The organism is Amycolatopsis anabasis (genome assembly GCF_009765355.1).
Lineage (GTDB): Bacteria > Actinomycetota > Actinomycetes > Mycobacteriales > Pseudonocardiaceae > Amycolatopsis > Amycolatopsis anabasis.
Map to the genome: position 1 here is coordinate 57,672 of NZ_VTHK01000029.1, position 56,746 is coordinate 114,417.

A 56,746-nucleotide genomic window follows, 5' to 3' on the forward strand; every position below is an offset into this window, starting at 1 on the left:
CGGTGCTCGACCTCGCCGGACAGCACGCGGACCTTGCAGGTGCGGCAGAACCCCTGCCGGCACGAGTACGCGACGTCCGGCAGCGCCTCGCGTACCACCTCGAGCGCGGACCGGTCCGCGGGCACGTCCAGGATGCGGCCGCTGCGGTGCAGTGCGATCCGGAACGGTTTGCCGTCCACGATCGGCGGCGCGGAGAACCGTTCGAAGTGGACCGCCTTCGCCCCGCTCGCCGGGAGGTCGACCCGGACGCTGGTGATCATCGGGATCGGCCCGCAGCAGTACACCGTCGCGCCCGGACGGACGCCTTCGAGGAGTTCGGCGCCGGAGGCCGGGATGCCGTATTCGGTGTCCGGCCGGATCCAGATCCGGTCCGGGTCCAGTTCGGCGAGTTCCGCGCGGAACGGCATCGAGCCGAGGTCCCGGCCGGTGTACACCAGGCGCCAGTCGTCACCCCGGGCGGCGGCGCGGCGCACCATCGGCAGGATCGGCGTGATCCCGATGCCACCGGCGATGAACAGGTAGGACTCGCACCGCACGAACGGGAAGGCGTTGCGCGGACCCCGCACGGTCAGCAGCATTCCGGCCCAGAGGGTGTCGTGCACCTCGCGCGAACCCCCGCCGCCGTCGGCGATCCGGCGCACCGCGACGCGGTAGGCGAACCGGTCGTCGGGGTCGCCGCACAGCGAATACTGCCGGATCCGGCCCGACGGCAGCCGGAGGTCGAGGTGCGCGCCGGGCCGCCAGAAGGGCAAGGGGCCGCCCTCCGGGGCGGTGAGCCGGAGGCTCACCACGCCCTCGGCCTCGGCGCGCACCTCTTCGATGCGCAGTCGCAGGTCGCGGTCGACCTCGGCGACCGGTGGCCGTCTGCGCCCGCTGAACCGGCTGATCCGCGCGTAGGCGGCGATGGCCGCGCTCAGCGGGCGCAGCATCCGATCGGGATGCGGGCGGCCACGCAGATCCTGGGGAAACCGCGGCAGTTCGGTCACCACATCCGCTCCGGTCAATGGGCCGCTTCGGCCGCCCGCGCGGCCGGCGAACTCGCCAGGTAGGCCACGGCCTGATCGGTGGATCCGGTTTGCGACGGGTGGTACGAGCGTTTGAAGTACGGCCAGATCTCCCGGAGTAGGGCCACCGTGGTCGGCAGCGTCCCGCGCTTTCCCGCGCGGAAGAAGTCCCGCCAGCGCGCCTTCGCCCGGCCGCGCAGTTCGGGGTCGTGGCGCATCAGGTAGCGGGTGCCGCGCACGAAGATCCAGGCGAGGGCCGGGGTCACCAGCAGCATGCTCCGGATCCGGCGGGGGTAGCGGCCGTCGAGGTGCTGGAACAGGTCGAAGGCGACCGAGCGGTGCTCGACCTCCTCGGCGGCGTGCCAGCGGAGCAGGTCGAGCATGGTCGGATCGGCGTGGTCGAGCGCGTGCGCGTCGAGCATCCACTGGCCGAGGAACGCGGTGTAGTGCTCGATCGCGGCGACCGCGGCGAGGCGCTCGATCAGCCATTCTTCCCGGGCCTTGCCGGTCAGTTCGCGGTCGCCGAGCAGCTTGCGGAAGATCCATTCCATCTGGCGGTTGAACGGTTTCGTGTCCAGGCCGCGGGAATCGAGGTGATCGGCGGCCCCGGCGTGCGCCTCGGCGTGCATGGCCTCCTGGCCGATGAACCCGAGAACATCCTCGCGCAGCCGGTCGTCCTTGATCAGCGGGACGGCCTGTTTGAAGATCTCGACGAACCACCGCTCGCCCTCGGGCAGCGCGAGGTGCAGGACGTTGAGCGTGTGGCCGGTCTGCGGTTCACCGGGGACCCAGTGCATCGGCAGGCTCGACCAGTCGAACTTCACGTCCCGTGCGTGCAGGACGATTTGTTCCTGCTCGTGGGGCTGGGCGCTCATCACGCCGCCGCCTTGGCCTTCGCCCGGCCGGACAGTTCGTAGTCGCTCGCGTTGACCTTGCGGGTGACCATCCAGTACCGCCAGGTGAAACCGGGCCAGATGGTGCGGTTGACGCCCTTGGCGTCGAGGTACCAGCTCTTGCAGCCACCCTGCGTCCAGACGCCCTTGACCAGCTTGTCCTGGATCTCGGCCTGGAAGCGGTTCTGCACCTCCGGCCGCACGTCGACCGCGGCGGCCTGGTGCCGTTCGGCGAGTTTGATCGCGTCCACCACGTACCGGGACTGCGACTCGATCATGAACACCACCGAGTTGTGCCCGAGCGCGGTGTTCGGGCCGAGCAGGAAGAACAGGTTGGGGAACCCGGACACGGTGATGCCCATATGGGTCCGCATGCCCTCGGCCGCCCATTCCTTGGCCAGGCTCCGGCCGTCGACCCCGGTGATGTCCAGGTACTCCAGCGCGTCGGTGACGTGGAAGCCGGTGCCGTAGATGATCGCGTCGACCTCGTGCTCGACCCCGGCGCCGTCCACCACGCTGTGCTCGCGGATCTCGGCGATGCCGTCGGTGATGACGTCCACATTGGACCGGTTCAGCGCGGGGTAGTAGTCGTTGGAGATCAGCACCCGCTTGCAGCCCATGGTGTAGTCCGGGGTGACCTTGCGCCGGAGCGCGGGATCCTGGACGTGCTTGGCGATGTGCCGTTTGGCGATCAGTTCGCCCGCCTTCATCAGGCGGGGGTGCCCGTTGAAGCCGATCGCGCGCGCTTCGAGGAACCAGTAGAGCAGGTTCCGGTAGGCGCGCTGGGCGCCGGGCACGGCCTTGAACAGGGTTTTGGACCAGTTCGGCATCGCGTGGTCGGGTTTGGGCATGATCCACGGTGGCGTCCGCTGGAACAGGTGCAGTTCGGCCACGTCCGGCGCGATCTGCGGCACGAACTGGATCGCGCTGGCCCCGGTGCCGACCACCGCGACCCGCTTGCCGGTCAGGTCGTACTCGTGGTTCCACTGCGCGGAGTGCCAGGTCTGCCCCTGGAACCTCTCGATTCCCGGCAGGGCGGGGATCTGCGGGATGTGCAGGCCGCCGACGCCGGAGACGAGGAACTGCCCGACGAACTCCTCACCGGATTTGGTGCTGACCACCCAGTTGTGCTCGTCGGAGTCCCAGCGCGCGCCGGTGATCTCCACGCCGAAGCGGATCTTGTCGCGCAGCCGGTACTTGTCGGTCACGCGCCGGAGGTAGTCCCAGATCTCCGGCTGCGGGGAGAAGGAACGCGACCAGTTCGGGTTCTGCTCGTAGGAGAACGAGTACATGTGCGACTGGACGTCGCAGGCGCAGCCGGGGTAGGTGTTGTCCCGCCACGTGCCGCCGACGTCGAGCGCCTTCTCCAGGATCACGTAGTCGTGGATTCCGGCCTTCTGCAGCTGGATCGCCTGGCCGAGCCCGGAAAACCCGGTACCGACGATCACGACCTTCACCCGAGTGCCCATTCGTGGTCCTCCACGCCATTGCGGATCTTGCTCCGGGTAGCTGTTACCATGAGTAACAGCTACTCCCAAGTAGCATGAGGGATGGGTGCTTGCCCTGTCAAGCAGGTGGCTCGGCGGGGCAGGAGGCGTCCGCGCGGGTGCCGTGGACCAGGAAGTTCGTCACCGAATCCTTGCCGCACCGGTTCTGGCCGACGAGCAGGTAGACGCCGTGGCCGCCCTGGTCGACGGTCACCAGGCGAGCGCGGCCCCCGAAGGCGGCGCGCAGGCTCCGGGCGCCGGCGAGCGGCGTGATCGGATCGCGCAGGTTCTGCACGATCAGGACGTTCGACGGTCCGCGGCCGCCGATCCGCACCGGCGGCTCGATCGGGTCGACGGGCCAGAAGGCGCAGGGCGAGATGTTCGCGGCGGCCGCGCCGAACATCGGGAAGCGCACCCGGTCCCGCTCGACCGCGCGAACGTAGTGCCCGACCGATGCGGGCCAGTCCGCGTCGTTGCAGATCACGTGCGTCTGCGCGGAGAGGACGTTGTCGGTCGGCGCGATCCGGGGCTGGTGTTCCCGGTCCGCAGCCTGCCACCGCCGGGCCAGTTCGGGGAACTGGTCGTCGCTGCTCATCCGGCCGGTGAGCGCGTCCAGGGTGCCGCCCCGGAAATCGGGTCCGAGTCTTTCGGCGAGTTCGAAGTACTTGGCGGTGACCTGCTCCGGCGTGTCGCCGAGGTGGTAGGTCTGCGCCCTGGCCGCGGCCCAGCGCGCGAAGTCCGGGAACCTCTCCTGGAAGCCCGCCCCGATCCGGCGGAACTGGGTTTCGTCCATCCCGCCGCTCCCGACCGCGCTGTCCAGCAGGACGCGGTCGGTTCGCGCCGGGAACAGTGCGGCGTAGACCGCGCCGAGGTAGGTTCCGTAGGAAACCCCGAGATAGGAAGCCTTCCGCTCGTTCAGCGCGGCCCGGATCCGGTCCATGTCCCGAGCCGTGTTCGCGGTGCTGATGAACGGAAGCAGCTTCCCGCTGTCGTTCTTCCCGCAGTTTTCGGCAACCCGCCTGACCAGGGCGGCATGCCGCACCACGTCGCCGGCGTTCCGCGGGTACGGTTGAACGGAACTTCCGTATTCTCGCGGAATGTCGCAGCCGACCGGCGTGCTTTCCCCGACCCCGCGCGGGTCGAAGCCGATCAGATCGTACGAGTCGCGCACGCTCTGCGGCAGCCCGAGCGGTATTCCCCGGGCAGGCATGAGCAGACTGGGAATCCCCGGCCCGCCGTTGTTCATCAGCAGAATTCCCCGGCGTTTCTCGGGTTTCGCGCTGGCCAGCCGCGAAATCGTCAAGTCGATCGTCCGCCCGGCGGGATCCCGGTAGTCGAGCGGTACGCGAACCTTGGCGCACCGCAGCCCGTGGAGGGGAATGTCGGCGGGATTCGGGCAGTCCTGCCAGTCCAGCGCGGTTCCGCCCGGTGCGGCGTGGGCGGGTGTCGTGGACAGGAGGAGCGCGACGAGGACGGCGAGCCCTCGGGAGATTCGGCGAGTTCTTGTTCGCATGCCTCGAATCTGGCGTGCTTCGTGCGCGGGGTGCAGCCCCGAAGGTCAGGCCTCGCCCCTGACGAAGGTAAGGCACTCGGCGCGCGAACGTTGAACTCGTGGGTTAGAGGGGATTCGGTTCGCCCAGGGGGGCGGTGCAGAAGGGACCGCCGACGTAGTTCGAGGTCGGGGTTTCCGGCATCGGGTTGCCGCCGAGCAGTTCGCCGGCGTACTTCTCGGCGTCGTCCAGGGAGCGGTAACCCAGGGATTCGGCTTCCCGCAACGAGAAGACTCCGCGGGTGTTCTTCGAGACGCCCCAGATCAAGCGGTAGCCCGGGGACGGGGCGCTCAGGCACGCCTCGAAAAGGCGGGCGCCGTCGTCGGGGGAGAGCCAGGTGATCAGGCCGCGCGGGCCGAGCGGGTGCGGGGTTTCGAAGCAGGAGCCGATCCGGATCGCGATCACGTCCATGCCGAAGCGCGAGTGGTACAGGCTGCCCAGGGCTTCGATGGCGGCCTTGCTCACCCCGTAGTAGGTGTCCGGGCGGGGGCTGGAATCGGCGGGCAGGCCGGGCGAACCCGCTTCGTCGATCGTGCGGAAGCCGACGGAATGGTTGCTGGAGGCCAGGATCACCCGGGGGACCCCGGCGGCGCGGGCGGCTTCCAGCACGGTGTGGGTGCCGTGGATGTTGACCTCGACCGTATCCGCCCAGGTGTTCTCCCGGCTGAGGCCGCCGAGGTGGATCAGGGCGTCCACGCCCGCGCAGGCGTCGGCCATGGCGGCCGGATCGGTGACCGAGCCGGTGCGCGGCTCGACCGGTTCGCCGGGTTCGGCGGGGGCGAGCGGCCGGAGGTCGAGGAGGCGCAGGATCCTGCCTTCGCGGCGCAGGCGCGGACGCATCAGGGTGCCGATCACGCCGGCGGCGCCGGTGATCAGGACGCGCTGGTCTGCCATGGAAATCTCGCTTTCCTCGGGAATCGACGGGTTCAACGGATCCCGGCGCGGCGCAGGCGCCGGCCGAGTTCGGCGGTGGTCTCCGCGAGCAGCTCGCCGACGCGGACCGCCTCGGAGTCGCTGACCTCGGCGGGCATCGAACAGCTCATCGCGTCGGTGCCGGGGATGCGGTACGGGATCACCGCGGCGACGCACCGGACGCCCGGGGTGCCCTCCTCCGTCTCCGCGGCGAAACCGCGTTCCCGGGTCTCGGCGCATTCGCGGTGCAGCGCGTCCAGCGAGGTGATCGTGTTCGGGGTCAGGCCGGGGAGCGGATCCGGCAGCAGCTCCGCGATCTCGTCCTGGGTCAGCTCGGCCAGCAGCGCCTTGCCGAGCGCGGTGGCGTGCGCGGGCAGGGTGCGGCCCACCCGGGAAACCAGGTGGATCGAGCGGCGCGACTCCCGGGTCTCCAGGTACACCACCTCGGCGCCGTTGCGGCGCGCGTAGTGCGCGGTGAACCCGGTCTTCTCCCGCACCCGTTCCAGCGCCTCGGTGGCGAACGGAACCACCGGATCCCGATCGAGGTAGGCGGTGCCGCAGATCAGCGCGCGCACCCCGAGCCGGTACTTCGTGCCGCCCGGATCGGCTTCCAGCCAACCGGCCTCGTGCAGCGTGCGCAGCAAACCGTGCAGGCTCGACCGCGGGAAACCGGTCCGCGTGTGCAGATCGGACAGGGAAAGCCAGGCGTCGGTGGCCGCGAACGTCTCGATCAGATCGATCGCCCGCCGCGCCGATTTGACCCCCGCGGGCTCGACGCCGTTCTCGGCGGTCGAAACCTCTGCCGATCGCGGCATATGCGCTCCTCCGTCTGGACGTTGACACGTGACCTGGCCCATATTAGCGTCGCCGAACAACGTTCTTGTAGGCGAACATAGTCACTATAACAGACTCCGTTCATGAATGTGAACAGCGAGAGGGGTCAGCGGTGCACGCACTCGACTGGACAGTGGTGTCCGGCTACTTCGTTCTGATGGTGGTCATCGGCTGGTGGTCCCACCGGCGGATCCACAACGTCAAGGACTTCTTCACGACCGGGGGCAAGATGCCGTGGTGGCTCTCCGGCATCTCGCACCACATGTCGGGCTACAGCGCGGTGCTCTTCGTGGCCTACGCGGGGGTGGCCTACACCAGCGGCGTCACCGTGTACTTCTGGGGATTCGCGAGCATCGGTCTCGGGGTCGGCATCGGCGCCTGGGTCTTCGCCGGGCGGTGGAACCGGCTGCGTTCGAAGTTCGGCGTCCAGTCACCGCTGGAATTCCTGGCCAAGCGCTACAACATCCCCACCCAGCAGGCGTTGGCCTGGAGCGGAAGCCTGCTGAAGACGTTCGACGTGGCGTCGAAGTGGTTCGCGGTGGCCACCCTGCTGAAGGTTTTCGCGGGGGTCCCGATCACCCTCGGCATCATCGTCACCGGCGGGGTCACCCTGCTGTACTGCACCCTCGGCGGCCTGTGGGCGGACGCGCTCACCGACTTCGGGCAGTTCATCATCCAGGGCCTGGCCGGAATCGTGATGATCTGGGCGGTCCTCGACTCGCTCGGCGGTGTTTCCGGGCTCTGGACGATGTGGGACCAGCTGCCCGCAGGCCACCTCAGCCCGACCACCGACAAGTACACCACCATCTTCCTGCTGGTCTACGTACTGGTGAAAACCCTGGAATACAACGGCGGCATGTGGAACCTGGCGCAGCGGTACATGGCCGCGCCGGACGCGCACGACGCGAAGCGCGGCGCGAAGCTCTCGGCGGTGCTCTACCTGGTGTGGCCGCTGATCCTGATGATCCCGATGTTCGCCGCGCCGCTGTTCCTGCCGGACCTCGCCGATCCGACCACGTCCTACGCCGAGCTGACCAAGTACTTCCTGCCGGCGGGCATGATCGGCCTGGTGCTGGCGGGGATGTTCTCGCACACGATGGCCATGGTCTCCTCGGACGCCAACGCGATCTCGGCCGTGGTCACCCGCGACATGCTGCCGCTGCTGTGGCGCCGGGCGCGCGGATTCACCGAGGAGCAGAACCTCCGGACGGCACGCGTGGTGACCTTCGGCTTCATCGTGGTCAGCATGCTCATCGCGACCCAGGCGAAGAGCCTCGGCGGCGTGCTCGCGATCGTGGTGTCCTGGGTCGCAGCGCTGATGGGGCCGATCTCGGTGCCGCTGCTGCTGGGCATGCTGCCGTGGTTCCGCCGCTGCGGTTCGCGGGCAGCGCTGGTGTCCTGGGCTGGCGGCCTGATCGCCTACGCGCTCGTCTACTACGTGTTCGACAGCAGCCAGACCGTCATCGTGGCCACGCCGATCCTCGTTTCCCTGGCGCTTTTCGTCGGGCTCGGCCTGCTCGCCTCCGAGCGCACGCCGGAGACGGACGCGATGATCGAGAAGGTCAGCCGGGACGACGACGTTTCCGGCAAACCGGATCCGGTAGCCGCCGGGTGACCGGGTTCCCCCGAGCGATTCCTCCGAAGAGAAAGCAGAACACATGGCACAGCCCAGGATCGAGTTGGATGGCCTGCTCGCGTTCCCCCTCACCCCGTTCACCGACGATCTCGAGCTGAACCTCGACGCCTTCGCCCAGCACGTCGAGGGCCATGTGAGCGCCGGCGCCGGTGCGCTGTTCGTCGCCTGCGGCACGGGCGAGTTCAGCGCGCTGTCGCCGGACGAACTGGCGGCGCTGCTGCGGACCGCGCGGGACGTGGTCGACGGGCGGGTGCCGGTCTGGGTGGGCGCCGGGGGTGGCGCCGCGACGGCACGAGCCGGGATCGCGGCGGCCGAGCGGGGCGGCGCGGACGGGGTTCTGCTGCTGCCCCCGTACCTGGTCTCCGGGCCGCCTTCCGGGCTGGTCGACCACGTGCGCTACGCGGTGCGGGGCAACGACATCCCGGTGATCGTCTACCACCGCTCGCCGGGCGTGTTCGACGCGCGCTCGGCGGCCGATCTGCTCGACATCCCGGCCGTCGTCGGGCTCAAGGACGGCTTCGGGGACGTGGACCTGATGAGCCGGATCGCCGCCACGGTTCGCGGCACCGGAACCGAGCGCGGCCGGGAATTCCTGTTCTTCAACGGATTGCCGACCGCGGAGGTCTCCGCGCGCGCCTATTCGGCGATCGGGGTCGCGCGGTACTCCTCGGCGGTGCACTGCTTCGCGCCGGAGATCGCCGCCCGGTTCCACCGTGCACTGTCCGAACGCGACGATGCCGTGGTCGACGCGCTGCTCACCGGGTTCTACCTGCCGCTGGTGGCGCTGCGCGACGAGACCCCGGGCTTCGCGGTGTCGCTGGTGAAGGCCGCCGCCCGGCTGCGCGGGCAGAAGGTCGGCGGGGTCCGGCCGCCGCTCGCCGAGCCGAACGCGGATCAGCTCAAGCGGCTGGAGCAGGTCATCGGCACTGGTTTGTCCACTTTGGAAGGACTCGGCACATGAAGATCCTGGACGCGGTGCTCACGCCGGTCGCGTTCGCGGATCCGCCGCTGCTCAACGTGATGGGCGTGCACGAACCGTTCGCCCTGCGGAGCGTGCTGCGGCTCGTCTGCGCGGACGGCGTGGTGGGCCTCGGCGAGTCCTACGGCGATCAGGCTTTCCTCGACCAGGCCCGCAAGGTCGCGGCCGAACTGCCCGGGCACGACGTGTTCGACCTGCCCGGCCTGCGCCGGATCGTGGGCCGGACGCTCGGCGACGCGGTCTTCGCCGACGAGCACGGGCTGACCGGCGGGTTCTCGGTGAGCAAGACGCTCGCCAGCGTGTACTCGCTGTTCGAGGTCGCCGCGCTGGACGCGCAGGGCCATTACCTGAACCGTCCGGTGGCCGACCTGCTCGGCGGCCGGGCCCGCGACGAGGTGGAGTTCTCCGCGTACCTGTTCTACAAGTACGGCGCGCATCTGGACGCCGAGCCCGACGACTGGGGCGAGGTCCTCACCCCGGACGCCCTGGTCGGCGAGGCGCGCCGGATGGTGGACGCCTACGGATTCCGGTCGATCAAGCTCAAGGGCGGAGTCCTCCCGCCGGAACACGAGATCGAGGGTGTGCGCGCGCTCGCCGACGCCTTCCCCGGCCATCCGCTGCGGATCGACCCCAACGCCGCATGGGTGCCGAAGACCTCGATCGGGGTGGCCGAGCAACTCGACGGGGTCCTGGAGTACCTGGAGGATCCGACTCCCGGGATCGACGGGATGGCGCAGGTGGCCGAGCGGGCGAACATGCCGCTGGCGACCAATATGTGCGTGGTGCGGTTCGCCGATGTCGAACCGGCGTTCCGGGCCCGGGCGGTCGGCGTGGTCCTCTCCGATCACCACTTCTGGGGCGGGCTCCGGGACACCCAGGCGCTTTCGGTGACCTGCCAGGCGTTCGGCGTGGGCCTGTCCATGCATTCCAACAGCCACCTCGGGATCAGCCTCGCGGCGATGGTGCACGTGGCCGCCGCGACCCCGCACCTGACCTACGCGTGCGACACGCACTGGCCGTGGAAGACCACCGATGTCATCGCGCCGGGTGCGCTGGAGTTCCGCGGCGGCGCGGTGGCCGTGCCGGACCGCCCTGGACTCGGCGTCGAACTCGATCCGGACGCGCTCGCCCGCGCGCACGAGGACTATGTCCGTTGTGGACTGACCAAACGGGACGATGTGAGCTACATGCGCCGGTTCACCGGCTCCTTCGAACCGAATACGGCGAGGTGGTGACCGCCTTGCGCGTGACCGGATACAGCTATCCCTGGGACGTCGCGGAACCGGGATTCGCCGACCGCGCCGGGGAACTCGGGGTGGACGAGGTCGCCGTCGCGGTGGCCTACCACACCACGCGGGCGGCGACGCCGTGGTCGTCCGGGCGGACCGCCGTGCTCGCCCGGCACGCCGCGCTCTACCGCCCGGTGCGGGCGCACGTCTGGGACGGGGCACGGCTGCGCCCGGCGACCGCGGACTGGGCCGGTGGCCAGGACAGCGCCGGGGACGCGGTGCGCGCGCTGAACGCGGCCGGGATCCCCGCCGCCGCGTGGATCGTGCTGACCCACAGTTCGCGGCTGGGCAGCGAGTTCCCGGAGGCGGCCGTCCGCAACTGCTTCGGCGAGCCCTATCCGTGGGCGCTCTGCCCGGCGCGGCGGGAAGTGCGGGAGTACGCGGCCACGCTGACCGCCGAATCCCTCGCCGATCTCGACGTGTCCTCGGTGGTGCTGGAGGCCTGCGGGCAACTCGGCGTGCTGCACCAGTGCCACCACGAGAAGACCGACGCGGTGTGGGCCCCGGCCGTGGCACGGCTGCTGTCGGTGTGCTGCTGCACGGCGTGCGCGGCGCGCTGGGCGGACACCGGGCTGGACCCGGACGAGGTGCGCGGACGGCTGCGGGACGAGGTGCGCAGGCTCATCGAAACCGGCGATCTGACGGTCACCGGGGACAAGCTGCCGCGCGGCCTCGGGAATGCCCTGCTCGCCACCCGGCAGCGGGCCGCCGACGAGCTGCGGCGCGGGGTGCTCGCCGAGATCCGCCCGGGCATCCGGATCGTGCTGCACGGGGCCGTCGACCCGTGGGTCACCGGCGCGCTGCCCGGACTGACCCCGGCGGCCGCCGGGGACGTGAACGCGGTCGTGCTGCCGTGCTGGCAGCCCGGCGCGGGGAGCCTGGACGCCGTCGAAGCCGCGCGTGCCCAGTTACCGTCCACAGTGGACGTCGGCGCGTATGTGACCGCCGTGGCGGCGAATCCGGTGCCCGATATCGAGGCTTACGTCACCGGGCTGGGTCGCGCCGGGGCCGCCGAACTGCACCTGTACCACCTGGGCCTGGCCGGTCCCGGCCGCTGGCCGGACCTGCACGCCGCGATCCGCGGCGCCCGCGAACCCGCTTCCAGGAGCTGACCATGGACACCGATTCCACCGCACTCAACCAGATCCTCGCCGCGGCGGCCGAAGTGACGATGCCGGTCGCCGCGGCGACCCCGGCCGAACGCGCGAGCTGGCTCGGCGCCGCCGCCGACGCCTTGGACGCGGCAGCCGACGAACTGGTCGGACTGGCCGTCGAGGAGACGCACCTTCCCGCGACCCCGCGGCTGCGCGGCGAGTTGAACCGGACGACGTTCCAGCTGCGGTTCTTCGGCCGCGTGCTCGCCGAGGGCGCGTTCCTCGGGGCCACCATCGACCACGCCGATCCGGACTGGCCGATGGGCCCGCGCCCGGACATCCGCCGGGCGCACCAGGCGATCGGCCCGGTCCTGGTCTTCGCGGCGAGCAACTTCCCGTTCGCGTTCAGCGTGGCCGGTGGGGACACGGCCGCGGCGCTCGCCGCGGGCTGCCCGGTCGTGCTCAAGGCGCATCCCGGACATCCGCGGCTGTCCGCGCGCACCGGGGAGATCGCGCGGGACGCGCTGATCGCGGCCGGTGCGCCCGCGGGGATCTTCGAGGTGATCCACGGGGTCGACGCCGGGGTGGCCGCGCTGAAGGATCCACGGATCGCCGCGGCGGCGTTCACCGGTTCGGTCGCCGGTGGCCGGGCGTTGTTCGACATCGCGGCGGCGCGGCCGACGCCGATCCCGTTCTACGGCGAACTCGGCAGCGTGAACCCGGTGGTCGTCACGCCGGGGGCGGTGTGGGCCCGCGGCGAGCAGGTCGCGCGGGGTTTCGCCGCGTCCTTCCTGCTCGGGGCGGGCCAGTTCTGCACCAAGCCCGGGCTGCTGTTCCTGCCGGAGGGCCACGGCCTCGAAGCCGTCCTGCGGGAGGCGGTCGAGGGGACGCCGGGGCAGGCGATGCTCAACGAGCGCATCGCCGACGGGTTCGCGGCCCGGCTCGCCGAACTGCAAGCCGTCCCCGGGGTGTCCGTCCTCGCCGCGCCGCGACAGGATGGGCCGGACATCGCCGGGACCCTGCTCACCACCGACGCGGCGTCCTTCGCCCAGGGCTCGGCGGTCGTGCGCACCGAGTGCTTCGGACCGGCGTCGCTGGTGGTCACCTATTCCGGCCAGGCGGAACTGCGGAAACTGCTGGACGATCTGGAACCCGGGCTCACCGCGACCGTGCACGCCGAAGAGTCCGAAGTGGACGAAGTGCGCGCGCTGCTGCCCGCGCTCACCCGGCTCGCGGGCCGGTTGCTGTGGAACGACTGGCCGACCGGCGTCACGGTCAGCTGGGCCCAGCAGCACGGCGGACCGTACCCGGCGACCACCGCGCCGACCACGACCTCGGTCGGCGCGGCCGCGATCGACCGGTTCCTCCGGCCCGTTGCCTGGCAAGGGTTCCCGGACGTGCTCCTGCCCCCGGCGCTACGCGAGGCCAACCCCTGGCAGTTGCCCCGCCGGATCGACGGCGACCCGGCCTGACCCGCGAGTTACACACTCAGGCAAGTGAGTTACACACTCGGGACCGCGAGTCGCACATTCCGGCACGCGAGTTCGACACTCGCGTTCCCCATCGGCTCCGGCCGGTCGAACCCGCGCGGCCGACCGGAGCCCCGGCTCGCCGACCCGAGTGTGCGACTCGCTTGCGCGAACGTGTAACTCGCTGCACCGAACGTGCAACTCGCTTACCTGAACGTGAAACTCACGATGGAGTGGAGGTTCTCATGGTGGTCAGTCGCAGGGGTGTGTTGTGCGCGGGTGTGGCGGGGGCGGGGGTGCTTGCGCTGGGTGGCGGGGCGCGGGCGGTCGCGGCGCCCGCCGCCGACGAGTTCGCGAAGATCGTCTCGGCCTACCGGGCGTTGCAGGTGGGCAAGCACCGGCGGTCGCCGGAACGCGACCAGGCCGTGCGCGCGCTCGACGAGGTGGCGGCGGGCTACGACGCGGCGATGAACGTCGGCGCCGATCAGCTGTGGGCGGATCTGCCGGTGCGGGCGGGTAGCGAGTTCTTCCCGAAGATGTACTACCGGCTGCGCACGATCGCCGTCGACTGGGCGACGCCCGGTTCGGCGCTGTCCGCCAAACCCGGGACGGCCGCGCGGATCCGCACCGCCCTGGACACCCTGTACCGCCTGCAGTACAACGAGAACACCAGCGAGATCGGCAACTGGTACGTCTACGAGATCGGGGTCCCGTACTGGTTGCTGCAGACCGTGGTCGCCCTGGGCGGCGAACTCCCCGCCGCGGACCGCGAGCGGCTGCTCCGCCCGGTGCTGCGGTTCGTCGGCGATCCCAACCGGCGCACCAGCAATCCGCGCGTCGTCGAAACCGGCGCCAACCGGGCGGACAAGGCGTTGATCACCGTGGTGTCCGGTGCGCTCGCCGGGGACGCCGACCGGATCGCCACCGGAGTCGCCGCGGTCACCGATGTCGCGGGCGGCGGGGCGGCGAGCCTGGTGAGACGGGTGACCAGCGGCGACGGTTTCCACACCGACGGGTCCTTCCTCCAGCACGACGTGGTGCCCTATCCCGGGCACTACGCCCTGGTGCTGCTGCAGGCGGTCGCCGGGCTGGCCGAGGTCACCGCCGGGACGCGCTGGGAACCACCGGCGGACGTGCGCCGCGCGATCGGCGAGGCGGCGGCCGACGCCTGCGCCCCGTTCATGTTCGCCGGGTCCATGATGGAACCGGTGCGCGGGCGTTTCCTTTCCCGCCAAGGGGAAACCGGGCACGACAGCGGCCACCAGCTGACCGCGGCGGCGGTCCTGCTCGCCCGGACCGCCCCGGAGCCGATCCGTTCCCGGCTGGCCGGGCTCGCCGCCGACTGGATCGACCGCGGCAAGTGGGCGCCGTTCCTCAAGGTCACCGACGTCGGCCGGTTCTCCGGCGGCCTGCAACCGGTCGGCGTGCCCGAGGTCGAGTACGCCCAGGAACTCCTGGCCACCCGGCCGGAGCGGCCACCGCTGGCGCCGGTGCACCGGGTTTTCGGCCAGCAGGACCGGATGGTGCACGTGACGCGCGACTGGTCGGCGTCGCTGGGCATCGGCTCGGCCCGGATCTGCCGGTACGAGTCCATCAACGGGATGAACCTGCACGGCTGGTACACCGGTGACGGGGTGCTCTACGTCTTCCTGCCCGGCGCCGAGGGCCATTACAGCGACGCCTACTGGCCGACGGTCGACGCGAGACTGCTCCCGGGCACCACCACGAAGGACGCCACCCCGCCCCCGCTCGAATCGGTACCGCTGACCTCGAAGTCCTTCGCGGGCGGCGCGCGGCTGGACGACGGCCACGGTGTGCACGGCCTCGATTTCGTGTCCCAGGACGGCACGCTCACCGCGAAGAAGTCGTGGTTCTTCACCCCGGCCGGGGTGGTGTGCCTCGGCGCGGGCATCACCGATTCCTCCGGCGCGGCGGTACGCACGACCGTGGAGAACCGGAACCTCGGGGAACGCGGCGGCGGGCGGCTGCTCGTCGACGGCCGACCGTCCACTGTGGAACTCGGGCGCACCGCGACCGTGCGTGGCGCCCGGTGGCTGCACCTCGAGTGCTTCGGCGGGTACGTGCTGCTCGGCGACGCGACGCTTTCGGTGCTGCGCGAGGACCGCACCGGGACCTGGCGGGACGTGGACACCGGGGCCAACACCGGTGGCACCACCACGCCGTACACCCGCCGGTACCAGAAACTCGTGCTGGAGCACGGAACCCGGCCGCAGGGGGCGGCCTATGCCTACGGCGTGCTCCCGGCCGCGTCCGTTCCGGCCACGATCCTGGCGGCGGGCGCCTGGCGGGTGCGGGCCAACACCGCCGCCGCCCAGGCGATCCGGTTGTGGGACACCACCTTGCTCGCGAACTTCTTCGAGGCCGGAACGGTCGACGAACTCGGCGTGTCCGGCCCGGCCTCGGTGGCGCTCGCGCGATCCCGCGACGGCTGGCGGCTCGCGGTCGCCGATCCGACGCAGCGGCAGGAGACGATCCGGGTCACCGTCCGGCGGCGGACCGTCGAGGTCCCGGTCGCCGGGGCCCTCGGCGCCACGCGGACGGTGACCGTGCCCCGCTAGCTGGTCGAAACCCGCACGTAGTCGATCACCAGGGTGTTCGGGAACGGGGTGTTCCCGTCCGGATCGCCGGGCCAGTACCCGCCGACCGCGAGGTTGAGGATCAGGAAGAACTGCTTGTTGAACACCCACTGCTTACCGGCCAGATCGGCTGGAGTGCGCCGCTGGTAGACGGTGCCGTCGACCGACCAGGAGATCGAATCGGGCGCCCAGTCGATGGCGAAGGTGTGGAAACCGTCCGCGAACCGCTGACCGTTCGGCAGGCTGTACGCCGCGCCGATGCCGCCCGAACCGGAATAACCGGGGCCGTGGATCGTGCCGTGCACGGTGCTGGGCTCGAAACCGACGTTCTCCATGATGTCGATCTCGCCGCACGCGGGCCAGCCGACGCCGCCGATGTCGTTGCCCAGCATCCAGAACGCCGGCCACATGCCCTGACCGGCCGACATCTTGATCCGCGCCTCGACGTGGCCGTACTGCCCGGTGAACCTGCCCGAGGTGTTCAGCCTCGCCGAGGTGTACTGGCAGGTTCCGTACCAGCACTGGTAGTTCGCCGGGTTCTCCTTGCGCGCGGTGATCACCAGGTTGCCCTGGCCGTCCAGCGCGGCGTTGCCGGTGCCGTTGGTGTAGTACTGCCGTTCGTGGTTGTTGACGTTGTCGCCGGTCTCCAGCTGCCATTTCCCGCCGTCCACGGCGGCCCCGGCGGGACCGGTGAAATCGTCGGTGAAGGTGGCGGCCGCCGCCGGGGGAGCGGCGGCGGGAGCGGCCGCCGCCAGACCGCTCGAGGCGACCACCGCCGCGGCGGCGAGGGCGAGCACGGGCTGGAATCCGCGCGGGAATCGTCGGGTTGACATCGTTGTCACCTCTCGAAGGTTTGCCCGCGGTGCAGGGGAACGATCGTTTGTTGTTGCGGGCAACAAAAGTATGCAGCGGAGGAAACTCACTCGCAAGAGGCAGTGTCCGCGACCGGTTCACGGGAGCGGTAAGTGAATAGCGCTTCGAGCTGCTGGTCGCCACGCCCTGTCCCGGGCGAAGACCGCGGACGCGGCACTGGCCGCCGTGCTGGAGTCCTATCTGGACCTGACGCTCGGCCACGGCGACCTGATCGGCATCCTGATCACCGAGATGATCAACCTGCCGGAGGCGCACCGGCACGAACTGCGCCGCCGCCCGGCCTTGCGCGCGGAGTTGCTCGCGATCGGCCGGGCGCTGCCGGGGATCACGGCCGATACCACGGCGGGGCGATCCTCCAGGTGACGTCGTCGGCGTAGAAGGCCTTGGCGTTGTAGCTCCCGGGGCCACCGGAGGCGGCCAGCCACAGTTCGGACGCGTAGTGGCGGAGGAACCGGCCGGGCTTGTTGTTGGCCTCGAAGGAAACTCCCGCGCCGCCGAGACCCGGGCGGGCGCACCAGGTGGCGTCCTCCAGGTACTGGTACCGGGGTTCGGTGGACAGTTTGTATTCCTTGCGGACGCGGAAGTCGCGGTGCCGCAGGTACTCACCGGGGAAGTTCACCGATTCGAACGAGTAGCATGCGGCGTTGGCCAGCCCACGGCGGACGATCCAGGTGGCGTCCTTCCTGAGCGTTTCGTCCGAGGCAGCGGTGACCTTCTCGGTGTAGCCGAGCGAGTCGTAGTGCCGCGCGAACTTCTCGGTGTGACCGGGCGTGGTGACCTGCAACGAGATCGGGGCGTTCAGGGTGAGCGGCACGGATTCGGCCACCGGGGTTCCGGCGAGCAGCGCTCGGTTCGCCTTGCGCAGCCGGGCGGCGTCGGGTTTGAGCACCCGCCGGTCATAGGTGTAGAGGCCGTTCACCTCGGTTTCCACGTCGGTGAGCTGGGTGTAGATCGCCGAGGACAGCCCGTTGGCCGGGATGAGTCGTTGGATTTCGGCCTGCATGTGCACGTACCGGTTGGTCAGCGCCTCCGCACTGCGCACCTTCTCGTAGCTGTACTCGACGCCCGGCTTCCAGACGTGCCCGGGAACGGCCAGGCCGAGGCCGCCGTACTCGCCGAGCGCCGCGACGCGGGTCGCGGTCGCCTGGTGCGGCGCGTCCGGATCGTCGAGGTCGTCCGGGCCGACGTAGATGTGGTCGTCGACGACGTCGCCGTTCCCGGCGTCGACCTCGCCGCAGCAGTTGACCCCGGAGTTGTTGTCGACCAGCCGCGTCGGGTCCCAGGCCTTGACCTGGTTCGTGATGTCGCCGACCTGGTAGGCGCCCCAGCCCTCGTTGAACGGCACCCACTGGACGATCGAGGTCACGCCGCGCAGCTGGTCGATCAGGGCGCGCAGCTCGGCCTTGAACCCGGCGTCCGCCTCGGCGTTCGCGGGCGGGCGCGCCATCGACGGCATGTCCTGCCACACCAGCAGGCCGAGCTTGTCGGCCCAGTAGTACCACCGGTCTGGTTCGACCTTGGCGTGCTTGCGGACGGTGTTGAAGCCGAGGTCCTTGTGCGCTTGCAGGTCGAACTTCAGCGCCTCGTCGGTCGGCGCGGTGTAGACGCCGTCCGGCCAGTAGCCCTGGTCCAGGGTTCCGGCCTGGAACACGAACTGGCCGTTGAGAACGGGCCGGAGCACGCCGTTGACCTGCGCCTTGCCGATCGAGCGCATCCCGAAATAGCCGCCGACCCGGTCCAGCACGCCGGTGCCGTCCTCGACGGTGGCCTCGAGGTCGTAGAGGAACGGGTTGTCCGGGGACCACAGCCGGGGATTGGGCACGTTCAGCCGGAGTTCGGTGTCCGGCGCGCCGGTGCCGGTCGCGACGACCGTGCCGCCGTCGCGCGCGGTGACCCGCACGGTTTTGCCCGCGGCGCCGGCGGTGCGGACGGTGACCCCGACCGCCGAACCGGGCACGTCCGGGGTGACGTCGAGCCGGGTCACGTGCGCGGCCGCGGTCGGCTCCAGCCAGACGGTCTGCCAGATGCCCGAGGCGGCGGTGTAGAAAATGTCGCTCGGGTTGAGGCGCTGCTTGCCGAGCGGTTGCCCGCCCGCGTCGGTCGGGTCGTGCACGCCGACGAGCAGTTCGTTGCCGCCGGGCCGCACCGCGTCGGTGATGTCGAAGGAGAACCGGGTGTACCCGCCGGTGTGGCCGCCCACCCGCACGCCGTTGACCCAGACCTCGGCGCGCCAGTCCACCGCGCCGAAGTTGAGCTGGATCCGGCGGCCGGACCACTCGGCGGGCACGGTGAAGTCGCGCTGGTACCACATCCGGTCGTGGTGGCGCTGGATACCGGACAGCGCCGATTCGATCGGGTAGGGGACCAGCACCGATTCGGCGAGCGGCTGCCCGATCGGCGGCGCCTGCCCGGCGGTGGCCGCGGCGAACCGCCAGACGCCGTTGAGGTTCTGCCAGTCCGGCCTGGTCAGCTGCGGCCGCGGGTATTCCGGCAAGGCGTTGTCCGGGCCCACCTGGGCGGTCCAGGGCGTGGTCAGCGGCGGGGTCTTCGGCTGCCAGCCGGTGGTGCTCGCGGAGGCGACCCCGGGCAGGCCGCCGAGCGCGAGGAGGGCGCCGATCAGGAGCGGGAGGATTCTTCGGTGCACGGTGCGCGACGACATGGCGATACCCCCAGATGTGAACACGCTTCCAATACCGTCCATCACGCGCTCGCCGTTACCGGGGTTGCCCGGCGGGCATGAAAGTATGGCGAACCGTGACGGACAGCGACGCCAAGTGCGTGTTTTGCGCGGTGATCCGCGGTGACGAGCAGGCCGAGGTCATCGCGGAGAACGACCACCTGATGTCTTTCCTGGACCACCGGCCGCTCTTCCGCGGGCATGTGCTGCTCGTGCCGAAGACCCATCACCGCATTCTCAGCGATCTTCCGGCCGAGCGCGTGCCGGAGTTCTTCACCGAGGCACAGCGGCTGGAACGCGCGGTGGAGACCGGGCTGGAAACCGACGGCTCGATGATCCTGATCAACAACGTGGTGAGCCAGTCGGTGCCGCATCTGCACCTGCACGTCATCCCGCGGCGCCGCAAGGACGGGCTGCGGTTCTGGCTCGGACCCCGGCATCCATACGATGCCGAACATCCGGCCAAGGCCTACGCGGAGAAGATTCGCGAGGCTTTGGCGGCGCTCTGAGGGGCCTGCCTGGTACACGGAAGGGAGGCCGGGTGCTGGGGGTCGTGAGTGGACAGACCGGTTAGAACCGGCCCAAACACTCACGACCCCGCATGCTCGGGGCGCCGGCCGGCACCACCCGCGGGAACGGCGGTGCCGGCCGTCCTGGGGGCGGGCGTCACTCCTGACAGGTCCGGCCCCGGTTGATGCAGTTCACCAGCCGGTTCATGATTTGCTGGGACATCACGTTCGCGAAATCGTCGTGTTCGGATGCCGGGTTGTGATCCTCCTCGGGGAATGAGTCCACTTTGTACTGACCCGCGAGCTGCACCTCACGCGGGATGTCGTAGGTCAGGCTGATCCGCAGTTGCGGCACCGCCGTGAAACCGGATTTGCACTGGCCGTTGGCGTTCGGGAACACGATGTGGTCGCGGTGGTTCTTGCTGTCGATGTTCTTGCCGTCCCAGCAACTCGGGAAATCGTGCACCCGCTTGACTTTGCTCCCTTCCGGGCAGATCGGGTACTTGTCGATCAGGCGGTCCTCGAAACCGGTGCAGGTGAAGCCCGCCTTGGCGTTCTTCGGGCCGTTCGTCGAAACCTTGGCGTCGCCGTAGAGCACGCGCAGGAACTTCGGCATGGCCCGGACCGGGCCGGCCGGGCTGCCGCGGAAGGTGAGTTCGACGGTTTCCGGTCGCTGGATTTCCCCGTCGTTCCCGGGCAGCTCGTTCGCGTCGTCCTGCTCGGGCAGGCGGGGCAACTGACCCACGCCTTCGCTGTTCTCGTCGCCGTTGTCGATTCCCTTGCTGTTCTTGTTCCGCATCGCGCAGGCGGCCAGATCGTCCATGTCCGGACGCTCGCCGGAGCGGCCGACCGCGTCGGCGATCCGGTTTATCGAGGCGCTTCGCTTGTCCCGCAACGGGTTCAGCACGGCATCTTCGTTCGTGCCGGGATTGGCGGCGAGCTGCTTGTCGGCTTCCGCCTGCTGCTGGTCCAGTTCGGCCAGTTGCCCGTCCACCTCCGGCATCGCCTCGTCCGGCACGTCGGCCAGCGCGGTCGCGACGTCCGGGCATTCCACCCGGGGCACTTCCGCGGCCTGCTTGTCCTGATCGCGCTGGGCCTCCCGCTTCTGCTTGTTCTCGCCCGAGGATCCTTCTCCTTGCTCTTCTTCCTCCTCCTCCTGATCGATGCGGAGCACGGGCCAGAAGTACGCGGATTGGTCACCGTTCTTGCAGGTGGTGCCCGCCGCGAGCAGGCTCCGGTTGTTGGAGACGGCGTTGGTGGACAGGTTTCCCACGTAGTCGTGCAGATGCTCGGCGCCGTTGCGCACGCCGGGCTGCGCGATGAAGTTGTCCGGGTTGAAGTGGCCGTTCTCGTTCTTGCCACAGTCGACCGTGAACGTTCCCCGCGACGCGCGCCCGGACAACCGTGGTTCCTTGACGTTCGGCTGCACCTTGGTGATGTCGACGAAGAAGGACTTGTCGACCGCGTCGGCGCTGGCTCGTCCTGGGTCACCGGTCGTGGTGGCGATCGCGACGGCGCCGACCGCGATCGTCAGGCCGAGCGCACCGGTCGCCAGTTTCGTTCTCCGGGAGACTCGGTGTCGCCCTTGGTTTCGGGCCATTGACTGCTCACCTCGTTCACGTTTCGCCCGGGCGCGCGCGGGTACGCGTGCGCCCCGGCTTGGAGCTGCAGATGTGTTCGGTGCAAAGGAATCCCGGCCGGGAAACGTCGATCAGGTGCGTCGCGGGGCCTGACACCGGTACATACGGATGCCGCCACATCGGGAGTTCAAAACGCGACTCCGCCGTTATCGTTCCGTTACCTTATCTTGCGGCGCTTGCAAGAAAGTGGCTCCGGGAGGTGCCTGCGCTCAGTTCCGGGGAAGTAGGCCGTTCGCGAGCACGTCGGTCGCCGTGGCGAGCATGGCGCGGAGTTCGGATTCCGTGCGGCGCAGGGAATCCGGGCGCCAGGCGAGGCTGATGATGCCGTTCCAGGCGGCCCAGAGGATCGCGGCGACCTCCTCGGGATCGACGGCGCGCAACTCCCCGGCCTCGATCCCGTGCCGCAGCGCCGCGACGAGCCGGGCGTTCTGCTCGTCGACCGAGCGGACCAGCCGTGCGGAAAGCTCCTGGCCCGCCGGGTACTGCCCGGGCTCGTTCGGGAAGGCCAGCATCCGGAAGTAGTCCGGGTGGTCGAGGTAGAACCGCAGGTACTCCTCGGCCGCGGCGTAGATCTGGTCCCGCGGCGACCGGTTCGCGGTGTACGCGCGGTCCATGTAGTGCCGGTCGACGTCCAGGGCGCGTTCGACCACGGCCGCGTGCAACCCGGCCTTGGAGCCGAAGTGGTTGTAGATCGAGCCCACGGCGACCCCCGCGCGGCCGGCGATCTCCTCGACGGTCACCTCGTCGACCGGGCGCTCGCGGAAGATCTCCTCGGCGGCGTGCAGCAACGCGTCCAGGGTGCGGCGCTTGCGGGGATCCATGCGGGCCTTTCGTGAAGTCGTTGCAAGATCCGGGCGTCACTGTACTGCGCGGGTTCCGGGTTCACGGGGGAGACGCGGGAAGGCGCAGCCGCACGCGGTAACCGCGGTTCCGGGTCGGCCCCGCCTCCACCGTCCCGCCCAGCAGCGCGGCGCGTTCGCGCAAGCCGAGGAGCCCCTGACGCGCGCTGGGCAGCGGCACGATCGGCCGGGTGGGCGGGGTGTTGGTGATGGTGACGACCAGTTCGTTGTCCTCCTCGCCGAGCCGGATCGTCGCGGTCGCGCCGGGCGCGTGCTTGCGGACGTTGGTCAGCGCTTCCTGGACCGTGCGGTAGATCGCGCGCTGCACCGGCGCGCCGGTGTCCGCGGGCAGTTCGCCGTCGAGCCGCGCCTTGATCCCGCTGGTGCGGATGAGCTGGTCGAGTTCGGCGAGCGTGGGCTGCGGCGTGAGGTCGGGGCTCGGGCTGCCGGACGCCCGCAGCAGGGTGACCATGTGCCTGAGCTCGTCGAGGGTGTTCACGCTGAGCTGGCGGATCGTGGCGGCGGCGTCGCGCGCGTCCGGATCGGCGGTGCTGACCTGCAACGCCCCGGCGCGAACGGCGATGAGGCTCACCTGGTGCGACACCACGTCGTGCATTTCGCGCGCGAGCTGGGTGCGTTCCCGGGCCAGGGCGCTGGCCGCGTCCAGGCGGCGCTCGTGCTCCCGCGCCTCGCGGATTTCGTCGAGGCGCAGGGAGAGATCGCGGCGGGTGCGCATGAGCTGCCCCAGCGAGATCGGGGCGGCGGCGGTCATGATCGCGTAGATGACCTCGAGCAGGATCGCGTTCCCGTCGGAGACCAGGAGTTCGGGCGGCGGCCAGGGCAGGGTGTACCCGGCGACCACCGCGACCGCGCAGCCGGCGAGGATCCGGCGGTCGCGGGTCTGTTTCGCGACGGTGTACAGGGCGATCAGGGCGGCGATCACCGCGTCGGCGAGGAACAGCGCGGGCAGGCTCAGCACGAAGGCGACGTAAGGGAGCCGCCGCCGGACGGCGAGTGCCGCCGCGGCGACGGTGGCGGCCACCGTGAACCAGGGTTCGCTGGGGTCGGCGTTGAGCCAGACGTCCAGCAGCGCGATGCCGACGAGCGCGGCGTCGACCACCGGGGCGGGCGGTTTCATAGCAGGTCTTCGCTCTGCTCGAGCAGGCCGGCGCGCTGCGCGAGCAACGCGGCCTGCACCCGGCTGCCGACTTCCAGTTTCGCCAGGATCGCGCTGACGTGATCCTTGACCGTGCCGACGCTGAGGTGGATCCGCGCGCCGATGTCGGCGTTGGAGAGCCCGTCCGCGATCAGCACGAGCACCTCGCGTTCCCGGTCGGTCAGCTGGGCCACCCGCCGGGCGGCCGCCGCGCTGGCCCCGCCGTCGAGGTACCCGTCCACGACCGCCCGGGTGACCTTCGGCGACAGCACCACGCCACCCGCCGCGAGCGTGCGGACCAACTGGGCGAGTTGTTCGGGGTCGGTGTCCTTGAGGATGAATCCGGCCGCGCCCGAACGGAGTGCGGCCGCGATGTACTCGTCGGAGTCGAACGTCGTCAGCATCGCCACCACCGGTGGATCCGGCATGCCCCGAATCTCCCGCAGAATGGTGAGGCCGTCGACATCCGGCATCCGGATGTCCAGCAGCACGACGTCGGGCCGGTGCAGCCCGACCTCGCGCATCGCCTGGCTCCCGGCCGCGGTGGACACCACGTCGATGTCCCCCGCGGCCCGGAGGATGAGCTCGAAGCCCGAACGCACCAGGGCTTCGTCATCGACCACGACTACCCGGATCACCCGCACCCCGCTCGGTCGCCCTTCCCCTGCGCTCAACAGTAGGGCAACTCAGGAGCGGGAAACTCGGAAATTCAGGCGGGTTCGGGGAGCGGCTCGCCAGTTTCCAGGAGGGTCTTGAGGCTGGACAGGATGGGGGACCAGCCCTCGCTGATCATGCTGTGGAGCTTGCCGTTCGGTTCGAAATCGTCGTGGACGACGGTGAGTTTCACCATTTCGCCGACCGGTTCGATTTCGAAGGTGACCTTGGACCGGCGTTCCCTGGCGAGCTGGGCCAGGGTTTCCTCGTCCAGGTCGACGCTCTTGGCGAATTCCGGGGTGAAGGTGTGCCAGGTGTAGGCGAGGCGGCGGTAGGGCTCGGATTCCAGGACGACCTGTTCGGGATCCTCGATCCGCACGCCCAGTTGCTCCCAGGCCATCGTCGAACCGGCCTGCCAGTCCGTGTCGAACGTGGTGCCCCAGTAACGGCTGGTGAAGGCCGGGTCGGTCAGCGCCTGCCAGAGCTTCTCCGGCGTGGTGCTGATGTAGGTGGTGTAGACGAACTCGGGGTTGCCCATGGGGTCCTGCTCCAATGCGGTCTTCAGATCCGCGAGCGCGCGCACGCGTTCGCGGTCGTATTGGTTGATCCAGCGTTCGGCGATGGCGTTGATCGGCTCGGCGTTGAGGTAGTGCAGCTTCTCCCGGCCGCGCTTCACCGCGCTCACCAGGTTCGCCGCCTCCAGCACCGCCAGGTGTTTGCTGACCGACTGCCGGGCCATGTCCAGCCCCGCGCACAGTTCCCGCAGGCTCTGCCCGTTGCGGGCGTTCAAACTGTCGAGCAACCTGCGGCGGCTGGCGTCGGCCAGCGCCTTGAACACCTCGTCCATCTCGTGCCACCCTAAACATGCAGCCGTTTGGCTGCCTGAAGAATAGGCAGCCAAACGGCTGCATGTCAACCGTGCAGGGTAACCGCAGGTCAGAGGTGGGTCCACACCTCGTTCAGGGCGCCGCGGAGGATCTGCTCGATCTCGTCGAACTGGGCCTGGCCGCAGATCAGGGGCGGCGAGACCTGGACGACCGGTTCGGCGCGGTCGTCGGCCCGGCAGTACAGCCCGGCTTCGAACAGGGCGCCGGAGAGGTGACCGCGCAGCACCCGTTCGGATTCCTCGGCGGTGAAGGTCTCCTTGGTGCCCTTGTCCTTGACCAGTTCGATCCCGTAGAAGAAGCCCGCGCCCCGGATGTCGCCGACGATCGGCAGCTCGGCCAGTCTGTCCAAAGTGGAGCGAAACGCGGACTCGTGTTCGCGCACGTGCCGGTAGAGGTCCTCGCGTTCGATCAGGTCGAGGTTGGCCAGGGCCACCGCGCAGGAAACCGGGTGACCGCCGTAAGTGGAGCCGTGCATGAACGTGGTGGTGCCGTGCTGGAACGGTTCCGCCAGGCGATCGGCGACCAGCACCGCGCCGAGCGGGGCGTATCCCGAGGTGAGCCCCTTGGCCGTGGTGATGATGTCGGGGGCGTAGCCGTACCGCTTGGCGCCGAAGTCGAAACCGAGGCGGCCGAACGCGCAGATCACCTCGTCGGACACCAGCAGCACGTCGTGCCGGTCGCAGATCTCGCGGACGCGCTGGAAGTACCCGGGCGGCGGCGGGAAGCAGCCGCCGGTGTTCTGCACCGGCTCCAGGAACACGGCCGCGACGGTGTCCGCCCCCTCGAACTCGATGGCCTGCTCGATCTGGTCGGCGGCCCAGCGGCCGAACGCCTCGTAGTCGTCACCGTGCTCCGGCGCGCGGTAGAAGTTGGTGTTCGGCACGCGGAGCGTGCTCGGCACCAGCGGCTCGAAATCCTGTTTGGCGCCGGGGATCCCGGTGATCGACAGCGCGCCCTGGGATGTGCCGTGGTAGGCCAGCGAACGGCTGATCACCTTGTGCTTCCCCGGTTTCCCGGTCAGTTTGAAGTACTGCTTGGCCAGCTTCCACGCGGTCTCCACCGATTCGCCGCCGCTGACGGTGAAGAACACCCGGTTCAGGTCGCCGGGCGCGTCGGCGGCGAGGCGTTCGGCGAGTTCGATCGCGGCCGGATGGGCGTGGCCCCACAACGGGAAGTACGCCAGCTGCCGGGTCTGCCGGGCCGCGGCCTCGGCGAGTTCCTCGCGGCCGTGCCCCACCTGGACGGCGAACAGTCCGGCCAGGCCGTCGAGGTACCGCTTGCCGTTCGAGTCCCAGAGGTAGGCGCCTTCGCCGCGCACGATCACCGGGACCTCCGCCTCGGCGAAGCCGGAGTGGCGGGTGAAGTGCAGCCACAGGTGGTCCGCGGCCGACCGGGACAGATCGGTGGTCAGGACGTCCGCGGTGAGCAGAGCTTCGTCGGGCATGGTTCCTCGCAACGGGGAATCGGCAGGACCGCCGGGTTGTCCCGGCGGCGCGGTCTTCCTCGTTTATCGCACACCAGTCGACCTTGCGCAAGCGAATCCGTTGTTGCGAAGGCTTGAGGCTGCGGATTTCGTAGCCGGGGCTAGCGGGTGCCCCACTGGTAGGACTGCTTGCGCAGCTTCAGGTAGACGAGCGTCTCCGCGCGGCGCACGCCCGGCATCGTGCGGATCCGGGTGGAGATCAGCTCCAGCAGGCGGGTGTCGTCCGCGCAGATGGCCTCGCACAGGAGGTCGAACCGGCCGGCGCAGATGATCACGTACGCGATCTCGTCGATCTCGGCGAGCGCGTCGGCGACCGGTTCCAGCGGGCCGTCGACGTTGATCGCGATCATGGCCTGGCGGAACAGCCCGACCTGCATCGGATCGGTGACCGCCACGATCTGGATCACACCGGTTTCGGACAGGCGCTGAACCCGCTGGCGAACCGCGGCCTCGGACAGGCCGACCGCCTTGCCGATCGCCGAATACGACCGCCGGCCGTCTTCCTGGAGCTGCTCGATGATCTTCTTCGAGAGGTCGTCGAGCGGAGGGGACGCGGGCCGTTCGGTGGCCGGGTTCTTCGCGTTCATGGGCGCATTATTCCGGTCGCCCGGCGCGGTCGGCCGGCTTCCGGGCGGTTCGCGGGTCGAGTCGCCGATCGGTGCTCCAGGTGGGCCAATTCGAGGCATTGGATCACGTTAACAACGGATTTCGTTGCGATCGACCCGTTGACATCGCGAATTTCGCGCTGTTCTATGCGTCACACCGTTGTCGGCCGAGGGCAAGGAGAGCGCGCATGACCGGAACCGCGACCCCCGACCCGCCGGTGCTCACACCGGACCGCGACGGCCCGCCGCGCGCGCTGACGCGATCGATCGGCGTGACCGGCGGAACCCTGCTCACGCTGAGTTGCCTGACCCCGGCGTCCTCGTTGTTCGTGGTCGTGCCCCCGCTGCTGGGCACGCTCGGCACCGGCACCGCGCTGACCATCGCCCTGGCCGGGCTGCTGTGCGTCGCGGTCGCCTTCTGCTACTCCGAACTGGGCACGCTGGTGCCCAGTTCCGGCGGCGAGTACGCGATGGTGAGCACGGTGGCCGGCCGGTTCGCCGGCTGGCTGATGTTCGTGCTCTCGCTGCTCATCGTCCTGGTCATCCCGCCGATCATCGCGGTCGGCGTGGCCGAGTACCTGAGCGCGGTGGTCGAGCTCGACGCACCGGTCGCGGGGGCCCTGGTGATGGTGGCCTCGACGTTGATGGGCCTGCTGAACCTGCGCGCCAACGCGTGGATCACCGGGATCTTCCTCGGGCTCGAGGTGGTGGCCGCCGGGGTGGTGGCCGCGCTGGGCTTCGCCCACGCCGAACGCCCGGTGACGGTGCTGCTGCGCCCCGCGCTGACCGAGCACTCGAGCACGCTGACCGCGGTGACCGTGGTGGCGGGGCTGGCCGTCGCGCTGTTCGTGCTGCAGGGTTTCACCACCGCCGTCTACCTCTCCGAGGAGATGCGGTCCCCGCGCCGGACGGTGGTGCGTACCGTGCTGTGGACCCTGCTGATCGGCGGCCTGGTGGTGCTCGTCCCGGTCGTCGCGATCATCCTGGGCGCCCCCGATCTGGAGACGCTCGCCGCCGGCGACCTCGCGGCGATGGTGACCGGGTGGAGCGGTTCGGGCGTCGGCGTGTTCGTGAGCCTGTGCATCGCGGCCGCCATCGTGAACGCGGCCATCGTGATGGTCATCCAGAACTCGCGGGTCCTCTACGCCTCCGCCCGCGATCGCGCCTGGCCGGTGGCGGTGAGCCGCGCGTTCGGCACGGTGAGCCGCCGGTTCGGGTCGCCGTGGGTCGCCACGCTCGTCGTCGGACTGTCCGGCGCCGCCCTGTGCTTCGTGCCGATCGACACGCTTTCCGGGGTGACCAGCGTGTCGGTCGCCGCTCTCTACCTCGGCGTCGCGGTCGCCTCGCTGGTCGGCCGCCGCGGCGCGCACCGGACCGGGCAGGCGTGGCGGATGCCGTGGTGGCCGGTGCTGCCGATCCTGGTCGCGATCGCGCTGCTCTACATCCTTTCCCAGCAGAAGTTCCTGGATCTGGTCATCACGGTTGGCATCCTGGTGCTGGCGACCGCCTACTGGCGCTGGTACCTCCGGCCCCGGCCGGACCGGCGCTGGATCGTCGTCGCGCGGCCCGAGAGCGAGGAGTGATCGTTGCCCCGCACCGAGATGTTCCGCTTCCTGCGCCGCACGGCGCTCGACCATGCGGCGGCCGAGCGCGCCGGGATGCCGGTGCTCGAGTTCCGCGAAGCCCGGCTGGCCCGGGCCGCGGGCGCGCTGAGCCGCCGGGACGTGCTGAGAATCGGCGCCGCGTTCGGCGGTGCGGCGCTCGTCCTGGGCGCGTCCCGCCCCGCGCGAGCCGTCCCCGTCAGGAAACCCGCGCCGCGGATCGCCATCGTCGGCGCCGGGATCGCCGGGCTGACCGCGGCGCTGACCATGGCCGACGCCGGGATCGCGGCGACCGTGTTCGAAGCCGGGGACCGCGTCGGCGGGCGGATGTTCTCCGAACGCGACTACTGGGGCGGCCAGACCGCGGAATACGGCGGCGAGTTCATCGACACCGGTCACACGGCGATCCGCGACCTCGCCCGGCGGTTCGGCCTGCCGCTGACCGACGTCCGCGACGCCGCGCCGGAGGAAAGCCGGGACCTCCTGTTCTTCGGCGGCCGCTACCGCTCGCACCCCCAGTTCGTCGAGGACTTCCGGCCGGTCTACAAGGCGCTGCGGGCCGACCTCGACACGGCGGGGGAGGCGGCGCCGACCTGGGACTCGGCCACCCCGGGCGGGGTGGCGCTGAGCCGGATGAGCGTCGAGGAGTGGATCGCGACCCGCGTTCCCGGCGGTTACTCGACCTGGATCGCCCGGTTCCTCGACGAGGCCTACACCGTCGAATACGGCCGCGAGACCGGCGAGCAGACCGCGGTGAACCTGGTCTACCTGATGGCCGACCAGGAGGACCTGGCGAATCCGAACGTCTGGGGCGCCTCCGACGAACGGTTCCGGATCACCGGCGGCAACCAGCGCCTGCCGGAAGCGATCGCGGCCGCGTTGCCGCGGAACGCCATCCAGTACGGCTGGCGGCTCGAGGCGATCGCACGCGACGCGAACGGCGGCCAGACGCTGACCTTCGACGGGGGCCGGACGGTCCGCGCGGACCACACGATCCTGACCCTGCCGATCGGCGTGCTCCAGCGGGTCGACCACACCCGAGCCGGGTTCGATCCCCGCATGCGCGCGGCGATTTCCGCGCTGCGCATGGGGTTCTGCAGCAAACTGCACCTCGGCCTGGGCTCCCGCCCGTGGCTCGCGCCGGGGCCGTGGCCCGGGGTTTCCAACGGCACCACGTTCGCCGACCTCGGTTACCAGCAGACCTGGGACGCCACCGCCGGGCAGCCCGGGCGGAAAGGCATCGCCGTGCAGTACGGCGGTGGCGAGGGGGCACTGCGCTTCCGGCCCGCCCGGCCGTTCACCACCAACCGGACCGCGTACGTGCGCGCGGCGGCGGCCCGCGAACTGGCCGCCGTGGACGAGGTCGTGCCCGGGGTGCGGCGGGCGTGGACCGGCCGGGCGACGCTCGCCGCGTGGCACGTCAACCCGGACTCACTGGGCGCCTACAGTTGCTATCCGGTCGACTACTGCCACCGGTACGCGGGCTACGAGGGAACGCGCCAGGGCAACATCCACCTGGCGGGGGAGCACACCTCGGCCGACTCGCAGGGATATATGAACGGGGGCGCGGAAAGCGGTGCCCGAGCGGCCCGGGAGGTGCTGGCCGACCTGGCGTAGTCGGGTACCTTCGGTGCTGTTCACGTCCTGGAGGAAAAGCACCTGGTGAAGACTCGAATTCCGGTCATCGTCGTCTCGGGTTTCCTCGGTTCCGGTAAGACCACCCTGCTCAACCACCTGCTGAACAACAACGCGGGCGCCCGGATCGGCGTGATCGTCAACGACTTCGGCAGCATCAACGTCGACGCGATGCTGGTCGCCGGTCAGGTCGATTCGATGATCTCGCTGAGCAACGGCTGCCTGTGCTGCGCGGTCGACACCGCGGGGATGGACAAGCTCCTCACCCGGCTGGCCCGGCCCGGTTCGGAGATCGACGTGATCGTGATCGAGGCGAGCGGCCTGGCCGAACCGCGCAGCCTGGTCCGGCTGGTGCTGGCCAGCACGAACCAGCGCATCGAATACGGCGGCCTGGTCGAGGTGGTCGACGCCGCGGAGTTCGAGGACACTCGCGCCCGGCATCCCGAACTCGACCAGCACGTGCGGTTCGCCGATCTCGTGCTGCTCAACAAGATCGACCGCCGGACCGGGGACGCGCGGGCCCGGCTGCTCGACGAGATCGGGCGGCTCGCGGCGGGAACCCCGGTCGTGCCGACCGAACACGGGCGCGTGGATCCGGAGTTGTTCTTCGACCGCCGCACCCGGCCCGAGCGCGCCGAGGTGGCGCGGCAGCTTTCGTTCGACGAACTCCACGAGCACGATCACCACTGCGACGACGGCCACGCGCACGCCCAGTACCAGAGCGTCGAGTTCGTCACCGAGGAGGCGCTGCACCCGCGCCGCTTCATGCGGTTCCTCGACGAACGACCCGCCGGGCTGTACCGGATGAAGGGCTTTGTCTACTTCGGAGTGACCGGCCACCGGCAGAAGTTCACCCTGCACACGGTCGGCAGCTACCTCCGCGTCCACCGGTCGAACTGGGGCCGGGACGAGCCGCGCGCGACCCGGCTGGTGCTGATCGGCCGGGACCTCGACGCCGAACTGATCCGCAAGACGCTGGAAGACTGCGTGGAACCGCGGCCGCGGGACGTCGAAGAGCAGGCGATGTTGCGGATTCTCCGGTACCTGGAGGACTAGGCTCACCGGCCATGGCAAAGCTGACCTACGTGGCGCTTCAGTCGTTGGACGGATACATCGCGGACGAAGAAGGCGAGTTCGGCTGGGCGGCGCCCGACGAGGAGGTGCACGCGTTCGTCAACGACCTCATGCGGCCGGTCGGCACGTACCTCTACGGTCGCCGGATGTACCAGGTGATGGAGGTCTGGGAGAACCCGGAAACCCTGCCCGACCAGTCATCGCCGACGCTGGACTTCGCGCGTGTCTGGCAGGCGGCCGAGAAGATCGTGTACTCCCGGACGCTGGAAGCGGCGTCCACCGCGAAGACCCGGATCGAGCGGGACTTCGACCCGGAAGCGGTCCGGCGGCTGAAGGAGTCGGCGGAGGCGGATCTCGCGGTGGGCGGCCCGGAACTCGCCGCCCACGCGTTCCGGGCGGGGCTGGTCGACGAATGCCAGCTGTTCCTGTCGCCGATCGTGGTAGGCGGCGGTAACCAGGCCCTGCCCGGCAACGTCCGCTTCCAGCTCGAACTGCTGGACGAACGCCGGTTCGGCAACGGAACGGTGTTCCTCCACTACCGCACCCGGACCTGAGGCCGGACGTCGACGTGTAGGGCGCGGCCGGATCGGGTACAGGCGAGTGCAGGACCAACCTGCTGGGGGAGCTCGCCGAGGACGAGCGGTGGGCTGACCGGGCACGGGACCGCCGACGCCCCACGGCGGTCCCGTCGCCCCGGGTCGCCTGAGCTGGGGTTTTTCCTGCCATGATCGGCTCCGGGCACGTACGATCTCGCCATGGATCTGCCCGTGATGCCGCCGGTGAAGCCGATGTTGGCCAAGTCCGTGCGCGAGGTCCCGCGTGCTCCCGGCCTGGCCTACGAGCCGAAGTGGGACGGATTCCGGTGCATCGTGTTCCGCGACGGGGACGAGATCGAACTCGGTTCGCGCAACGACCGGCCATTGACGCGGTACTTCCCCGAACTGGTCGAACTCCTCGCCGGCACGCTCCCGCGCCGGTGCGTGGTGGACGGCGAGATCGTGATCGTCACCGGTGCCGGCCTCGACTTCGACGCGCTGCAACTGCGGCTGCACCCGGCCGCCTCGCGGGTGCGCAAACTGGCCGAGGAGACCCCGGCCAGCTTCGTCGCCTTCGACCTGCTGGCCCTGGACGACCGGGAGCTGACCGGTGAGCCGTTCGCCGAGCGCCGCCGGTTGCTCGGCAGCGTGCTGTCCGGGGCGTTCGGCCGAGTCCACCTCACACCGATGACGAGCGATCCGGACGTCGCCCAGGACTGGTTCACCCGGTTCGAGGGAGCCGGATTCGACGGGGTGATGGCCAAACCGCTGGACCTGCCCTACGAGCAGGACAAACGGGTGATGTGGAAGGTGAAGCACGAGCGCACCGCCGACTGCGTCGTCGCCGGATTCCGCTGGCACAAGGACGGCAAGAGCGTCGGCTCGCTGCTGCTGGGCCTGTTCGACGAGCATGGGTCGCTGCACCACGTGGGCGTGGCCAGCAGTTTCACGGCCGAGCGGCGCCGGGAACTCGTCGACGAGCTGGCGCCGCTGCGGGAGAACGCGCTCGACGGGCATCCGTGGCGGGCCTGGGCCGACGCGGACGCGCAGGCCGGGGGCCGCATGCCGGGCGGGCTGAGCCGGTGGACCGGGCAGAAGGACCTGTCCTGGGAACCGCTGCGGCCCGAATGGGTGGCCGAGGTCCGCTACGAACACGTGCAGGCCGGGCGCTTCCGGCACGGCGGCCGGTTGGTCCGGTTCCGGCCGGACCGGCGGCCCGAGTCGTGCACCTACGCCCAGTTGGACGAAGTCGCCCCCGCGGAACTCGCCGCGCTGTTCCGGGCGGAGGTGCCGTCGTGAGTTCGAGTGCGGTCACGATCGAGGTGGACGGCATCGAGCTCGCGGTGTCGAATCCGGGCAAGGTCTACTTCCCCGAGCGCGGGGAGACCAAACTCGACCTGGTCCGCTACTACCAGGCCATCGCGGAACCGCTGCTCGCGGCGCTCGGCGGCCGCCCGTTGCTGCTGGAACGCTATCCGGACGGCGCGGGTGGCAAGTCGTGGTTCCAGAAACGGGTGCCGAAGTCGGCGCCGCCGTGGCTGACCACCACGCGGGTGGCGACGCCCAACGGCACGACCAGCGACGCGCTCGTCGCGGCGGATCTGGCGCACGTGTTGTGGGCGGTGAACCTCGGCTGCCTCGGTTTCCACGTCTGGCCGTTCCGCGCCGCCACCCCCGAGGTGACCGACGAACTGCGGGTGGATCTCGACCCGTCGCCGGGGGTCGGGTTCGATCAGGTGCGGGAAGCGGCCGCGCGCACCCGGGAACTGCTCGCCGAACTCGGCATCGAGGCGAACCTGAAGACCTCGGGCTCCCGCGGCCTGCACATCTACGTGGCCCTGGAGCCGCGCTGGGACGGTTACCAGGTGCGCGCGGCGGCGGTGGCGTTGGCCCGGGAACTCGAACGCCGCCATCCCGGGCTGATCACCGCGCAGTGGTGGAAGGAGGAGCGGGGCGCCCGGGTCTTCGTCGACTTCAACCAGAACGCCCCGCACAAAACCGTGTTCGGCACCTGGTGCGTGCGGCCCCGCGAGGGCGGGCAGGTGTCGACGCCGATCGGCTGGGACGAACTGGAGAAGGTCGAACCGGACGCCCTGACGCTGGCGACAGTGCCGTCCCGGGTGGCCGAATCGGGTGACCCGTGGGCGGGAACGCGCCCACAGTCGCTCGAACCGCTGCTCGAATGGTCGCGCCGCGATCTGGCGAGCGGGCTGATGGACGCCCCGTGGCCGCCGGTGTACCCGAAGCAGCCCGGCGAGCCCCCGCGCGTCGCGCCGAGCCGCGCGCGGCGCGACTAAAAGCCGAAGCGGTACATCCGGGAGAAGTTCCTGCAGGCCGGGATCGCGTTGGTGAGCCGGTACACCGCGCGGATGCCCCTCGCCGGTATCTCCGCGAAATGCGAAAAGATGGATGCCTTCTCGAGGAAACGCAGCCGCGGGTTCCATTGTTCGAGCTGGTGCCCGTCGCGAATTCCCCAGCGGAAGATCTTCATCACCTTGGCACCCCATGGCGGAATTCCGTCGAACATCAATTCGCCGGTGGGGAAACGATCGGTCAGGCGCTGGAGCAGTTGCCGGACTTCGTTTTCGGTGAGGTAGGGCAGCAGCCCTTCGGCGACGACCAGGACCGGGCGATCCGCGGGTATCCGGTCCAGCCATTCGGGATCGGTCACCGAGGAGCCGATCATCTGGTAGCGGTCGTGCTCCGAGTAGACCTGGCGGCGCAGTTCGACGACGGTGGGGACGTCCACATCGAACCAGTCCACACCGGCCGGAAGATCGAGCCGGAACGCGCGGCTGTCCAGCCCGCAGCCGAGGTGCAGCACGATCGCGTCCGGGTGCCGGGCGAGGAAATCGGTGGCCCACACGTCCAACTGCTTCGCACGCAACGCCACGAGGAACTGGTTGCTGGACGGCCGGAGGCTCTTCATCCGGTCGAAGTCGTAGTCGATCCGGTCCATCGCTTCGGCCGCCGCGTGGTCGCCGAGGATGGAATGATTCGAACGGCTTTCATAGGCGCGCAGGTACAGGGTGCAGAGCATGGTCCATTCCACCGACCCCCATTTCACCCCGGTGAAGTCGACCTTTCCCTCGGTCATCGTCCACTCCTCTTTTTTCGCTTGCGGTATTCTTCCCAGCGCTGGATGAACTCCTCGGCGTCCTCGCCCAGGAAGGTGAAGAAATCCCGGACGTCCTCAAGTCGTTCCCGCTGCTCCGGGCGGTCCGGGCCGAGCACCGAAAGGCCGAGTTCGACGGCGTCGATACCGATCCGCGCCTGCGCCATCTGGGTGCGCAGAACCTGGGTGAAGCCGCCGGGCGTGACGCGGTAGTGGTGCTGGCGATCCGCCACCGGAACGCGTTCGACCATGCCGCCTTCCTGCAGTTGCCGGATGACCGTGCTGATCGATGCCTTGCTGACCTCGAGCGTCTTCGCCATCTCGGTGAGCGACTGCTCCGGCGGGTCGCAGATCAGCAGCCAGCCGTAGATGCGCCCCATCGTCCGCGGGCCGCCGAACTTCTCCATGGACAGCCCCATCCGATCGATGAACTCGCGCTCACCCGGGGACAGCCTCGTCATCCACCCACCCCGTACAGACCGTTAAGTACGTCCTGAACGAACTGTACACCCCGTCGCCGTCCCCGTGCCCGGGCGAGTTCCACGTTCGGGTAAGCGAACTACACACTCAGGCACGCGAACTCCACACTCAGGACTCGCGGTAGCCGACGATGGTCAGCCCAGCAGGTTGGGGTCGTCGTCCAGGGGGATTTCGCGGTGTTCCCGGCGTTCGCGGACCGGGACGTGCATGTCCACCGGGGTGCGGGCCAGCACGGAGTCGATCAGGGTGGCCAGGAAGGCGTTCGCGCCCAGGTCTTCGGGGGCCGCGTCGCCCAGGACGCGGACTTCGGCCGGGTCGGCGTCGGACCAGTCGGCGATCAGGAGGCAGGTGGCGTCGTACACGTCGCTTTCCGCCTTGAGTTTGCGCAGCATGTCGACCGCGCGCTCGACGGTTCCCCGTTCCCGCAACGCGGTGGACCGCAGCACGAACAGGAAACCCATGGCGGCCAACGGGTAGCGGCCGCGCAGGTTCTTCGCGTCGCCGTAGGCCTCTTCGAACCGGTTCGCCAGGTTCTTCCGGAACGACGAGGTCATGCTCTTGGTGGACACCAGGAGTTCCGGGCCGCGGGACCAGATCAGCACGTCGACCTGTTTGAGGTACGCCCGGCCGAGCACCCGGGCGTCCGAGGGGGCCACCGCCGAATTGCGCTGGAGATGGGCGCGGACGGCCGGTTGCAGGGAACGCGGCAGCTTCTCCAGGAGCAGGGCGACCTCGCGCGGCAGCACGCGCGGCGCGGTCAGGCGCGGCCACACCTCGTCCTCGCCGAACCCGCCCCGGCGGAGTTCCTGCGCCACCCACGCGTCGATCGCCTTGGCGAGGCGTCCCGACTGGGTTCCGGCGCCCTCGGCCACCGGAACGGTGAGCATCTTCTCCAGCAGCGCGAAGTCGGCCTGGTAGCTGACCGTGCCGTCCGCGTGCAGCGCCCAGGGATTGGTGTCCGGCCGCGCCCGCACGAGCGGTTCGAGGAGGCCGAAGACATCGGACGGCTCCGGGGCCATTACGTCGCTCGGCCCCGGGACACCCGGCGTGCGTGCAGTTCGCTGTGGGCTTCCCGCAGCGCCCGCACCTGGCCGCGGTCCAGTTCGGTGTGCGCCACCAGCAGGACGTCGTCGACGGCCCGCACCGCCTCGAGGAGTTTCCCGGCGCGCAGCAGGCGGGTCACCTTCGGACGCACCTTCCGCAGGGCCGCCCCGGCTTCGGCCAGGAGTTCCTTCGAGGGCACCGGAAGGCGATCGGCTTCCTTGGGTTCGATCTTCAGCATGCCGCCGCCGTACGCGCGGCCCACGGTTTCCGCGCCGAGCAGGGTCATGGAGTTGAGCGAGGCGATCGGCAGCAGGTCGGTGCCGAGCGTGCGCAGCCCGGGATGCAGGTAGACACCGTGCACGGAGTTGAGGTTGTGCACCCCGGCGCGGTTCGCGCACAACCGGGCCGTGTCGGCGTTCATATAGGTGAGGAACAGATCGGGCTTGTCCACCAGCGGCACCCGCCACCACGGTTTGCGCACCCGGCACTTGTACGCCTGGTCGACCTTGTCCCGCTCACCGGCCGCGAAGTAGGCCCGGGCGGCGGCGGACGGTTCCTCCGGTGGGCGCAGCAGGTAGGTGGCCTTGCCCTCCTCGCCGAGTTCCCGCCACGCGGACTTGGTGAAGGCCAGGCCACGCAGGTGCCGGGAACCCGGCGGCGACATCGGCAGCAACTCGCCGTCGGCCAGCCCGAGTTCCTCGGCCCGCGCCGGGGACAGGGTGAAGTAGCGGTTGTTGCCGGTGACCATCCCCAGCGTGGTCTCGCCCCACGCGTGCAACGTGGTGAAGGCGTCGCTGCCCGCCAGCGTCTCGTACGACGCCACCGCCGCGGTGGTGAGCAGGGACGGGGTCCACTTCGCGTCCGGATCCGCGGGTTCCCACCGGCGCCCGACCGCCTGGTGCAGATCGGTGGTGTTGCGTGCCTGGTAGAGGTCGCAGTGCTTGGTGGACCCCTGGTCGAACCCGTCGGCGAGGACGAGGACGACCTCCTCGAGGACCCCGGGGAAAACGCGTTCGGTGAACAGGACGAGCCGGACCGATTTGAACCGCTCCAGCAGGAAGCGGCGCACCGGCGCCGCGTAGTTCACGGTCAGCAACTCCGCGGGCAGGACCAGGCCGAGCCGCCCGCCCGGTTTCAGGAACAGCGCGGCGTGCACGGTGAACGCCGCCCACGACGACGCGAGCCCGGTGAGCGGCACCCCGGCGCGCAGGGCGGCCTGGCGGGAGCGTGACCGCGCCTCACCGCTGAAGTCCTGGTAGCGGACGTACGGCGGGTTGCCCACCACCACGTCGTACGCCGGCCGCGGGTCGAACTCGAAGAAGTCGCCCACGTCGACCTGGACCCGGTGACCCGCCTGCTCGACGACGGCCGCCGCGTGCCGGGCGCTGGCCGCATGGAGTTCAACACCGCGCAGCGGGCCGGGTGTCACCCCGTCGGCCTCGCCGAGGCGGTCCAGGCGCGCACCGGCCGACAGCAGGAACGCCGCCTCGCCGCACGCCGGTTCCAGCACCTGATCGGCCGGGGTCCGCACGGCCCAGTCGACGATGTAGTCGCACAGCGCCGACGGCGTGAAGAACGCGCCCCGGGCCTTGCGCAGGGCGGGGCTGTCCACAGCCGCTTCGAAGGTGCTCACCACGTCATCCTGTCGTACGAATGTTCGATTGTGGCGGAGGCACGCCAGCGGCCGAATCCTATGGGGTCGCGATCACGGCGAGCGCCGAGGAGCCCGGCTCAGTAGTCGAGGGCGGGGTACCAGTCCGTGCCGCGGCCCTCGGGGAAGAAGTCGAACAGGTTCCACAGCGGATCGATCGTGTCGGTGTGGCGCGGATCCTGACCGGGATCGGGCGGGGCGTAGAGCAGTTCCGATCCCCAGCAGTGCCGGATCGCCGCCCCGTCGCGCCGGAACACGTTCAGCATCGGCATCTGCTGGCCGTCCTCGACCTCGCCGCGGAAGTCGCGGTTGTAGTCGTTGCCGGCCGAGGACAGCAGCCGCAGGTGGCGCCAGCCGCGCCGGTCGGCGTGGGCGAGCAGGTTCTCCGGGGCGGTCTTCGCGACGACCGCCAGGTTGACGCGCTGGACGGCGTGGCCCGCGGTGCCGTCGAAGGAGTCGAGGAACGCCGTGCACGACGGGCACGGCAGGTCTTCACCCGGGGCGCGCGGGAACATGAAGTTGTAGACGGCCAGCGTGTCCTTGCCCGGGGCGAAGAGTTCGGACAACCGCACCGGCTCGCCGCCGGTCCCGGTGAAGACGTAATCCTGCGGGACGATCCCGCCCGGCGGGAGCGCGCGCCGCGCCTCGGCCACCGCCTCGGTGACCCGGCGCAACTCGATCTCGCGTTCGAGCAGCCGATCGCGGGCGGCTCGGTATTCGGCTGATTCTCCGGGAAATGCAACACTCATCGCGGAACCCCGTTCTGTCGAATCGCTCCATGTTGCCCGATTTCAGGGAGCACGTCGTGGCTCGCCGGCCCCGCGTTCAAGCTCGGCGAAGATGTCGTGCACGGTGGCGGGCGCCGAAGTCGCACGGGCACTGGTGCGGCGCAGCAGCCGGGTCGCGCGGCCGGAACCGACCTCGCGCGCCATCGGCAGGAGTTCCAGCGCGACGGGTTCGGCCCGCGACCAGTCCCGCACGTGCACGAGTGCGGCCAGTAGGCAGGCGAGCCGCGCATACCGTCCGCGCCGGGTGTCGGTGTGCTCGCCGAGTTCGAGGGAGCGGCTGAACTCATCGATCGCGGGCGCCCAGTCGCCCAGGTTGGCGTGCACCATTCCCTTGTGCCACACCAGTTCGCAGTCGTCGACCCACCACGTCCAGAAGGGATCCCGGGTACTCACGCCGTCGGTGAAGTCGGCGCGCACGCGGGCCATCGTGGCCAGCGCGCCGTCCCGATCGCCGAGGACGGCCAGGGCGCGGGCACGCCGGAGCCGGAACAGGCTCGCCACGCGGGGCGGCAGCCGGTAGCACGCCAGTGCCGTGTCCGCGATGCCGAGCGCTTCCCGCGGCCGGTGCACGTACAGCGACTGCATGCTCATATTGGTCAGCACGAACAGTTCCATGGAGCGGTCCCCGGCGAGCCGGGACAGCTCGAGGGCTTCGCGGTTGACCCGCCGCGCGCTCACCTGCCGATCCGCGTCGTACAACAGCCAGCCGGTTACCTCGCCGAGTTCGGCGGCGGCCGCCGCGAAGTCCCGGTCCCCGGCGGAGCCGGGCACCATCCGGCGCACCGAACGGAACCAGCGAACCGCCTGCCGCGAGGTGCCGACGCCACCCCGACGGCCGTCGAGGGCGACGAGTTCCCGCACGGCGGCTCGTACGCCCTCGACGTACTCGGCGTCGACAGGTGGGTTGGTGGGCGTTCCGACCGGAGCAAACCGGCCGGAACGCCCACGATCCCGCTGCTCGGTCAGCAGCTGCCGCAGCAGCCACAACCGGGTCCGCTGCAGTTGCTGCAACCGCAGCATCCACCCTTGGCGTCCATCGGTCATCACCTCCGCCGCCGAAGGTATGCACCCATGCGCATGAATCCGTACCGCTGTTCGGCTGATCGAGCACGTGCTCGCCGGTACATCTCGCGTGCACTCTGCGTCACGGTCACCGATGGTCCAGACCGGAGAGTCCGCCCAGGAAGTCCGCGACCGCGGCGACCGTGGTGCCGGGATGGGCGAGGTGCGGGGCGTGCCCGCAGTCGGCGAGTTCGACCCGTTTCACCGGCCCGGAAACGCCGCGTTCGATCGCCTCGAGCTGGCGAACCGTGCCGTACTGATCCTGTTCGCCCTGGATCAGCAGCACCGGGCGGTCGATGCCCGGCAGCAGGTTCTCCAGGTTCCAGTCCCGGAACTCCGGCGAGAGCCAGACCTCCGCCCACGACCAGAACGTGCCGTCCGGATCGTCGTGGTACCGGGCCAGCCGCCGCGCGAGGGAGCCCGCCCGGTACGCGTCGGTGGCGGCGGTGATCCCGGCCAGGGTCTCCGGTTCGACGAAGACGTGCGGCGCCAGCGCCACCACCGCGCTCACCGGGTGGCTCGCGGCGTGGAGCAGGGCGATGGAGGCGCCGTCGCTGTGGCCGATGAGGACCGGCCGGTCGATCCGCGACGCGGTGAGCAGTTCGGGCAGGACCCGATCCGCCTCCTCGTGCAGGTACCCGACCGGCCGGGGCGCCTTCGCCGGTGCGGAACTCCCGTAGCCGTACCGGGAATAGACGAGCGCCGCGCGGCCGGTCGCCCGCGCGGCCCACTCCGGGAACCGCGACCACAGGGCGACGCAGCCGAGGCCCTCGTGCAGGAAGACGAGCGGCGGGAGCGCGGGGTCACCGTCGATCCACCGGTACTCGATCGGTCCGTTCCGCAGCTCGATCGAGCCGAAACCCCGCGTTCCCATCCGCCCGAATCTAGTTGACGCAGGGCACGTCGTCCGGCGGCAGGACCGTGGCGCCCCCGGAAGCGGGGGGCGCGGCGGTGGCTCCGCCGCTGGTGAACGCCTGGACGAACGACCGCACCTGCTCGGGCGCGAGTTCCACGGCACTGCCACCGTCCGGGGTCCGCAGGTCCATTCCGGCGATCGGGACCGTGCCGATGCGCAGCGCGTCCCCGCGCAGGCCGCGCACCTGGTCCGCGAAGGTGAGCAGATCCCAGCCCGGGCTGGTCCGCACGGTGGTGCGCACGGTGTCCAGCAGCGTGTTCAGGGCCCGCCGGTCGGTCAGGACCGGTCCGGCCAGCACCTGGTGCACCAGGGAGCGCAGGAACGCCTGCAGCCGGACGATCCGGTCGAGGTCGCCGGCGGGCAGGCCGTGCCGCTGCCGGAGGAACGCCAGCGCGTTCGGCCCGGCCAGGGTCTGGCGCCCGGCCGGGAACGACGCCCCGGAGAGCGGGTCGTGGGTGGCCGCGCGCAGGCACACCGGCACCCCGCCGACCGCGGTGCTGAGCCGGTCGAAGCCCGCGATGTCGACCACCGCGTAGCGATCGACGGCGACCCCGGTGAGCCGGCGCACGGTGTCGGCGAGCGTCCGGGCCCCGGCCTCGTCGGCGCCCGCCTGGTCCCGGCCCTGGGCGAGGGCGTCCGCGCGGGCCTGGGCGTAGGCCGAGTTCAGCTTGCGCATGCCGTAGCCGGGCACGTCCACGAACGAGTCCCTGGGCAGCGAGATCGCCGACGCCGCCCCGTCGCGGCCGAGGTGGGCCAGCACGATCGAATCGGTGAACCCCGAGCCGTCCGTTCCGGCGAGCAGGATGTTCTGGTCGACCGCGGCGGCGGGTGCGGCGGGGGAGTCGGCCGCGGGATCGGGAACGAGCCGCGGGACGACCACCGCGGTCACCGCGGCGAGGACGACCGCGGCGGCGGCCGCGACCATCAGGGCCGGGGTGCGGCGCCGGGGCTTCCCGCGGTGCAGTCCGGCCAGGACGACGCGGGGATCGACCGCCCGGTCGGCCTCCTCGGTGAACGCCTCGCGGATGAGCAGTTCGGTGCGATCGAGATTCATCGGGCAGCCTCCGGTACGGGCGATTCCGCGGCGCGCAGCGTGTCGAGCGCGCGGGAGATGTGACTGCGGACGGTGGTCGCCTTGCAGCCGAGGACCTGGGCGATCTCGTCGTCCGTGCGGTCCTCGTAGTAGCGCAGCAGGATCGCGGCCCGCTGCTTGCGGGGCAGGACCGCGATGCGGGCGCGCATGGCGTCGCGTTCGGCGTACCGCGCGGCCGGGTCGCCGCCGGATCTGGCGATCGCCTCCAGCGTGCGGTGTTCCGACGTGATGTCCCGGCTGGCCCGGCGCCGGCGCCAGGACAGGAACTCGTTGGTGACCATCCGCCGGACGTACAGGTCAGGCGCCTGCAACGAGCCGATCCGCGACCAGCGGCCCTGCACCCGCAACAGCACGTCCTGCACGATGTCCTGCGCGAGGTGGGGATCGCAGGTCAGCGCGGTGGCGTAGCGCAGTAGCCGGTCGAGCCGCTCGGCGACGAACTGGTCGAAACCATCCCGCACGCCTCGCTCCCTTCTGTGGCTTTTCGAGTAGTGCCCCTTCAAACGCTTCCCGCACCCCCGGATGTTGAGTCGGTCCGCGAATTGATCACCGCGGGTTTTCCCGGGAATCCGATCGGGTGAACTCCGCCGCCACGCATCATCGCGGGGTGGCGGGGCCCCTCATCTTCCGTAGCGCCGTCGGCACCGGCCGCCTAGCCCCCCGAGTGGATCGGTGCCGACGGCGTCCGCATACCGGTTGACCTGGTGCCCCGGCCTGGGCAAGGTGAACCGATGAGTGAGGAGACGCGGGACGGCGTGCCGCTGACCAACCTCGGCCAGCCGCTGTTCGACGGCGCGGACGCGACCAAGCGGGATCTGGTGGACTACCTCGACGCCGTTCGCGACCGCATCCTCCCGGAGCTGGCGGGCCGGCCGCTGTCGGTGATCCGGGTGCTCCGCGGCCAGGCGCCGTTCATGCAGAAGAACGTGCCCAAGTACACCCCGTCCTGGGTGCGGACGGTGGCGATGTGGGCGGAATCCTCGAAGCGCCAGGTGTCCTACGCGCTGTGCGACGACCGCCGGACCTTGCTGTGGTTCGCCAACCAGCGGGCGATCGAATACCACCCGACCCTGCTCCGCGCCGAGAGCTGGACCCCCACCTACCTCGTGCTCGACCTCGATCCGCCGCCCGAGGCCGGGTTCGAGGTGGTCGTCCGCGCCGCCCACCTGGTCCGCCAGGCGCTCGCCGACGCGGGGCTGGCGGGTGCGGTCAAGACCAGCGGGGCGAAGGGCGTGCACGTGTTCGCGCCGATCGCGGCGGAGGAGAAGGTCGAGGACGTGGCCGCGGCCACCCGGGCGATCGCCGCGCGGGCCGAACGGCTCGATCCGGTGCTCGCCACGACGGCGTTCATCCGGGAGGACCGCGAGGGCAAGGTGTTCCTCGATTCCACCCGGGCCGGTGGGGCGACGGTGGTCGCGGCGTACAGCCCGCGCGTCCGCCCGGGGACGCCGGTGTCGTTCCCGGTGGCGTGGGCGGACCTCGACCGAGTGACACCCGCCGACTTCACCCTGCACACCGCGCCGGGGCTGCTCGACGCCGGGGACCCGTGGACCGCTGAGATGCCCGAACCGCAACGGCTGGACGCCGATCTGGTCGCCGAAGGCCACACCATCCCGATCGCCCGGGTGCAGGCCATGCACGAGGGCAAACGCCGCGCCCGCGCCCGCCGCGGCTGACCCGGACTCGGTGCGCGGGCTCGCCCTTTGTCGGCTAAGTGCGGCACATCGGCTACCTAGGTCACCGCGGTATCGCACTTAGCCGACAAAGGGCACACCCCGATGCCGGGTGCCGGGGCATGGAACTCACCTACCGAAACGGGGAACTCGGTGTCCCGAAATGGGGAACTCGCACGTCCGGAACGGGGGACTCGCGCCTGTGGCGCCCGCTGCTTCGGAGCGTCCTGCGCACCCAAGGTGCCATTCGGGGCGCGCGGGAAGGCGAGGTTCCCCACGCCGCATCGGTAAGTGAGTCGCACGTTCGGGTTCGCGAGTTCGCGTTCGCCCGGTGGCGTGCGGGCCGGGTCACCTCAGGATTCTTGACCGGGGGCTCGCGCGCGTCCTACTCTCGTGCCATGTAAAGGCACGCTGTGCCGTAATGTGGCACACTGCGATCGGCGGGGTGGTATGGCGGGTGCGTTGGAGCGATTCCGGGTTCTCGACCTGACCCAGGTGATGGCCGGGCCCTACTGCTGCCAGCTCCTCGGGGATCTCGGCGCGGACGTGATCAAGGTCGAACCGGTCGGCACCGGGGACGCCACCCGGGAGGCCACCGGGCACCGGTTGCCGGGCGGGACGAGCGCTGCCTTCCTCGCGGTGAACCGCAACAAGCGGAGCATCGCGATCGACCTCAAGAGCGACGCGGGGCGGGCGAGTTTCCACCGGCTGGTGCGGGCCGCCGATGTGGTGGTGGAGAGCTTCCGGCCGGGGGTGGCGGCGCGGCTGGGGGTGGACTACCCGGCGCTGCGCGCGATCAACGACCGGTTGGTGTACGCCTCGATCTCCGGGTTCGGGCAGACCGGGCCGTACTCCGCCCGCCCCGGCTACGACCTGATCGCGCAGGCGATGTCCGGGATCATGAGCGTGACCGGGGACGCGAGTGCGGACCCGGTGAAATGCGGGGTGCCGGTCGCCGACCTTTCGACGGGTCTGTTCTGCGCCATCGGGATCCTCTCCGCCTGCCTGTCCCGCGAGATCACCGGCAAGGGGCAGGCGGTGGACACCTCCCTCTACGACTCCGCGCTGGCGATGTCGGTCTGGGAGACCTCCGAACTCTGGGCGACCGGGGAATCGCCGCGGCGTTTGGGTTCCGCGCACCGGGTCAACGCCCCGTACCAGGCACTGTCCACACGCGACGGTCACCTGGTCGTCGGCGCGAACAACGACCGGCTCTGGGCACGGCTCTGCACCGCGCTGGACCGCGCGGACCTCCTGGCCGACGAACGGTTCGCCACCAACGCCGATCGCGTGCGTAACCGGGAGCCGCTCGCCGCGGAACTGGTCCAGACACTGTCCGAACGCGACACCGCGGACTGGGTGGACCTGCTGCTGGCGGCCGGGGTTCCGGCCGGGCCCATCCGCGACTACGCGGAATCCTGCGCGGACCCGCACACCCGGGAGCGGGAGATGGTGCTGGAGCTGGACCAGCCCGGCGAGGGCCGGGTCCGCGCCCTCGGCATCCCGGTGAAACTCGGCGCCACGCCGGGATCGGTCACCCGCCCGGCGCCCCGGCTCGGCGAGCACACCGACGAAGTGCTGCGCGCCGCCGGGTATTCGGCCGAGGAGGTCCACGCGTTGCGCGAGGCGGGAGCGGTGGCATGACGACCGACGAGCTGGTGGTCGAGATCAACGGCCCGGTCGCCGTCGCGACCTTCAACCGCCCGGCCGCCCGCAACGCGATGACGTGGGCGATGTACGACGGGCTGGTCGAGTTCTGCGAGCGCGTCGACGACGATCCCGAGGTGCGGGTCGCGGTGCTGCGCGGCGCCGGTGGCCGCGCGTTCGTGGCGGGCACGGATATCCGGCAGTTCCTGGAGTTCCGCGGCGCCGCGGACGGGATCGGTTACGAGCAACGGATCGAGCGGGTGATCGGCCGCCTGGAACGGGTCGGCACCCCGACCGTCGCGGTCGTGGAGGGCTACGCGACCGGCGGCGGGCTGAGCATCGCGGCCGCGTGCGATCTCCGGATCTGCACGCCGGACGCGAAGTTCGGGCTCCCGATCGCCCGGACCGTCGGCAACTGCGTGTCGATGTCGACGTATGCGCGGCTGGTCGCGCTCCTCGGCCAGTCCCGGACCCTGCACCTGATCTACACGGCCGGTTTCGTCGACGGCGCGGAGGCGGCCCGGGTGGGCCTGGCCAGCGAACTGGTGCCGGCCGACGCGCTTTACGCCAGGGTGGGGGAGTTGTGCGCCCAGTTGGCGAGCCACGCGCCGCTCACCATGCGCGCCAGCAAGGTCGCGCTGCGGCGGTTGCGCGAGCATTCCCTTCCGCCGGACGAGGATCTGATCTCGATGTGTTACGGCAGCGAGGATTTCCGCGAGGGAGTGGACGCGTTCGTGGCGAAGCGGCCACCGCGGTGGAAGGCGCGCTAGGCCGTGCCGCGCTCAGGCGGGGTCGACCGCGGCGCGATGCCCGAGCGTCGCGCTGATCCGCCGCGCGGCTTCGGCCACCAGTTTCCCGTACCGCTTCCGGAGTTCGGCGGTCATCCGGCTGCTCGGCGCGGAGATCGAGATGCTCGCCGCCGCGACTCCGTTGTGGTCGAAGATGGGCGCGGCCACCGCGGTGATGTCGGTCCGCCATTCCCCGACGTTTTCCGCGTAACCGCGTTCGGTGACCCGGTCGAGCTGCGCGAAGAGCTCGTCCCAGTCGACGATCGTGTTCGCGGTGTGCCGTTCGAGCCGCGCCCCGAGGATCTCCCGCACCCGGTCCCGGGGCAGGGTGGACAGCATGGCCTTGCCGTTGGACGAACCGTGCAGCGGCACCCGGCTGCCGAGCGGGAGCACCGCGCGGATCGGATGGTCGGTCTCGACCCGCTCGATCAGGACCGCGTGGTCACCCTCGAGCACCATCAGATGCGCGGCTTCCCCGGTTTCCCGTTTGAGTTCCTGCATGACCGCCGCGGCGGCGTCCCGGACGCTCAGATCGGTGATCGCGTGCTGGCCGATGTGCAGCGCCCGCGTGGTGAGCATCCAGCGGGTGACCTCCGCGCCGTCCGGGCAGATCCAGCCCGCCGTCCACAGTGTACGGAGCGCGCGCTGCACGGTGCTCTTCGGCAGGCGCAGGATGCGGGAAAGTTCGCCGACCCCGACCGGCTGGCGGTACGCCACTTCCTCGAGCACCCGGAAGGCCGAGAGCACGGAACGCATTCCCTGGCTGTCCGGCACGGCGACGAATGGTTCCCTTCCGATGAATTCCCGGATCCTGACCGGCACAGTGTATCCGCCCGCGTGGCCCGGTCAGAGCCAGCCGGGCAGGACGAAGATCGTCCACGCGAGCATCGGGGCGACGGCGATCATGCTCATGCCCCAGATCATCAGGCCGCGGAACACCTTGTCCCGTTGCTCGGCCGGGGTGCTCGCCACGACGAGGGCGCCGCTGGTGGAGAACGGCGAGGAATCCACCACCGAGGAGGAGATCGCCAGCGCGGTGATCACGCCGACCGCGCCGATCTGGCCGCCCAGCAGGAACGGCACGGCGAGCGGGATGAGCGCGCCGAGAATCCCGGTGGTCGAAGCGAACGCGGAAACCCCGGCGCTGATCAGGCAGATGACGAACGCGGCGAGCAACGGGATGCCGATGCCGGCGACCCCGTTGCCGAGCCATTTGATGGTGCCGATGCGTTCCATCAGGCTCACATAGGTCACCACACCGCAGATCAGCAGCACGGTCGGCCACGCGACCTGTGCCACGCAGTGCTTCGTCGAACCCGGCGACAGGATGCAGATCACCGTGGCGATGCTGATGGCGAGCAGGCCGACGTCGAGATCGAAAGCCAGCGAGCCCACCGCGAGCGTCAGCAGTCCGGCGAGGGTGACCACTTTCGCGGTGTCGAGCCGCGGCGTGGGAGCCGGTTCTTCACCCGTTTCCGCGGAGCCGGAAGAACCATTTTCGTTGCCGGGAATCGCGGGCCGGACGTCGGTTTCTCCGCCGACGCGCGCGGCGACGGTTTCCACCGCCGCGACCCGGCGGCTGATCAGTTCCCGGCCGCCGAACAGGAAGAACACCACAATGCTCAGCAAAGCGTTGAAAACGAACGAGCTGACCCACAGCAGAACGGGATTTCCGGGCAGCCCGCTCCGGGCGACCACGCCGTTGGTGATGCTGCCGAAAATGCTGATCGGGGAGAATCCGCCCGCGCTCCCGCCATTGATGATCAGCAGGCCCATCAGCATCGGATTGATGCGGTAGCGCACGGCGAAACTGAGCCCGATCGGCGCCATGATCGCCACCGCGCCGGGGACCACCGCGCCCACCATGGTGAGCAGGCTGGTGACCGTGAACAGCACCCAGGGAATCAGCGCGATCCGCCCTCGTACGACCCGAACCCCGGCATCGATCAGCCAGTCCACGGTGCCGTTCGCCTTGGCGATCGCGAACAACAGCGTCACCCCGACCAGGACCACGAACAGATCGCCGGGGAATCCCGCGAAGAGATCGTCGGCACTCTCGTCGAAAAGGAACGTGCCGATCAGGAATGTGCCCAGAAACGCCGCCGCACCCATGTTGACCGAGCGCAGGGTGGCCAGGAGAAAGATGAGGACGAGGCCGATGATGGAGACTGTTTGTACCGACATGTTGCTCCTCGAGGCATTCGTTGGCTCGCAGGGCATTCCGCAATGTGGAAACTCTGTCTCGGATTAAGGAAGTATGACCCCGGACACAGTCGGCGTCAAGGGTCCTTCGCGGGTGGTCGATCGCGAACCCGGGCTTGGCGAAACCGGGAAGCCGTGGTTACGCTGACTCCATCAAGCGATATTTAGTTTTCGTATCGCGAAATCCCGAAGGAGCTCCGATGGCTCATCCCTCCGGCCGCCATTTTCTCCAGATTCCCGGTCCCACCAACGTTCCCGACCGGGTTCTGCGCGCCATGTCGGCGCCCACGATCGACCACCGCGGCCCCGAGTTCGCCCGGCTCGCCACCGAGGTGCTGACCGCCGTGCGGCCGGTTTTCGGTACCACGCAACCGGTTGTCGTCTACCCGTCCTCCGGCACCGGCGCCTGGGAGGCGGCGCTGGTGAACACGCTCAGCCCCGGCGACCGCGTGCTCTGCTTCGAAACCGGTCACTTCGCCACGTTGTGGCGGGAGATGGCGCTGAAACTGGGCCTCGAGGTCGAGTTCGTGCCGGGGGACTGGCGCCACGGCGCGGATCCGGCGGAGGCCCGCGCCCGGCTCGGGGCCGACACCGAGCACGCGATCAAGGCCGTGTGCCTGGTGCACAACGAAACCTCCACCGGCGTGACCAGCCGGGTCGCGGACGTCCGGCGCGCGCTGGACGATACCGGGCATCCGGCGCTGTTGCTCGTGGACACGATCTCCTCGCTCGGTTCGATCGACTACCGGCACGACGAGTGGGGCGTCGACGTGACGATCTCCTGCTCGCAGAAGGGGTTGATGCTGCCGCCCGGGCTCGGGTTCAACGCGGTCGGCGAAAAGGCCCTGCAGGCCGCGGAAACCGCGACCCTGCCCCGGTCCTACTGGGACTGGCGGCCGATCCTGGCGGCCAACGAACGCGGCTTCTTCCCGAGCACCCCGGCCACGAACCTGCTCTACGGCCTGCGCGAAGCGCTGCGCATCCTCGACGAGGAAGGGCTGCCCGAGGTCTACGCGCGGCACGCCCGGCACGCCGAGGCGACCCGCGCGGCCGTGCGCGCCTGGGGACTGGAAGTGCTGTGCCTGGACGAACGGGAGTACTCGGGTTCGCTGACGGCCGTCCTGATGCCCGCCGAACACGACGCGGACAAGGTGCGCGAACTCGTCCTGGACCGGTTCGACATGTCGCTGGGCGCCGGGCTGGGGAAGCTGGCCGGACGGGTCTTCCGCATCGGCCACCTCGGCCACTTCAACGATCTGAGCCTCGCGGGCACCCTCGCCGGTGTCCAGATGGGACTCGAGCTCGCCCGCGTGCCGATCGAACCGGGCGGGGTCGACGCCGCGTTGCGCGTGCTGGCCCGGGACCAGGACTGGGGAGATCGGCGATGACGAGCACGGCCGCCGACGCGGCGGAACTGGAAAACCGGTTGAGCAAGGAGATCGAAGGCGAGGTCCGGTTCGACGACTACACCCGGCACGTGTTCTCCCGCGACGCCAGCATGTACTCGATCACCCCGCTGGGCGTGGTGTTCCCGCGCCACACCGCGGACGTGGTCGCCGCGGTCTCGGCCGCGAAGGACCACGGCGTGCCGGTGGTGCCGCGGGGCGCGGGCACCAGCCTCGCCGGGCAGACCGTGGGGCCCGGCCTGGTGCTGGACCTGTCCCGGCACCAGAACCGCATCCTGGAACTGGATCCCGGGGCGCGGGTGGCCCGGGTCGAGATGGGCGTCGTCCAGGACCAGCTCAACCGGGCCGCCGCGGCGCACGGGCTGATGTTCGGCCCGGACACCTCGACCAGCAATCGCGCGACGCTCGGCGGAATGATCGGCAACAATTCGGCCGGCAGCGGTTCGGTGCGGTACGGCATGACCATCGACCACGTCCGCGAACTCGACGTCGTGCTGTCCGACGCCAGCACCGCCCGGTTCGCGCCGGTCGGGGAAGCCGAACGGGCGCGCCGCGCGGAGGCGGCCACCCTGGAAGGCGCGCTCTACCGCGAGCTTCCCCGGCTCGTGGCGGGCAACCGGGCCGCGATCGAGCGGGGTTTCCCGACGTTCTGGCGGCGGGCCGGGGGCTACCGGCTCGACCGGCTGGCCGGCGGGACGCCCTTCGACCTCGCGAAGTTCGTCGTCGGCTCGGAGGGCACCCTGGCCGTGGCGACCGGCGCGCTGGTCGACCTGGTGCCCAAACCACGGCACACGGTGATCGCGGTCGGGCATTTCACCAGCACACCCGCGGCGATCGCGGCGACCGAGGACGCGCTCTCCTGCGATCCGGCCGCGGTCGAGCTGATGGACCGGACCATCCTCGACCTGTCCCGGCAGAAGATCGAGTACGCCTCCCTCGGCGACATCCTCGAGGGCGATCCCGACGCGCTGCTGTTCGTCAGCTTCACCGGGGACGACGAGAAGGAACTGCGCGGGCGGCTGGGCGAGCTGGTCGGGCTCTGGCGCAAGCACGGCCACGGCTACCACACGCTGGAAGCGGTCACCCCGAGCCAGCAGGGCGCGCTGATGAAGGTGCGCAAGTCCAGCCTCGGCCTGCTGATGGCGGCGAGCGTCGGCGCGCGGCGCCCGCTGGCGTTCGTCGAGGACACCGCCGTCGATCCCCGCCACCTCGCCGAATACACCGGTCGGTTCAAGGAAATCCTCGACCGGCACGAGCTGGAGGCCGGTTTCTACGGGCACTGCTCGGTGGGCTGCTTGCACATCCGCCCGTTCGTGGACCTCACGAAACCGGACGAGGTGCACAAGATGCGCCGGGTCGCCGAGGAGGTCAAGGATCTGGTCGCCGAGTACGGCGGGGTCAACTCCAGCGAACACGGCGACGGCCTGGCGCGCAGCGAGTTCAACCGCGAGATCTTCGGCGAGGAGCTGTACGAAGCCATGCGCGAGGTCAAGCGGTTGTTCGATCCGGGCAACGTGCTGAACCCCGGCAAGATCGTCGACGCGCCCTCGATGACGGAGAACCTGCGCGACCGGGACGCCCTGCCCCCGGCGCCGCCCATCACCACGACACTGCGGTTCGAAGTGGTCGGCGGTATGCGGGGCGCCGCGGACCGCTGCATGAACATCGGGCTGTGCCGCAAAGCCGGGCCGGGCGTGATGTGCCCGTCCTACCTCGCGACCAGGGAAGAGGAGCATTCCACCCGCGGCCGGGCCAACGCACTGGTGAAGGCGCTGTCCGAACCGGACCCGCATGCCGCGCTGGGCGGCGAGCGGTTGCACGAGATCCTCGACCTCTGCCTGATGTGCAAGGCGTGCAAGAGCGAATGCCCGATGAGCGTGGACATGGCTTCGCTCAAGGCGGAAACCCTCGCGCACCACCACGAGATCCACGGTGTCCCGCTGCGTTCGCGGCTGTTCGGTTCGATCCGCACGCTCAACCGGCTGGGCTCGGCGACGGCGCCGCTGTCCAACCTGCCCGGCCGGATCGGTTTCCTGCGCCGGATCCTGGACCGCGCCGCCGGGATCACCCCGGCGCGCCCGCTGCCGCGGTTCGAGCGGGGCAACCTGCTGCGCTGGTTCCGGCGGCACCGGCGGGAGCCGGTCACCCAGGGCACGGTGAACTGGCTGCCCGATTCGTTCACCACCTTCACCGAACCGCGGATCGGGCGCGCCGCGGTCGAACTGCTGGAGCGCGCGGGCTGGCGGGTGGAACTCGCGCGCGGCGGCTGCTGCGGGCGGTCGAGCCTGTCCAAGGGACTGCTCGACGACGCGAAGCGGAAGGCCGAGCGGCTGGTCACCGCGCTGGATCGGGACACCGAACCCGGTTCCCCGATCGTCGGCTGCGAACCGTCCTGCGTGTTCACCCTGCGCGACGAGCACCTCGCGCTGCTGCCGGACGATCCGGCCGTGCGTGCCGTGGCCGCGCGGGTGAAGCAGGTCGAGGAGTTGCTCACCGAGGCGATCGACGACGGCCGGTTGCGGCTGAGCGCGGATTCCTGGCCCGCCGGGCGGCGGATCGTGTACCACGGCCACTGCCACCAGAAGGCCGAGGTCGGCACGGCGGTCACGATGGCGCTGCTGAGCCGGATCCCCGGGGTGACGGTCGAGGAGATCGACGCGGGCTGCTGCGGGATGGCCGGTTCGTTCGGCTTCGAATCCGAACACTACGAGACGTCCATGGCCGTCGGCCGGGACCGGTTGTTCCCGGCCCTGGCGGCCGAACCGGGGGACACCGTCGTCGCGGCGACCGGGGTGTCCTGCCGCCAGCAGATCTTCCACGGTGCGGGCCGCACCGCCTGGCACCCGCTCGAACTGGTGCGCGCGGCACTCGCGTAGCTCCTTCTTTCCCACCGCACGAGGAGGTGGTCGTCCGGCCCGAGTGGCTCGATCCGTCCATTGCGGACACCCGCACCGAAGGGGAGTATCCCGGCCGCGGTGGTGTCGTCATCACGGAAGCGGCGCCCGCGTGGCGGGCCGCCGATCCCGGCGCCACCGGTCGGCGCGAGTTCGCGCCGGGGGAGAGACCTCCGGCTGTTTCCCGACGCCCGAGTGCTCCCCGGAGGTGCCCTGTCATGAACGTGCCCAGTTGGCTGTGGTTCGCCACGATCGGCGGACTCGTCGCCGTGATCGTGGCCGATCTGCTCGTCGTCGGCCGCGTCCCGCATGCGGTGACCCTGCGCGAGACGACCCGCTGGGTCCTGTGTTACGTGGGCCTGGCGGTCCTGTTCGGCCTCGGCGTGTGGCTGCTCGCCGGGGGAAGGGCCGGCGGCGAGTTCTTCGCCGGATACGTCACCGAGTATTCGCTGTCGCTGGACAACCTGTTCGTGTTCGCGGTCATCATGTCCTCGCTCGCGGTCCCGGCGGCCAACCAGCACCGGGTGCTGCTGTTCGGCATCGTGATCGCGCTGGTCCTGCGCGGCGCGTTCATCGCGGTGGGCGCCGCCGCGGTCGCGCGGTTCACCTGGGTGTTCTTCCTCTTCGCCGCCGTGCTGCTCTACACCGCGGTGAACCTGATCCGGCAGGGGCTCGGCGACGACGAGGAGTGGCGGGAAGGCCGGTTCCTGCGGCTGGTGCGGCGCGTGCTGCCGGTGACCCCGATGATGCTGGTGATGCTCGCGATCGGGACCACCGACCTGCTGTTCGCGCTCGACTCGATCCCGGCGATCTTCGGGCTGACCCGGGAGCCCTACCTGGTGTTCACCGCGAACGCGTTCGCCCTGATGGGGTTGCGCCAGTTGTACTTCCTGCTCGGCGGCCTGCTGCGGAGGCTGGTCTACCTGTCCTACGGGCTCGCCGTGATCCTCGCGTTCATCGGCGTGAAGATGGTCTTGCACGCGTTGCACGAGAACTCGCTGCCGTTCCTCAACGGGGGCCGCCCGGTCCCGGTGCCCGAGGTGGGGATCGGGCTCTCGCTGGGCGTCATCACCGGTGTCCTGGCGGTGACGACCGTCGCCAGCCTGCTCGCGGCGCGCCGCGCCGGGGCACGGGTAACCTCCGGTGGGTGACTCGCCGGAAGCTCGTCCTCGCCGTCGTGGTGGCCGTACTGGGGGCCTGGCTCGTGCTGGTGACCGTCCTCATCGCGCGCCAGCCGGATGCCGGGGTGTCCTCGCCGGACGAACTGCGGGGCAGGTTCGAATCCGCGCTGAACGCCTTCGATGCGCAGCAACTGGAGGACCTCGTCGACTACCCGCCGAACGGCGCCGAGGACTTCACGAAGTCCTATGTGGACGAGCTGCGGAGCGCGGGGGCGCACGACGTGGTGGTGACCCTGGCGCCGGACGCGCGAGTGGCCCGGGTGACCGGAAAGCGAGCCGACGGCAGCGCCTTCTCGTTCGCCGTGACCGTGCGGGAACACGACGGCCGCTGGCGGCTGGAGCTGACCCCGCCGATCTGACTACCGGGCCTTGCGGAACGGCCAGAACCCGCGGACCGGCCGCGCGGCGTCGAGCAGGGCGGGGGCGTGTTCGCGCACCGCGGACTCCAGCTGGCGGAAGCTCGGGTTCACCATCGCGTGCGTGCCGACGAACACGGTCGGCACGGTCTCGTTGCCGTCGGCGACCGAGCGCACCCGGGCCGCGGCTTCCGGATCCGCCCAGATGTCGATCTCCCGCACCGGCAGTCCGCTGCGCCGCACCCGGCGGCGCAGCGCCAGGCAGAACGGGCACCCGGGCCGCCAGTAGAACTCGATCGCGGTGGTCATCGGTCTCCCATGCGGACGGAGGGGCACCGTCCATCTTGCCGCACCGGGTACCGGGGCACACGGGAACCGAGGTCCGGAGACCGGGGGAGCGGTGGTCGTGCCATCATGGAGCCGGAGGGTGTGCGTCGGAGGGGGACGGGGTGGTTTCGGTGGCCGAGTCGCGCGCCGGTGCCCGGGTGCTCGAAGGCACCGATCCCCGTGTCGCCGCGCCGTTGTTCAAGGCGCTCGGCGACCCGGTCCGGATTCGGCTCGTCGCCCTGGTCCGCCAGTCACCCCAAGGCGAGGCCTGCTTCTGCGAGCTCGCCGACGAGTTCGACCTCGCCCAGTCGTCCCTGAGCCACCACCTCAAGATGCTCGTCGAAGCGGGCATCCTGTCCCGGGAACGCCGGGGCACCTGGAGCTGGTACCGCGTCGAACCGGAACCCTTGCAAGCCCTGGAAACCCTGCTGCGACCCGGTGGACCGCTGCGCGACGAGCAGCCCCGCCGCCCCCGGTCCAGCGGCTGCGGCTGATCCGGGTCACCGCAGGAATTCGGTGAGGATCCCCGGCGCGGCCTCGTCCGCGAAGCCCGGCGCCTCGGCGGCGGCGAGATCGGGAATGCGGTAACCCTCCTCGCCCGCGGCGACCGCGGCGGTCAACGTCACCACACCGGCCCTGCGGGCGAACGGGGACGAGGAGAACGTCCAGGCGACGATGCCGGAGCGGCGCAGCGCCACCGAATCACGGCTGAAGGTCCCGGAGCGGGCGAGCAGGTGGCGCTCGTCGAGGCCGTGCCCCAGGTTGCGGTACGCGTCGGCGGCCAGCCACCAGACGACCGGCGTCGCGAGCAGCGGGAAGAGCCACGCGCAGTGCAGCAGGACCGGGGTGAACAGGACGCCGAGGATCGCCAGTGCCGCGGTCAGCGGCAGCACCACCAGCGACAGGCCGCGCAGGATCCGGCGCCGCAGCGCGACCCGCGGGTGGCGGCGCAGGGCGCGGTCGAACCACGGGCCGCCCAGGACGCGGGACGCCACGCGGAGCGCCTCCGCGCGCGGGGCGGGCGGCAGCAGCGCGCTGCGCCGCCGGTTCTCCTCGGCGTTCCCGAGCCCGCTCACGACCGCCGTCACCTTCGCACCGCCCCCGGCCCGCAGCAGCAGCGGTTCGCTCAGCACGACACCGCGCAGGCGGCGCCGTTCCATCGACACCGAACGCGTGGTGCACAGGCCGCGCCGGACGTGCAGCGTGCCCGCGTCCGTCCATTCCAGACGGAACCGCCACCAGTTCTCGACGTGGAGCGCGATCGCCCCCAGCGCGCCGAGCGCGGCGAGGGCGAGCACGGCCAGCGGAACGGTGAGCCACAGGGCGCTCGCACCGAAATCCTCGAACGCCTGCCGGAGGAAACCGATGCGCCACGGTTCGACGCCGACGCCGTCGAGGATCCGGTAGGCGGTTCCGGCCACCACGAAGACACCGCCGAAGATCCAGAACGTCAGCGGGGCGTACCGCACCCACCGCGGATTCCAGGCGGCGAGCACCGGTTCACCGGTGGCCCCGACTTCCGCGTGCCGCGTCAATTCCGCGCGCAGCCGCTCCGCCGCGGCCCGGGTGAGGGCGTCCACGCGCAGGTCGCCGTCGCCCGCCGTGCCGATGGCGACGACGGTGAGCCCGAGCAGGCGGTGCAGCGGGCTCGCGGTCAGGTCGACGTTCCGGATCCGGTGCAGCGGAACCGAACGCAGGGTCCGGGTCACCAGGCCCGACCGCAGCTCGAAGTGGTCCGCGGTCACCCGGTAACGCGTGCGCCGCCAGCGGATCAGCCCAGCCGCGCTGAGCACGCCGAAGGTCACCACGAGGGCGCCCAGCGTGCTCCACGCGCGCCAGCCGAGCCGGCCACCCGTCGCCAGCGCCGCCAGCCCGATCGAGGTCAGCGGCGCGAGCAGCCACGCGCAGTGCACCGCGATCATGCGCGGATCCAGGGTGCGCCAGGCGACCTCGGCCCGGACCGCGAGCCGGTTCACGTGGCGTCCCCGGGCACGGCCTGCGCGGCCGCGCCGATCCGCCGCGCGAGTTCCCGGGCGTCGGCGTCGGCGAGTCCGGCGATCCGCACGTTTCCCGCGGTGGAGGCCGTGGTGACGACGATCGTGGCCAGGCCGAGGGATTGCTGGATCGGCCCGCGCACGGTGTCCACGGTCTGCACCCGCGAAAGCGGCGCGATCCGCCGCTTCTGCCAGAACCATCCGCTCGCCGAGTAC

Annotated in this window: 51 protein-coding genes (2 of these 51 only partly in view); 22 read left to right on the top strand and 29 right to left on the bottom strand. The window is 70.4% G+C overall.

The features are described from left to right. The 6 genes from FXO23_RS31635 to FXO23_RS31660 form a co-directional block, all read right to left on the bottom strand. On the bottom strand, window positions 1-929 hold the 5' portion of the coding sequence (locus FXO23_RS31635; RefSeq protein WP_158889216.1) for a PDR/VanB family oxidoreductase. 91 nt of this gene lie to the left of the window's left edge; only the first 929 of its 1,020 coding nucleotides appear in the window; its start codon is at window positions 927-929; its stop codon lies off the left edge, out of view. Window positions 930-1,000: 71 nt separating this feature from the next. Beyond that, window positions 1,001-1,879 (bottom strand): metal-dependent hydrolase, encoded by an 879-nt coding sequence (locus FXO23_RS31640; protein WP_158889155.1) that lies wholly within the window; start codon window positions 1,877-1,879, stop codon window positions 1,001-1,003. Continuing rightward, window positions 1,879-3,366 (bottom strand): flavin-containing monooxygenase, encoded by a 1,488-nt coding sequence (locus FXO23_RS31645; RefSeq protein ID WP_158889156.1) that lies wholly within the window; start codon window positions 3,364-3,366, stop codon window positions 1,879-1,881. Before FXO23_RS31645 ends, FXO23_RS31640 begins: the two co-directional genes overlap by 1 nt. 97 nt (window positions 3,367-3,463) lie before the next feature. Further along, a complete protein-coding gene (locus FXO23_RS31650) occupies window positions 3,464-4,897 on the bottom strand; it encodes an alpha/beta hydrolase (RefSeq protein ID WP_158889157.1) in 1,434 nt (477 codons plus the stop codon). Window positions 4,898-5,000: 103 nt separating this feature from the next. Further along, window positions 5,001-5,828: an NAD-dependent epimerase/dehydratase family protein gene (locus tag FXO23_RS31655; protein WP_158889158.1), complete on the bottom strand. Its 828-nt coding sequence runs from the start codon at window positions 5,826-5,828 to the stop codon at window positions 5,001-5,003. Between the two features lie 32 nt (window positions 5,829-5,860). Continuing rightward, window positions 5,861-6,661: an IclR family transcriptional regulator gene (locus tag FXO23_RS31660; protein WP_158889159.1), complete on the bottom strand. Its 801-nt coding sequence runs from the start codon at window positions 6,659-6,661 to the stop codon at window positions 5,861-5,863. A 131-nt stretch (window positions 6,662-6,792) separates the two neighbouring features. Here FXO23_RS31660 and FXO23_RS31665 point away from each other — a divergent pair, with 131 nt between their 5' ends. The 6 genes from FXO23_RS31665 (at window position 6,793) to FXO23_RS31690 (ending at window position 15,726) form a co-directional block, all read left to right on the top strand. After that, a complete protein-coding gene (locus FXO23_RS31665; protein ID WP_158889160.1) occupies window positions 6,793-8,295 on the top strand; it encodes a sodium:solute symporter family protein in 1,503 nt (500 codons plus the stop codon). Between the two features lie 43 nt (window positions 8,296-8,338). Then, complete coding sequence (locus tag FXO23_RS31670; RefSeq protein WP_158889161.1) at window positions 8,339-9,277, top strand: 5-dehydro-4-deoxyglucarate dehydratase; 939 nt, start codon at window positions 8,339-8,341, stop codon at window positions 9,275-9,277. Beyond that, on the top strand, window positions 9,274-10,530 hold the full coding sequence (locus tag FXO23_RS31675) for a glucarate dehydratase family protein (RefSeq protein ID WP_158889162.1): 1,257 nt from the start codon (window positions 9,274-9,276) through the stop codon (window positions 10,528-10,530). The genes FXO23_RS31670 and FXO23_RS31675 overlap by 4 nt, the downstream gene beginning before the upstream one ends. A gap of 5 nt (window positions 10,531-10,535) precedes the next feature. Beyond that, window positions 10,536-11,696 carry a hypothetical protein gene (locus FXO23_RS31680; protein ID WP_158889217.1) on the top strand — a complete coding sequence of 387 codons (1,161 nt, stop codon included), beginning with the start codon at window positions 10,536-10,538 and terminating at the stop codon, window positions 11,694-11,696. Between the two features lie 2 nt (window positions 11,697-11,698). Next, window positions 11,699-13,150, top strand: coding sequence for an aldehyde dehydrogenase (NADP(+)) (locus FXO23_RS31685; protein ID WP_179956930.1), 1,452 nt, complete (start codon window positions 11,699-11,701; stop codon window positions 13,148-13,150). A 242-nt stretch (window positions 13,151-13,392) separates the two neighbouring features. After that, entirely contained in the window at window positions 13,393-15,726 is a 2,334-nt protein-coding gene (locus FXO23_RS31690; RefSeq protein ID WP_158889163.1) for a polysaccharide lyase 8 family protein, read from the top strand. Here the strand turns inward: FXO23_RS31690 and FXO23_RS31695 are convergent. Further along, window positions 15,723-16,577 (bottom strand): glycoside hydrolase family 16 protein, encoded by an 855-nt coding sequence (locus tag FXO23_RS31695; RefSeq protein WP_158889164.1) that lies wholly within the window; start codon window positions 16,575-16,577, stop codon window positions 15,723-15,725. The two genes, FXO23_RS31690 and FXO23_RS31695, sit on opposite strands and share 4 nt — an antisense overlap. A 205-nt stretch (window positions 16,578-16,782) precedes the next feature. Between FXO23_RS31695 and FXO23_RS31700 the strand changes: the two genes are divergently transcribed. Then, window positions 16,783-16,980 (top strand): hypothetical protein, encoded by a 198-nt coding sequence (locus tag FXO23_RS31700; protein WP_158889165.1) that lies wholly within the window; start codon window positions 16,783-16,785, stop codon window positions 16,978-16,980. On the opposite strand, the gene FXO23_RS31705 is transcribed toward FXO23_RS31700, so the two are convergent. Further along, window positions 16,943-19,276, bottom strand: a complete 2,334-nt coding sequence (locus tag FXO23_RS31705; RefSeq protein WP_158889166.1) for an AbfB domain-containing protein — start codon at window positions 19,274-19,276, stop codon at window positions 16,943-16,945. The genes FXO23_RS31700 and FXO23_RS31705 overlap by 38 nt on opposite strands. 95 nt (window positions 19,277-19,371) lie before the next feature. On the opposite strand from FXO23_RS31705, the gene FXO23_RS31710 reads away from it, so the two are divergent. Then, a complete protein-coding gene (locus tag FXO23_RS31710) occupies window positions 19,372-19,803 on the top strand; it encodes an HIT family protein (RefSeq protein ID WP_246258141.1) in 432 nt (143 codons plus the stop codon). A gap of 157 nt (window positions 19,804-19,960) precedes the next feature. Here FXO23_RS31710 and FXO23_RS31715 read toward each other — a convergent pair whose 3' ends face one another. The 7 genes from FXO23_RS31715 to FXO23_RS31745 form a co-directional block, all read right to left on the bottom strand. Next, window positions 19,961-21,403, bottom strand: coding sequence for a DUF1996 domain-containing protein (locus FXO23_RS31715; protein WP_158889168.1), 1,443 nt, complete (start codon window positions 21,401-21,403; stop codon window positions 19,961-19,963). 249 nt (window positions 21,404-21,652) lie between these two features. Beyond that, on the bottom strand, window positions 21,653-22,264 hold the full coding sequence (locus FXO23_RS31720) for a TetR/AcrR family transcriptional regulator (protein ID WP_158889169.1): 612 nt from the start codon (window positions 22,262-22,264) through the stop codon (window positions 21,653-21,655). 61 nt (window positions 22,265-22,325) lie between these two features. After that, complete coding sequence (locus FXO23_RS31725; protein ID WP_158889170.1) at window positions 22,326-23,420, bottom strand: sensor histidine kinase; 1,095 nt, start codon at window positions 23,418-23,420, stop codon at window positions 22,326-22,328. Next, complete coding sequence (locus FXO23_RS31730) at window positions 23,417-24,076, bottom strand: response regulator (protein ID WP_158889219.1); 660 nt, start codon at window positions 24,074-24,076, stop codon at window positions 23,417-23,419. The genes FXO23_RS31725 and FXO23_RS31730 overlap by 4 nt, the downstream gene beginning before the upstream one ends. Window positions 24,077-24,147: 71 nt before the next feature. Next, the gene (locus FXO23_RS31735) at window positions 24,148-24,939 is read right to left on the bottom strand and encodes an ArsR/SmtB family transcription factor (protein ID WP_158889171.1); all 792 of its coding nucleotides are present in this window, start codon (window positions 24,937-24,939) and stop codon (window positions 24,148-24,150) included. A gap of 89 nt (window positions 24,940-25,028) precedes the next feature. Then, window positions 25,029-26,423: an aspartate aminotransferase family protein gene (locus FXO23_RS31740; protein WP_158889172.1), complete on the bottom strand. Its 1,395-nt coding sequence runs from the start codon at window positions 26,421-26,423 to the stop codon at window positions 25,029-25,031. 140 nt (window positions 26,424-26,563) lie between these two features. Next, window positions 26,564-27,049 carry an Lrp/AsnC family transcriptional regulator gene (locus tag FXO23_RS31745; protein WP_158889173.1) on the bottom strand — a complete coding sequence of 162 codons (486 nt, stop codon included), beginning with the start codon at window positions 27,047-27,049 and terminating at the stop codon, window positions 26,564-26,566. A 206-nt stretch (window positions 27,050-27,255) separates the two neighbouring features. Between FXO23_RS31745 and FXO23_RS31750 the strand changes: the two genes are divergently transcribed. From FXO23_RS31750 to ligD, 6 genes are all read left to right on the top strand, one after another. Then, on the top strand, window positions 27,256-28,650 hold the full coding sequence (locus tag FXO23_RS31750) for an APC family permease (protein WP_158889174.1): 1,395 nt from the start codon (window positions 27,256-27,258) through the stop codon (window positions 28,648-28,650). Window positions 28,651-28,653: 3 nt separating this feature from the next. Then, on the top strand, window positions 28,654-30,285 hold the full coding sequence (locus FXO23_RS31755) for a flavin monoamine oxidase family protein (RefSeq protein WP_218952200.1): 1,632 nt from the start codon (window positions 28,654-28,656) through the stop codon (window positions 30,283-30,285). Window positions 30,286-30,327: 42 nt separating this feature from the next. Further along, on the top strand, window positions 30,328-31,359 hold the full coding sequence (locus FXO23_RS31760) for a CobW family GTP-binding protein (protein ID WP_179956936.1): 1,032 nt from the start codon (window positions 30,328-30,330) through the stop codon (window positions 31,357-31,359). A gap of 11 nt (window positions 31,360-31,370) precedes the next feature. Further along, window positions 31,371-31,931 carry a dihydrofolate reductase family protein gene (locus FXO23_RS31765; protein WP_158889176.1) on the top strand — a complete coding sequence of 187 codons (561 nt, stop codon included), beginning with the start codon at window positions 31,371-31,373 and terminating at the stop codon, window positions 31,929-31,931. A 201-nt stretch (window positions 31,932-32,132) separates the two neighbouring features. Then, window positions 32,133-33,212, top strand: a complete 1,080-nt coding sequence (locus FXO23_RS31770) for an ATP-dependent DNA ligase (RefSeq protein ID WP_179956931.1) — start codon at window positions 32,133-32,135, stop codon at window positions 33,210-33,212. Then, on the top strand, window positions 33,209-34,210 hold the full coding sequence (ligD, locus tag FXO23_RS31775; protein WP_158889177.1) for a non-homologous end-joining DNA ligase: 1,002 nt from the start codon (window positions 33,209-33,211) through the stop codon (window positions 34,208-34,210). The genes FXO23_RS31770 and ligD overlap by 4 nt, the downstream gene beginning before the upstream one ends. On the opposite strand, the gene FXO23_RS31780 is transcribed toward ligD, so the two are convergent. The 9 genes from FXO23_RS31780 to FXO23_RS31820 all read right to left on the bottom strand — a co-directional run bounded on the left by FXO23_RS31780 (window position 34,207) and on the right by FXO23_RS31820 (window position 42,523). Further along, window positions 34,207-35,010 carry a class I SAM-dependent methyltransferase gene (locus FXO23_RS31780; protein ID WP_158889178.1) on the bottom strand — a complete coding sequence of 268 codons (804 nt, stop codon included), beginning with the start codon at window positions 35,008-35,010 and terminating at the stop codon, window positions 34,207-34,209. The two genes, ligD and FXO23_RS31780, sit on opposite strands and share 4 nt — an antisense overlap. Continuing rightward, the gene (locus FXO23_RS31785) at window positions 35,007-35,489 is read right to left on the bottom strand and encodes a GbsR/MarR family transcriptional regulator (protein ID WP_246258148.1); all 483 of its coding nucleotides are present in this window, start codon (window positions 35,487-35,489) and stop codon (window positions 35,007-35,009) included. The genes FXO23_RS31780 and FXO23_RS31785 overlap by 4 nt, the downstream gene beginning before the upstream one ends. A gap of 153 nt (window positions 35,490-35,642) precedes the next feature. Next, on the bottom strand, window positions 35,643-36,527 hold the full coding sequence (locus FXO23_RS31790) for a hypothetical protein (protein ID WP_158889179.1): 885 nt from the start codon (window positions 36,525-36,527) through the stop codon (window positions 35,643-35,645). Then, window positions 36,527-38,185, bottom strand: a complete 1,659-nt coding sequence (locus FXO23_RS31795) for an N-6 DNA methylase (RefSeq protein WP_218952201.1) — start codon at window positions 38,183-38,185, stop codon at window positions 36,527-36,529. Before FXO23_RS31795 ends, FXO23_RS31790 begins: the two co-directional genes overlap by 1 nt. A 98-nt stretch (window positions 38,186-38,283) precedes the next feature. Further along, window positions 38,284-38,952, bottom strand: a complete 669-nt coding sequence (locus tag FXO23_RS31800; RefSeq protein WP_158889180.1) for a DUF899 family protein — start codon at window positions 38,950-38,952, stop codon at window positions 38,284-38,286. A gap of 42 nt (window positions 38,953-38,994) precedes the next feature. Continuing rightward, the gene (locus tag FXO23_RS31805; RefSeq protein ID WP_158889181.1) at window positions 38,995-40,035 is read right to left on the bottom strand and encodes an NsdA family TPR-like regulatory protein; all 1,041 of its coding nucleotides are present in this window, start codon (window positions 40,033-40,035) and stop codon (window positions 38,995-38,997) included. A gap of 106 nt (window positions 40,036-40,141) precedes the next feature. Then, window positions 40,142-40,927 (bottom strand): alpha/beta fold hydrolase, encoded by a 786-nt coding sequence (locus FXO23_RS31810; RefSeq protein ID WP_158889182.1) that lies wholly within the window; start codon window positions 40,925-40,927, stop codon window positions 40,142-40,144. A gap of 10 nt (window positions 40,928-40,937) precedes the next feature. Then, a complete protein-coding gene (locus tag FXO23_RS31815; protein WP_158889183.1) occupies window positions 40,938-42,023 on the bottom strand; it encodes an LCP family protein in 1,086 nt (361 codons plus the stop codon). Beyond that, window positions 42,020-42,523, bottom strand: coding sequence for a SigE family RNA polymerase sigma factor (locus FXO23_RS31820; protein WP_158889184.1), 504 nt, complete (start codon window positions 42,521-42,523; stop codon window positions 42,020-42,022). The genes FXO23_RS31815 and FXO23_RS31820 overlap by 4 nt, the downstream gene beginning before the upstream one ends. 270 nt (window positions 42,524-42,793) lie before the next feature. Between FXO23_RS31820 and FXO23_RS31825 the strand changes: the two genes are divergently transcribed. The 3 genes from FXO23_RS31825 (at window position 42,794) to FXO23_RS31835 (ending at window position 46,152) form a co-directional block, all read left to right on the top strand. Beyond that, window positions 42,794-43,738, top strand: coding sequence for a DNA polymerase domain-containing protein (locus FXO23_RS31825; RefSeq protein WP_158889185.1), 945 nt, complete (start codon window positions 42,794-42,796; stop codon window positions 43,736-43,738). Window positions 43,739-44,185: 447 nt separating this feature from the next. Further along, window positions 44,186-45,379, top strand: coding sequence for a CaiB/BaiF CoA transferase family protein (locus tag FXO23_RS31830; protein WP_158889186.1), 1,194 nt, complete (start codon window positions 44,186-44,188; stop codon window positions 45,377-45,379). Continuing rightward, complete coding sequence (locus FXO23_RS31835) at window positions 45,376-46,152, top strand: enoyl-CoA hydratase/isomerase family protein (protein ID WP_158889187.1); 777 nt, start codon at window positions 45,376-45,378, stop codon at window positions 46,150-46,152. Before FXO23_RS31830 ends, FXO23_RS31835 begins: the two co-directional genes overlap by 4 nt. Before the next feature lie 12 nt (window positions 46,153-46,164). Here FXO23_RS31835 and FXO23_RS31840 read toward each other — a convergent pair whose 3' ends face one another. After that, complete coding sequence (locus FXO23_RS31840; protein WP_218952202.1) at window positions 46,165-46,944, bottom strand: IclR family transcriptional regulator; 780 nt, start codon at window positions 46,942-46,944, stop codon at window positions 46,165-46,167. 72 nt (window positions 46,945-47,016) lie between these two features. Then, window positions 47,017-48,354 carry an SLC13 family permease gene (locus FXO23_RS31845; protein WP_158889188.1) on the bottom strand — a complete coding sequence of 446 codons (1,338 nt, stop codon included), beginning with the start codon at window positions 48,352-48,354 and terminating at the stop codon, window positions 47,017-47,019. Window positions 48,355-48,572: 218 nt separating this feature from the next. Here FXO23_RS31845 and FXO23_RS31850 point away from each other — a divergent pair, with 218 nt between their 5' ends. From FXO23_RS31850 to FXO23_RS31865, 4 genes are all read left to right on the top strand, one after another. Continuing rightward, window positions 48,573-49,760 carry a pyridoxal-phosphate-dependent aminotransferase family protein gene (locus tag FXO23_RS31850; protein WP_158889189.1) on the top strand — a complete coding sequence of 396 codons (1,188 nt, stop codon included), beginning with the start codon at window positions 48,573-48,575 and terminating at the stop codon, window positions 49,758-49,760. Then, a complete protein-coding gene (locus tag FXO23_RS31855; protein ID WP_158889190.1) occupies window positions 49,757-52,654 on the top strand; it encodes an FAD-binding and (Fe-S)-binding domain-containing protein in 2,898 nt (965 codons plus the stop codon). Before FXO23_RS31850 ends, FXO23_RS31855 begins: the two co-directional genes overlap by 4 nt. A 236-nt stretch (window positions 52,655-52,890) precedes the next feature. Further along, entirely contained in the window at window positions 52,891-53,823 is a 933-nt protein-coding gene (locus tag FXO23_RS31860; RefSeq protein ID WP_158889191.1) for a TerC family protein, read from the top strand. After that, window positions 53,820-54,212, top strand: coding sequence for a hypothetical protein (locus FXO23_RS31865; RefSeq protein ID WP_158889192.1), 393 nt, complete (start codon window positions 53,820-53,822; stop codon window positions 54,210-54,212). Before FXO23_RS31860 ends, FXO23_RS31865 begins: the two co-directional genes overlap by 4 nt. Here FXO23_RS31865 and FXO23_RS31870 read toward each other — a convergent pair whose 3' ends face one another. Beyond that, on the bottom strand, window positions 54,213-54,518 hold the full coding sequence (locus FXO23_RS31870) for a glutaredoxin domain-containing protein (protein WP_158889193.1): 306 nt from the start codon (window positions 54,516-54,518) through the stop codon (window positions 54,213-54,215). It lies immediately after the preceding gene. 149 nt (window positions 54,519-54,667) lie between these two features. On the opposite strand from FXO23_RS31870, the gene FXO23_RS31875 reads away from it, so the two are divergent. After that, window positions 54,668-55,030, top strand: coding sequence for an ArsR/SmtB family transcription factor (locus FXO23_RS31875; RefSeq protein ID WP_246258150.1), 363 nt, complete (start codon window positions 54,668-54,670; stop codon window positions 55,028-55,030). 6 nt (window positions 55,031-55,036) lie between these two features. Here the strand turns inward: FXO23_RS31875 and FXO23_RS31880 are convergent, their stop codons facing one another. Beyond that, window positions 55,037-56,512: a PH domain-containing protein gene (locus tag FXO23_RS31880; protein WP_218952203.1), complete on the bottom strand. Its 1,476-nt coding sequence runs from the start codon at window positions 56,510-56,512 to the stop codon at window positions 55,037-55,039. Next, on the bottom strand, window positions 56,509-56,746 hold the final stretch of the coding sequence (locus tag FXO23_RS31885; RefSeq protein WP_158889195.1) for a PH domain-containing protein. The gene runs 266 nt beyond the window's last position; the window shows 238 of its 504 coding nt (coding positions 267-504); its start codon lies beyond the right edge, outside the window; it ends in the stop codon at window positions 56,509-56,511. Before FXO23_RS31885 ends, FXO23_RS31880 begins: the two co-directional genes overlap by 4 nt.

Excerpts from the sequence above, each read along its gene's own strand:
- FXO23_RS31650 (WP_158889157.1), bottom strand. The coding sequence starts at position 4,897 with ATGCGAACAAGAACTCGCCGAATCTCCCGAGGGCTCGCCGTCCTCGTC.
- FXO23_RS31855 (WP_158889190.1), top strand. The coding sequence starts at position 49,757 with ATGACGAGCACGGCCGCCGACGCGGCGGAACTGGAAAACCGGTTGAGC.
- FXO23_RS31670 (WP_158889161.1), top strand. The coding sequence starts at position 8,339 with ATGGCACAGCCCAGGATCGAGTTGGATGGCCTGCTCGCGTTCCCCCTC.
- FXO23_RS31850 (WP_158889189.1), top strand. The coding sequence starts at position 48,573 with ATGGCTCATCCCTCCGGCCGCCATTTTCTCCAGATTCCCGGTCCCACC.
- FXO23_RS31810 (WP_158889182.1), bottom strand. The coding sequence starts at position 40,927 with ATGGGAACGCGGGGTTTCGGCTCGATCGAGCTGCGGAACGGACCGATC.
- FXO23_RS31830 (WP_158889186.1), top strand. The coding sequence starts at position 44,186 with ATGGCGGGTGCGTTGGAGCGATTCCGGGTTCTCGACCTGACCCAGGTG.
- FXO23_RS31740 (WP_158889172.1), bottom strand. The coding sequence starts at position 26,423 with ATGCCCGACGAAGCTCTGCTCACCGCGGACGTCCTGACCACCGATCTG.
- FXO23_RS31655 (WP_158889158.1), bottom strand. The coding sequence starts at position 5,828 with ATGGCAGACCAGCGCGTCCTGATCACCGGCGCCGCCGGCGTGATCGGC.
- FXO23_RS31720 (WP_158889169.1), bottom strand. The coding sequence starts at position 22,264 with ATGGATCCCCGCAAGCGCCGCACCCTGGACGCGTTGCTGCACGCCGCC.
- FXO23_RS31715 (WP_158889168.1), bottom strand. The coding sequence starts at position 21,403 with ATGGCCCGAAACCAAGGGCGACACCGAGTCTCCCGGAGAACGAAACTG.
- FXO23_RS31645 (WP_158889156.1), bottom strand. The coding sequence starts at position 3,366 with ATGGGCACTCGGGTGAAGGTCGTGATCGTCGGTACCGGGTTTTCCGGG.
- FXO23_RS31860 (WP_158889191.1), top strand. The coding sequence starts at position 52,891 with ATGAACGTGCCCAGTTGGCTGTGGTTCGCCACGATCGGCGGACTCGTC.
- FXO23_RS31660 (WP_158889159.1), bottom strand. The coding sequence starts at position 6,661 with ATGCCGCGATCGGCAGAGGTTTCGACCGCCGAGAACGGCGTCGAGCCC.
- FXO23_RS31785 (WP_246258148.1), bottom strand. The coding sequence starts at position 35,489 with ATGACGAGGCTGTCCCCGGGTGAGCGCGAGTTCATCGATCGGATGGGG.
- FXO23_RS31770 (WP_179956931.1), top strand. The coding sequence starts at position 32,133 with ATGGATCTGCCCGTGATGCCGCCGGTGAAGCCGATGTTGGCCAAGTCC.
- FXO23_RS31805 (WP_158889181.1), bottom strand. The coding sequence starts at position 40,035 with ATGACCGATGGACGCCAAGGGTGGATGCTGCGGTTGCAGCAACTGCAG.
- FXO23_RS31870 (WP_158889193.1), bottom strand. The coding sequence starts at position 54,518 with ATGACCACCGCGATCGAGTTCTACTGGCGGCCCGGGTGCCCGTTCTGC.
- FXO23_RS31825 (WP_158889185.1), top strand. The coding sequence starts at position 42,794 with ATGAGTGAGGAGACGCGGGACGGCGTGCCGCTGACCAACCTCGGCCAG.
- FXO23_RS31745 (WP_158889173.1), bottom strand. The coding sequence starts at position 27,049 with ATGAACGCGAAGAACCCGGCCACCGAACGGCCCGCGTCCCCTCCGCTC.
- FXO23_RS31750 (WP_158889174.1), top strand. The coding sequence starts at position 27,256 with ATGACCGGAACCGCGACCCCCGACCCGCCGGTGCTCACACCGGACCGC.
- FXO23_RS31695 (WP_158889164.1), bottom strand. The coding sequence starts at position 16,577 with ATGTCAACCCGACGATTCCCGCGCGGATTCCAGCCCGTGCTCGCCCTC.
- FXO23_RS31845 (WP_158889188.1), bottom strand. The coding sequence starts at position 48,354 with ATGTCGGTACAAACAGTCTCCATCATCGGCCTCGTCCTCATCTTTCTC.
- FXO23_RS31675 (WP_158889162.1), top strand. The coding sequence starts at position 9,274 with ATGAAGATCCTGGACGCGGTGCTCACGCCGGTCGCGTTCGCGGATCCG.
- FXO23_RS31690 (WP_158889163.1), top strand. The coding sequence starts at position 13,393 with ATGGTGGTCAGTCGCAGGGGTGTGTTGTGCGCGGGTGTGGCGGGGGCG.
- FXO23_RS31815 (WP_158889183.1), bottom strand. The coding sequence starts at position 42,023 with ATGAATCTCGATCGCACCGAACTGCTCATCCGCGAGGCGTTCACCGAG.
- FXO23_RS31735 (WP_158889171.1), bottom strand. The coding sequence starts at position 24,939 with ATGGACGAGGTGTTCAAGGCGCTGGCCGACGCCAGCCGCCGCAGGTTG.
- FXO23_RS31685 (WP_179956930.1), top strand. The coding sequence starts at position 11,699 with ATGGACACCGATTCCACCGCACTCAACCAGATCCTCGCCGCGGCGGCC.
- FXO23_RS31705 (WP_158889166.1), bottom strand. The coding sequence starts at position 19,276 with ATGTCGTCGCGCACCGTGCACCGAAGAATCCTCCCGCTCCTGATCGGC.
- FXO23_RS31780 (WP_158889178.1), bottom strand. The coding sequence starts at position 35,010 with ATGACCGAGGGAAAGGTCGACTTCACCGGGGTGAAATGGGGGTCGGTG.
- FXO23_RS31765 (WP_158889176.1), top strand. The coding sequence starts at position 31,371 with ATGGCAAAGCTGACCTACGTGGCGCTTCAGTCGTTGGACGGATACATC.
- FXO23_RS31800 (WP_158889180.1), bottom strand. The coding sequence starts at position 38,952 with ATGAGTGTTGCATTTCCCGGAGAATCAGCCGAATACCGAGCCGCCCGC.
- FXO23_RS31835 (WP_158889187.1), top strand. The coding sequence starts at position 45,376 with ATGACGACCGACGAGCTGGTGGTCGAGATCAACGGCCCGGTCGCCGTC.
- FXO23_RS31790 (WP_158889179.1), bottom strand. The coding sequence starts at position 36,527 with ATGGCCCCGGAGCCGTCCGATGTCTTCGGCCTCCTCGAACCGCTCGTG.
- FXO23_RS31640 (WP_158889155.1), bottom strand. The coding sequence starts at position 1,879 with ATGAGCGCCCAGCCCCACGAGCAGGAACAAATCGTCCTGCACGCACGG.
- FXO23_RS31725 (WP_158889170.1), bottom strand. The coding sequence starts at position 23,420 with ATGAAACCGCCCGCCCCGGTGGTCGACGCCGCGCTCGTCGGCATCGCG.